This window comes from Burkholderia sp. BE17 (assembly GCF_009362305.1).
In the GTDB taxonomy this organism is placed as follows: Bacteria; Pseudomonadota; Gammaproteobacteria; order Burkholderiales; family Burkholderiaceae; genus Burkholderia; species Burkholderia pyrrocinia_C.
In genome coordinates, this window is sequence record NZ_WHNU01000011.1 from 115343 (window position 1) to 172205 (window position 56863).

General features: G+C 65.9%; 53 protein-coding genes (1 of these 53 only partly in view). 34 read left to right on the plus strand and 19 right to left on the minus strand.

Going from position 1 to position 56863, the window contains the following annotated elements; all coding sequences use genetic code 11:
* The 7 genes from GD429_RS12060 to GD429_RS12090 form a co-directional block, all read left to right on the plus strand.
* Positions 1-1235, plus strand: partial view of an ABC transporter substrate-binding protein gene (locus GD429_RS12060; RefSeq protein WP_152857130.1) — the 3' portion only. 367 nt of this gene lie to the left of the window's left edge; 1235 of the gene's 1602 nt are visible here — the last part of the coding sequence; the start codon falls outside the window, past its left edge; its stop codon occupies positions 1233-1235.
* Positions 1236-1245: 10 nt separating this feature from the next.
* Positions 1246-2316: an ABC transporter permease gene (locus GD429_RS12065; RefSeq protein ID WP_152857131.1), complete on the plus strand. Its 1071-nt coding sequence runs from the start codon at positions 1246-1248 to the stop codon at positions 2314-2316.
* A gap of 66 nt (positions 2317-2382) precedes the next feature.
* A complete protein-coding gene (gene nikC, locus GD429_RS12070) occupies positions 2383-3297 on the plus strand; it encodes a nickel transporter permease (RefSeq protein WP_096474060.1) in 915 nt (304 codons plus the stop codon).
* A gap of 1 nt (position 3298) precedes the next feature.
* Positions 3299-4207 (plus strand): ABC transporter ATP-binding protein, encoded by a 909-nt coding sequence (locus GD429_RS12075; protein WP_152857132.1) that lies wholly within the window; start codon positions 3299-3301, stop codon positions 4205-4207.
* Complete coding sequence (locus GD429_RS12080; protein ID WP_152857133.1) at positions 4204-4980, plus strand: ABC transporter ATP-binding protein; 777 nt, start codon at positions 4204-4206, stop codon at positions 4978-4980. Before GD429_RS12075 ends, GD429_RS12080 begins: the two co-directional genes overlap by 4 nt.
* 129 nt (positions 4981-5109) lie before the next feature.
* Positions 5110-5364: a GlsB/YeaQ/YmgE family stress response membrane protein gene (locus GD429_RS12085; protein WP_152857134.1), complete on the plus strand. Its 255-nt coding sequence runs from the start codon at positions 5110-5112 to the stop codon at positions 5362-5364.
* A gap of 364 nt (positions 5365-5728) precedes the next feature.
* On the plus strand, positions 5729-6064 hold the full coding sequence (locus GD429_RS12090) for a type 1 fimbrial protein (RefSeq protein ID WP_152857135.1): 336 nt from the start codon (positions 5729-5731) through the stop codon (positions 6062-6064).
* Between the two features lie 53 nt (positions 6065-6117).
* On the opposite strand, the gene GD429_RS12095 is transcribed toward GD429_RS12090, so the two are convergent.
* From GD429_RS12095 to GD429_RS12105, 3 genes are all read right to left on the minus strand, one after another.
* Complete coding sequence (locus tag GD429_RS12095) at positions 6118-6990, minus strand: LysR substrate-binding domain-containing protein (RefSeq protein ID WP_152857136.1); 873 nt, start codon at positions 6988-6990, stop codon at positions 6118-6120.
* 97 nt (positions 6991-7087) lie between these two features.
* Complete coding sequence (gene bla, locus GD429_RS12100; RefSeq protein ID WP_152857137.1) at positions 7088-7987, minus strand: class A beta-lactamase; 900 nt, start codon at positions 7985-7987, stop codon at positions 7088-7090.
* A 210-nt stretch (positions 7988-8197) separates the two neighbouring features.
* Entirely contained in the window at positions 8198-9055 is an 858-nt protein-coding gene (locus GD429_RS12105) for a peptidoglycan DD-metalloendopeptidase family protein (RefSeq protein ID WP_152857138.1), read from the minus strand.
* Between the two features lie 501 nt (positions 9056-9556).
* On the opposite strand from GD429_RS12105, the gene GD429_RS12110 reads away from it, so the two are divergent.
* The 3 genes from GD429_RS12110 (at position 9557) to GD429_RS12120 (ending at position 13538) form a co-directional block, all read left to right on the plus strand.
* The gene (locus GD429_RS12110) at positions 9557-10453 is read left to right on the plus strand and encodes a LysR substrate-binding domain-containing protein (protein WP_152857139.1); all 897 of its coding nucleotides are present in this window, start codon (positions 9557-9559) and stop codon (positions 10451-10453) included.
* Positions 10454-10499: 46 nt separating this feature from the next.
* A complete protein-coding gene (locus GD429_RS12115) occupies positions 10500-10886 on the plus strand; it encodes an ester cyclase (RefSeq protein WP_152857140.1) in 387 nt (128 codons plus the stop codon).
* 498 nt (positions 10887-11384) lie between these two features.
* Positions 11385-13538, plus strand: coding sequence for a hypothetical protein (locus GD429_RS12120; protein WP_152857141.1), 2154 nt, complete (start codon positions 11385-11387; stop codon positions 13536-13538).
* Positions 13539-13639: 101 nt separating this feature from the next.
* Here GD429_RS12120 and GD429_RS12125 read toward each other — a convergent pair whose 3' ends face one another.
* Positions 13640-14380 carry a sulfite exporter TauE/SafE family protein gene (locus GD429_RS12125; RefSeq protein ID WP_152857142.1) on the minus strand — a complete coding sequence of 247 codons (741 nt, stop codon included), beginning with the start codon at positions 14378-14380 and terminating at the stop codon, positions 13640-13642.
* Between the two features lie 133 nt (positions 14381-14513).
* Complete coding sequence (locus GD429_RS12130; RefSeq protein ID WP_152857143.1) at positions 14514-15515, minus strand: aldo/keto reductase; 1002 nt, start codon at positions 15513-15515, stop codon at positions 14514-14516.
* A gap of 139 nt (positions 15516-15654) precedes the next feature.
* Here GD429_RS12130 and GD429_RS12135 point away from each other — a divergent pair, with 139 nt between their 5' ends.
* Complete coding sequence (locus GD429_RS12135; protein ID WP_152857144.1) at positions 15655-16566, plus strand: LysR family transcriptional regulator; 912 nt, start codon at positions 15655-15657, stop codon at positions 16564-16566.
* A 39-nt stretch (positions 16567-16605) separates the two neighbouring features.
* Here GD429_RS12135 and GD429_RS12140 read toward each other — a convergent pair whose 3' ends face one another.
* The gene (locus tag GD429_RS12140) at positions 16606-17760 is read right to left on the minus strand and encodes a porin (RefSeq protein ID WP_152857145.1); all 1155 of its coding nucleotides are present in this window, start codon (positions 17758-17760) and stop codon (positions 16606-16608) included.
* A 381-nt stretch (positions 17761-18141) separates the two neighbouring features.
* On the opposite strand from GD429_RS12140, the gene GD429_RS12150 reads away from it, so the two are divergent.
* Entirely contained in the window at positions 18142-19239 is a 1098-nt protein-coding gene (locus GD429_RS12150) for an OpgC domain-containing protein (RefSeq protein ID WP_152857146.1), read from the plus strand.
* 61 nt (positions 19240-19300) lie between these two features.
* Positions 19301-20233 carry an alpha/beta hydrolase gene (locus GD429_RS12155; protein ID WP_152857147.1) on the plus strand — a complete coding sequence of 311 codons (933 nt, stop codon included), beginning with the start codon at positions 19301-19303 and terminating at the stop codon, positions 20231-20233.
* Positions 20234-20347: 114 nt separating this feature from the next.
* On the opposite strand, the gene GD429_RS12160 is transcribed toward GD429_RS12155, so the two are convergent.
* Positions 20348-21562, minus strand: a complete 1215-nt coding sequence (locus GD429_RS12160) for an FAD-dependent monooxygenase (RefSeq protein WP_152857148.1) — start codon at positions 21560-21562, stop codon at positions 20348-20350.
* A gap of 166 nt (positions 21563-21728) precedes the next feature.
* Here GD429_RS12160 and GD429_RS12165 point away from each other — a divergent pair, with 166 nt between their 5' ends.
* Both GD429_RS12165 and GD429_RS12170 read left to right on the plus strand, forming a co-directional pair.
* Positions 21729-22673, plus strand: coding sequence for a LysR family transcriptional regulator (locus tag GD429_RS12165; protein WP_152857149.1), 945 nt, complete (start codon positions 21729-21731; stop codon positions 22671-22673).
* Positions 22674-22804: 131 nt separating this feature from the next.
* Positions 22805-23563: an SDR family oxidoreductase gene (locus GD429_RS12170; RefSeq protein WP_152857150.1), complete on the plus strand. Its 759-nt coding sequence runs from the start codon at positions 22805-22807 to the stop codon at positions 23561-23563.
* 76 nt (positions 23564-23639) lie between these two features.
* On the opposite strand, the gene GD429_RS12175 is transcribed toward GD429_RS12170, so the two are convergent.
* On the minus strand, positions 23640-23975 hold the full coding sequence (locus GD429_RS12175) for an H-NS histone family protein (protein WP_227791620.1): 336 nt from the start codon (positions 23973-23975) through the stop codon (positions 23640-23642).
* Positions 23976-24329: 354 nt separating this feature from the next.
* Between GD429_RS12175 and GD429_RS12180 the strand changes: the two genes are divergently transcribed.
* Positions 24330-24956, plus strand: a complete 627-nt coding sequence (locus GD429_RS12180) for a TetR/AcrR family transcriptional regulator (protein ID WP_152857152.1) — start codon at positions 24330-24332, stop codon at positions 24954-24956.
* A 207-nt stretch (positions 24957-25163) separates the two neighbouring features.
* Here the strand turns inward: GD429_RS12180 and GD429_RS12185 are convergent, their stop codons facing one another.
* Genes GD429_RS12185 through GD429_RS41025 form a run of 4 tightly spaced genes read right to left on the minus strand, consistent with a single transcriptional unit; the run spans position 25164 to position 29504 of the window.
* A complete protein-coding gene (locus tag GD429_RS12185) occupies positions 25164-25436 on the minus strand; it encodes a PAAR domain-containing protein (RefSeq protein ID WP_152857153.1) in 273 nt (90 codons plus the stop codon).
* 24 nt (positions 25437-25460) lie between these two features.
* The gene (locus GD429_RS12190) at positions 25461-25883 is read right to left on the minus strand and encodes a hypothetical protein (protein WP_152857154.1); all 423 of its coding nucleotides are present in this window, start codon (positions 25881-25883) and stop codon (positions 25461-25463) included.
* A gap of 40 nt (positions 25884-25923) precedes the next feature.
* Entirely contained in the window at positions 25924-26898 is a 975-nt protein-coding gene (locus GD429_RS12195) for a hypothetical protein (RefSeq protein WP_152857155.1), read from the minus strand.
* Positions 26850-29504, minus strand: a complete 2655-nt coding sequence (locus GD429_RS41025) for an AAA family ATPase (protein ID WP_227791621.1) — start codon at positions 29502-29504, stop codon at positions 26850-26852. The genes GD429_RS12195 and GD429_RS41025 overlap by 49 nt, the downstream gene beginning before the upstream one ends.
* 546 nt (positions 29505-30050) lie before the next feature.
* Between GD429_RS41025 and GD429_RS12205 the strand changes: the two genes are divergently transcribed.
* Genes GD429_RS12205 through GD429_RS12230 form a run of 6 tightly spaced genes read left to right on the plus strand, consistent with a single transcriptional unit; the run spans position 30051 to position 36194 of the window.
* Positions 30051-30704, plus strand: a complete 654-nt coding sequence (locus GD429_RS12205; RefSeq protein WP_152857156.1) for a TagK domain-containing protein — start codon at positions 30051-30053, stop codon at positions 30702-30704.
* Positions 30701-31552 (plus strand): type VI secretion system accessory protein TagJ, encoded by an 852-nt coding sequence (locus GD429_RS12210; RefSeq protein WP_152857157.1) that lies wholly within the window; start codon positions 30701-30703, stop codon positions 31550-31552. The genes GD429_RS12205 and GD429_RS12210 overlap by 4 nt, the downstream gene beginning before the upstream one ends.
* On the plus strand, positions 31545-32102 hold the full coding sequence (tssE, locus tag GD429_RS12215; RefSeq protein ID WP_152857158.1) for a type VI secretion system baseplate subunit TssE: 558 nt from the start codon (positions 31545-31547) through the stop codon (positions 32100-32102). The genes GD429_RS12210 and tssE overlap by 8 nt, the downstream gene beginning before the upstream one ends.
* Before the next feature lie 38 nt (positions 32103-32140).
* Entirely contained in the window at positions 32141-34030 is a 1890-nt protein-coding gene (tssF, locus tag GD429_RS12220) for a type VI secretion system baseplate subunit TssF (RefSeq protein WP_152857159.1), read from the plus strand.
* Entirely contained in the window at positions 34030-35103 is a 1074-nt protein-coding gene (tssG, locus tag GD429_RS12225; RefSeq protein WP_152857160.1) for a type VI secretion system baseplate subunit TssG, read from the plus strand. The genes tssF and tssG overlap by 1 nt, the downstream gene beginning before the upstream one ends.
* Positions 35100-36194, plus strand: coding sequence for an ImpA family type VI secretion system protein (locus tag GD429_RS12230; RefSeq protein WP_152857161.1), 1095 nt, complete (start codon positions 35100-35102; stop codon positions 36192-36194). Before tssG ends, GD429_RS12230 begins: the two co-directional genes overlap by 4 nt.
* A gap of 268 nt (positions 36195-36462) precedes the next feature.
* Here GD429_RS12230 and GD429_RS41610 read toward each other — a convergent pair whose 3' ends face one another.
* Complete coding sequence (locus tag GD429_RS41610; protein WP_265334673.1) at positions 36463-36588, minus strand: hypothetical protein; 126 nt, start codon at positions 36586-36588, stop codon at positions 36463-36465.
* A 42-nt stretch (positions 36589-36630) separates the two neighbouring features.
* Between GD429_RS41610 and GD429_RS42015 the strand changes: the two genes are divergently transcribed.
* Positions 36631-36960 (plus strand): DUF746 domain-containing protein, encoded by a 330-nt coding sequence (locus GD429_RS42015; protein ID WP_227791624.1) that lies wholly within the window; start codon positions 36631-36633, stop codon positions 36958-36960.
* A 156-nt stretch (positions 36961-37116) separates the two neighbouring features.
* On the opposite strand, the gene GD429_RS12240 is transcribed toward GD429_RS42015, so the two are convergent.
* Together GD429_RS12240 and GD429_RS12245 are read right to left on the minus strand one after the other, a co-directional pair.
* Complete coding sequence (locus tag GD429_RS12240) at positions 37117-38211, minus strand: potassium channel family protein (RefSeq protein WP_152857163.1); 1095 nt, start codon at positions 38209-38211, stop codon at positions 37117-37119.
* A gap of 84 nt (positions 38212-38295) precedes the next feature.
* A complete protein-coding gene (locus tag GD429_RS12245; protein WP_152857164.1) occupies positions 38296-39630 on the minus strand; it encodes an NAD(P)/FAD-dependent oxidoreductase in 1335 nt (444 codons plus the stop codon).
* Between the two features lie 225 nt (positions 39631-39855).
* On the opposite strand from GD429_RS12245, the gene GD429_RS12250 reads away from it, so the two are divergent.
* The 5 genes from GD429_RS12250 (at position 39856) to GD429_RS12270 (ending at position 44314) form a co-directional block, all read left to right on the plus strand.
* Complete coding sequence (locus GD429_RS12250; RefSeq protein WP_069260223.1) at positions 39856-40710, plus strand: helix-turn-helix domain-containing protein; 855 nt, start codon at positions 39856-39858, stop codon at positions 40708-40710.
* A 123-nt stretch (positions 40711-40833) separates the two neighbouring features.
* Entirely contained in the window at positions 40834-42501 is a 1668-nt protein-coding gene (locus tag GD429_RS12255; RefSeq protein ID WP_152857165.1) for an ATP-dependent helicase, read from the plus strand.
* 484 nt (positions 42502-42985) lie between these two features.
* Complete coding sequence (locus GD429_RS12260; RefSeq protein ID WP_152857166.1) at positions 42986-43534, plus strand: hypothetical protein; 549 nt, start codon at positions 42986-42988, stop codon at positions 43532-43534.
* Positions 43535-43556: 22 nt separating this feature from the next.
* Positions 43557-44000: a hypothetical protein gene (locus GD429_RS12265; protein ID WP_152857167.1), complete on the plus strand. Its 444-nt coding sequence runs from the start codon at positions 43557-43559 to the stop codon at positions 43998-44000.
* A gap of 89 nt (positions 44001-44089) precedes the next feature.
* The gene (locus tag GD429_RS12270; RefSeq protein ID WP_152857168.1) at positions 44090-44314 is read left to right on the plus strand and encodes a hypothetical protein; all 225 of its coding nucleotides are present in this window, start codon (positions 44090-44092) and stop codon (positions 44312-44314) included.
* A gap of 68 nt (positions 44315-44382) precedes the next feature.
* Here the strand turns inward: GD429_RS12270 and GD429_RS12275 are convergent, their stop codons facing one another.
* Positions 44383-45942: a methyl-accepting chemotaxis protein gene (locus GD429_RS12275; protein WP_152857169.1), complete on the minus strand. Its 1560-nt coding sequence runs from the start codon at positions 45940-45942 to the stop codon at positions 44383-44385.
* A gap of 231 nt (positions 45943-46173) precedes the next feature.
* Between GD429_RS12275 and GD429_RS12280 the strand changes: the two genes are divergently transcribed.
* On the plus strand, positions 46174-47688 hold the full coding sequence (locus tag GD429_RS12280) for an MDR family MFS transporter (RefSeq protein WP_152857170.1): 1515 nt from the start codon (positions 46174-46176) through the stop codon (positions 47686-47688).
* 99 nt (positions 47689-47787) lie between these two features.
* Here GD429_RS12280 and GD429_RS12285 read toward each other — a convergent pair whose 3' ends face one another.
* On the minus strand, positions 47788-48786 hold the full coding sequence (locus GD429_RS12285) for a quinone oxidoreductase family protein (protein WP_152857171.1): 999 nt from the start codon (positions 48784-48786) through the stop codon (positions 47788-47790).
* 131 nt (positions 48787-48917) lie between these two features.
* On the opposite strand from GD429_RS12285, the gene GD429_RS12290 reads away from it, so the two are divergent.
* On the plus strand, positions 48918-49790 hold the full coding sequence (locus GD429_RS12290) for a LysR family transcriptional regulator (RefSeq protein WP_152857183.1): 873 nt from the start codon (positions 48918-48920) through the stop codon (positions 49788-49790).
* 13 nt (positions 49791-49803) lie between these two features.
* On the opposite strand, the gene GD429_RS12295 is transcribed toward GD429_RS12290, so the two are convergent.
* Together GD429_RS12295 and GD429_RS12300 are read right to left on the minus strand one after the other, a co-directional pair.
* On the minus strand, positions 49804-50919 hold the full coding sequence (locus GD429_RS12295) for a porin (protein ID WP_227791622.1): 1116 nt from the start codon (positions 50917-50919) through the stop codon (positions 49804-49806).
* A gap of 89 nt (positions 50920-51008) precedes the next feature.
* Positions 51009-52373 carry an MFS transporter gene (locus GD429_RS12300; protein WP_152857172.1) on the minus strand — a complete coding sequence of 455 codons (1365 nt, stop codon included), beginning with the start codon at positions 52371-52373 and terminating at the stop codon, positions 51009-51011.
* Between the two features lie 425 nt (positions 52374-52798).
* Between GD429_RS12300 and GD429_RS12305 the strand changes: the two genes are divergently transcribed.
* The 4 genes from GD429_RS12305 (at position 52799) to GD429_RS12320 (ending at position 56434) form a co-directional block, all read left to right on the plus strand.
* Entirely contained in the window at positions 52799-53818 is a 1020-nt protein-coding gene (locus GD429_RS12305) for an AraC family transcriptional regulator (RefSeq protein ID WP_152857173.1), read from the plus strand.
* A 98-nt stretch (positions 53819-53916) separates the two neighbouring features.
* The gene (locus GD429_RS12310) at positions 53917-54480 is read left to right on the plus strand and encodes a GNAT family N-acetyltransferase (protein ID WP_152857174.1); all 564 of its coding nucleotides are present in this window, start codon (positions 53917-53919) and stop codon (positions 54478-54480) included.
* A 9-nt stretch (positions 54481-54489) separates the two neighbouring features.
* Positions 54490-55329 carry a MerR family transcriptional regulator gene (locus GD429_RS12315; RefSeq protein ID WP_152857175.1) on the plus strand — a complete coding sequence of 280 codons (840 nt, stop codon included), beginning with the start codon at positions 54490-54492 and terminating at the stop codon, positions 55327-55329.
* Between the two features lie 124 nt (positions 55330-55453).
* The gene (locus GD429_RS12320) at positions 55454-56434 is read left to right on the plus strand and encodes a sulfonate ABC transporter substrate-binding protein (protein ID WP_152857176.1); all 981 of its coding nucleotides are present in this window, start codon (positions 55454-55456) and stop codon (positions 56432-56434) included.
* Positions 56435-56863 lie beyond the last annotated feature (429 nt).

Below are 56863 nucleotides of genomic sequence, written 5' to 3' on the forward strand. Positions count from 1 at the left end.
GCGCGGTGCTGCTCGACAAGGGCCCGGCCGCCGTGCTGACCGGCATCGGCCTCACGAAGGAGAACGTCGCGGCGAACGTGAAGAAGCTCGACGACCTGACGGTGTCGGTCACGACCGACCGCAAATACGCGCCGACCTTCGTGCTGAACGTGCTCGGCTCATGGCCCGCGTCGGTGCTGGACAAGAAGCTGCTGCTGTCGCACCAGCAGGGCAGCGACTTCGGCAACGCATGGCTGAAGACCAACGAGGCCGGCTCCGGCGCGTACAAGCTGGTCAAGTGGACGGCCGGCGACAGCATCGTGCTGCAGCGTTTCGACGGCTACCGGCTGCCGCTCGCGATGAAGCGCATCGTGCTGCGCCACGTGCCCGAAGCCGCGAGCCAGCGCCTGCTGCTGGAAAACGGCGACGTCGATGCCGCACGCGACCTGAGCCCCGACGATCTCGCTTCCGTCGTGAAATCCGGCAAGGCGAAGGTCGCGGCGTCACCGCAGGCGACGCTGCTGTATCTCGGCCTGAACACGAAGAACCCGACGCTCGCGAAGCCCGACGTGCAGGAAGCGCTGAAATGGCTCGTCGACTATGCCGGCATCCAGGGCAATGTCGTGAAGACGACCTACAAGGTGCACCAGACCTTCCTGCCCGAAGGCTTCCTCGGCACGCTGAACACGAACCCGTACAAGCTCGACGTCGCGAAGGCGAAGGCGCTGCTCGCGAAGGCCGGCGTGCCCGGAGGCTTCACGGTGACGATGGACGTGCGCAACGACTATCCGTACACGGAGATCGCACAGGCCGTGCAGGCAAACTTCGCGCAGGCCGGCATCAAGGTGCAGCTGATCCCCGGCGACAACAAGCAGACGCTCGCGAAATACCGCGCGCGCCAGCACGACATCTACATCGGCGAATGGTCGGCCGACTACATCGATCCGCACAGCAACGCGCAGGGCTTTACGTGGAATCCGGACAATTCCGACAAGTCGAGCTATAAAATGCTGGCCTGGCGCAACAGCTGGGACATCCCGCAGCTCACGAAGCAAACCGACACCGCGCTCGCCGAACCGACCGCTGCAAAACGCGCGCAGCTCTACCAGGGGATGCAGAAGGAAGTGCTCGCGCGCTCGCCGTTCGTGATCATGTTCGAGAAAGTCGCGCAGGTGGCGACGCGGCCCGGCGTGAGCGGGCTCGAAGTCGGGCCGATCAACGATCTCGTGTCGTACCGTAACCTGAAGAAGCAATAAGATTCGCCGCATGTCGACTCCCGCCTCCTCCCTCGAAGCACTGCGCACGCTGCCCGCGCGGCGCCCGGCCGTGCGCTGGGCACTGCGCGTGCTGCGCTGGGCGCTCACGCTCGCCGTCACGTTCGCCGGGCTGCTCGCGCTGACGTTCGTGATCGGCCGCAAGGTGCCGATCGATCCCGTGCTCGCGATCCTCGGCGATCGCGCGTCGGCCGAGGCGTACGCGGCCGAACGCATTGCGCTCGGGCTCGACAAGCCGCTCGTCACGCAATTCCTGATCTACGCGCGCGACGTGCTGCACGGCAATCTCGGCATGTCGCTGCTGACCGCGAACCCCGTGCTCGACGACATCAAGCGCGTGTTCCCGGCCACGCTCGAACTGGCGACGATCGCGACGCTGATCGGCATCGCGATCGGCGTGCCGCTCGGTGTCGCGGCCGCCGTGAAGCACAACCGGCCGATCGATCACATCGCGCGCTTCGTCGGGCTGATCGGCAATTCCGTGCCGGTGTTCTGGCTCGGGCTGATGGGGCTGCTGCTGTTCTACGCGCGGCTGCACTGGGTCGGCGGGCCCGGCCGGCTCGATCCCGTGTACGACGGGATGGTCGATCCGCGCACCGGCAGCCTGCTGATCGACGCGGTGCTCGCCGGCGAATGGGACGTGTTCCGCAACGCGGTGTCGCACATCGCGCTGCCGGCCGCGATCCTCGGCTACTACTCGGTCGCGTATCTCAGCCGCATGACGCGCTCGTTCATGCTCGATCAGTTGAGCCAGGAATACATCGTCACCGCGCGCGCGAAGGGCTTGTCCGAGCGCCGCGTGATCTGGCGGCATGCGTTCGGCAACATCGCGGTGCCGCTCTTGACCGTGATCGCGCTCACGTACAGCAACCTGCTCGAAGGCTCGGTGCTGACCGAGATCGTGTTCGCGTGGCCGGGGCTCGGCTCGTACCTGACCGGCGCGCTGCTGAACGCCGACATGAGCGCGGTGCTCGGCGCGACGCTCGTGATCGGCGCGATGTTCATCACCGTCAACCTGCTGACCGACGCGCTGTACCGCGTGTTCGATCCGCGTGCGCGCTGAGGGCCGTTTCGACATGACCGCATCCCCCCTGCTTCTTTCATCGCCCATGCCGAAGGTCGTCCAATCATGAACGCCGAGCGCCTCACGCTGCGCGCGTGGCTGCTTTCCGATGCGCCCGCGTCGCGCTCGCAGGCCGCGCTCGGCCTCGCGTACCGACGCTGGCGCCGTTTCGCCACGAATCCGCTCAACCTGTTCGGGCTCGCGATCCTCGTCGCGCTGATCGTCGTCGCGATCGTCGGCCCGCTGATCATGCCGCACGATCCGCTGCGCCAGGTGCTGTCCGACCGCCTGCTGCCGCCCGGCTCGCCGTCGCACTGGTTCGGCACCGACCAGCTCGGCCGCGACATTCTCTCGCGGCTGATCGCCGGCTCGCGCCTCACGCTCGGCATCGCGCTGCTCGTCGTCGTGATCGTCGTGCCGATCGGCCTGCTAATCGGCACGACGGCCGGCTATTGCGGCGGCTTCGTCGACAGCGTGCTGATGCGCATCACCGACGTCGCGCTCGCGTTCCCGAAGATCGTGCTCGCGCTCGCATTCGCGGCCGCGCTCGGGCCCGGCGTGATCAACGCGGTCGTCGCGATCTCGATCACCGCATGGCCCGCCTATGCGCGGCTCGCGCGCGCGGAGACGATCCGCATCGCGCAGGCCGACTACATCCACGCCGCGCGATTGCAAGGCGCGTCGGGGCCGCGCATCCTGCTGCGCTACATCGTGCCGCTGTGCATGTCGTCGGTGATCGTGCGCGCGACGCTCGACATGGCCGGCATCATCCTGACCGTCGCGGGCCTCGGCTTCCTCGGCCTCGGCGCGCAGCCGCCGAGCCCCGAGTGGGGCTTCATGGTCGCGTCGGGCCGCAACGTGCTGCTCGACGCATGGTGGGTCGCGACGCTGCCCGGCATTGCGATCCTGCTCGTGAGCCTCGCGTTCAACCTGCTCGGCGACGGGCTGCGCGACGTCTTCGATCCCCGCCATGGAGCGTGACATGCCGATGAATACCGCCACCGCGCCGCTCTGCGAGATCGACGGGCTGAAGATCGGCTTTCGCGGGCACGACGGCGTCGTGTCCGATGCCGTGCGCGACCTGTCGCTGACGCTCGCGCCCGGCGAACGGCTCGGCATCGTCGGCGAATCGGGTTCCGGCAAGTCGCTGACGGGCCGCGCGCTGCTCGGCCTGCTGCCCGACGCCGCGCGCTGGTCGGCGCGCACGATGCGCTTCGGCGGCCACGACCTGCTCGCGATGTCGCCGCGCGAACGCCGGCGGCTGTGCGGCAGCCAGATGGGCATGATCCTGCAGGACCCGAAGTATTCACTGAACCCGGTGATGACGGTCGCGAAGCAGATGGGCGAAGCGTTCCGGCTGCACGAGCCCGGGTTGCGCGGCCGCGCGCTGCGCGAACGGATCGTCGATGCGCTCGCGGCCGTGCAGATCCGCGACCCGGCGCGCGTCGCCGATGCGTATCCGCACGAACTGTCGGGCGGCATGGGCCAGCGCGTGATGATCGCGATGATGGTGTCGACCGGCCCGCGCCTGCTGATCGCCGACGAACCGACGTCCGCGCTCGACGTCGCGGTGTCGATGCAGGTGCTCGCGGTGCTCGACGCGATGATCGCGCGGCACGGCACGGGCCTGATGTTCATCAGCCACGACCTGCCGCTCGTGATGTCGTTCTGCGATCGCGTCGCGGTGATGTATGCGGGCCGCGTGGTCGAAACCTGCGCCGCGCGCGACCTGCGCGACGCGTCTCATCCCTATACGCGCGGGCTGCTTGCGGCGAACCCGCCGCTCGCGAACCCGCCGGACGAACTGCCCGTGCTGCGGCGCGATCCGGCCTGGCTCGATCCCGCGCCGCCTTCCATTCCGCCCGCCGATCGCCAGGAGGCCGCACGATGATCGACGTCGATCACGCATCGATCCGTTTCCCGACCCGCACGGGTCACGTCGACGCCGTGCGCGACGCGAGCTTCGCGGTGCGCGACGGCGAGGTGTTCGGGCTCGTCGGCGAATCGGGTTCCGGCAAGTCGACGCTGCTGCGCGCGCTGACGGGCCTCGTGCCGCTCGCGTCCGGCAGCCTGTCGATCGACGGCCGGCCGGTCGGCGGCACGCTCGACCGCGCGTTCCGCCGACACGTGCAGATGGTGTTCCAGGATCCGTACGCGTCGTTGCATCCGCGCTTCACGGTCGACCAGACGCTGCGCGAACCGCTGTCGATCCATGCGATCGGCGACGCCGACACGCGGATCGCCCGCGCGCTGGCCGAGGTCGGACTCGGCCCGGCATTCCGCTTCCGCTATCCGCACCAGTTGTCGGGCGGCCAGCGGCAGCGCGTCGCGATCGCGCGTGCGCTGATCGTCGAGCCGCGCGTGCTGCTGCTCGACGAGCCGACGTCCGCGCTCGACGTATCCGTGCAGGCCGAGATCCTGAACCTGTTGCGCCGCCTGCATCGCGAACGCAACCTGACGATGATCCTCGTCAGCCACAACCTCGCGGTGATCGGCTTCCTGTGCCAGCGCGTCGCCGTGATGCAGCATGGCGAGATCGTCGAGCAGCTTCGGGTCGAGGACGTCCGCGCCGGGCAGGTCGCGCGCGACTACACGCGCACGCTGCTGCAAGCGACCGAAGGCTACCGCCGTCTCGACCCGGTGACTGGCGCACCGCACGCCTGACATCTGCTCGCCGCGCCGGCATGCGATACTCGGCACGCCACGCGCCGGCTTGCCGCCGCATGGAACCCTTGTGGGCCGCACGGGTCAATTTCCTTTCGTCAACAGATCAACAGCAATAGGGAGGCGTTCATGCTGCAATTCATCGAAACCCTGGTCGTCGGGCTCATCGTCGGCCTCCTCGCCCGCGCGCTCAAGCCCGGCGACGACAAGATGGGCATCCTGATGACGGCCGTGCTCGGCATCGTCGGTTCGCTGGTGGCAGGCTACGTCGGCCGCGCCGCCGGCTGGTATGCGCCGGGCCAGGGTGCGGGCTGGATCGCATCGATCATCGGCGCGATCGTGCTGCTGGTGGTCGTCGGCGCGGTGCGCAAGCGCATGAACTGATCGCGCCGCCACACCGCATCACGCAGAACGGCCGCTCGTCATCACGAGCGGCCGTTTTCTTTTGGTGAACGACGATTCGGGCTACTGCCGATTCGTTGATTACGCAACGATTCACCCGCAACAGACTGCTTCCGCCGGCAGCATCCCACTCCGCTTACTACACCGGCATTACCCCAACTTGCGGCCGCTCAAATTTGAGATAAATTGATTGAAGGAATACGCCGCAGTTTGCTTATTCCCGTTACTTCCAATTTTTCATTCAAGAGATTCGATGGATTTGCCGTTTACGCAGTCAGCATCGCAGCGTTGACGGACTGCCATTCGAGCGGCCCCGCTGCGACGCGCTTCTTCTCTGGAGCCTGTCATGAAGCATCGCCTGTTTGCCGCCTCGCTCGCCCTGGCCGGCTCGCTTCTGGCCACGTCCTCATCCTTTGCCGCCGGCGCGTCCGGCACCATCTACTTCTCCGGCATGATCGTCGAGCCGCCCTGCTCGTTCGCGCTCGACGCGGCCGACGCCGCGCATGCGAACGTGCGCCCCGACTGCCCGCGGCCGGCGACCGGCCAGATCGCGTTCGTCGACGCGGCGAGCCAGCGTTCGCTGAAGACCACGACCTTTACGCACGCCTCGCGCGCAATCGTTTTACCGAACCGTCCGGGCAATAATCGCGCACCGATGATCGCCGTCGTGACGTACCAGTAACACCGGTTGCGCTCGCAGCACGCAGCACGCGGCGGGGCCGGCTCGGCCACACGTCAGTCGCGATGGCGCGCGATCCAGTCGCTGAACGCGCGGATCTTCTGCTGGTTGCCGATGTTCTCGGGATAGACGAAGAAGTAGCGTGCGCCGGTCTCGAGCACGATGTCGAACGGCCGTTCGAGCCGGCGCGCGCTGACGTCGTCGTCGACGAGCGTCACGTCGCCGATCGCGACGCCGAAGCCCTGCATCGCCGCGTTCGTCGCGAGATCGAGCGTGTCGAAGGTCGGCCCGCGCGCGGGATCGACGCCGCGCTCGCCCGCATGATCGAGCCAGGCACGCCAATCGCGATGGTCGCGAGTCGGATGCAGCAGCGTATGGCGCGCGAGATCGCCCACCGCGTCGAGCGGCGACGCCTGCCGCAACTCGGGCGCGCACACGGGCGTCAGCCGTTCGTCGAACAGCGGCAGCGCGAACACCCCCGCGCCCGGCGACGTGCCGTAGACGATCGCCGCGTCGAACGGCTCGGTCGAGAAATCGACGTCGTGCTGCCACGCGGTCGTGATCTGCACATGGAGATCGGGATGCTCGCCCTGGAAGCGCATGATGCGCGGCAGCATCCAGCGAATCACGCAGGTCGGCACCTTCAGCGCGAGATCGGTGCGCTGACGCGTGAGCTTCATCGAGATGTCCTCGATCCGCGCGAAGCTCTCGTTGACCACCGGCAGCAGTTGCTCGCCCTCCGCCGTCAGCGTGAGGCCCTTCGCATGGCGCTTGAACAGCGGAAAGCCGTAATGCGCCTCGAGCGTCTGGATCTGCCGGCTCACCGCACCCTGCGTGATGCAAAGCTGCTCGGCCGCGCGCGTGAAGCTGCGGTGGCGAGCCACCGTCGAGAAGATCTGCAGCGCGTGCAGGGGCGGAAGTCGGCGCATGAAAAGGCAGAAGAAACGGAAGGTCCGCGCGCCGACGCCGGCGCGCGCTGACCGACACGATAAGCCAAACGCCGGCTTTGCGCGAGGCGCGCGACGCTCAGGCCGTCGCGGTGAGTGCACCCGCCGCGATGCGCGCCGCCGATGCGACGACGTCCGCGCGAGCCGCCGCGTCGGCCTGCGGCTGCGTGAACGACACGGCCATCACGATCGGCGCGCGCGACGGCGGCCACAGCACCGCGACGTCGGTCGTCGTGCCGTATCCGCCGGTACCGGCCTTGTCCGCGACGCGCCAGCCTGGCGGCACGCCCGCCGCGATGCCGGTTGCGCCGCGCGCGCCGCCGACCATCCACTCCGTCAGTTGCGCGCGCTGCGGTTCGCGCAGCGTGTCGCCGAGCAGCAGCCGCTGCAGCGTGTCGACCATCGCGACCGGCGTCGACGTGTCGCGTTCGTCATCCGGCGCGGCCTTGTTCAGTTCGGGTTCCCAGCGATCGAGGCGGAACGTCGTGTCGCCGCTCTCGTGCGCGAACGACGTGACGGCCTGCGGGCCGCCGAGCACGCCCATCAGCAGGTTGCCCGCGCCCTTGTCGCCCGAGCGCAGCATCGCCTCGCAAAGCTGCGCGATCGTCATGCCCGTGTCGACGTGGCTTTCCGTGATCGGCGAACCCGACACGACTTCGTAGCGGCGGTACAGGATGCGGCGCGGCAGCAGCGACGCGTCGAGCGAGCCGCGCGCGAGTATCGCGCCGGCCGCGACGACCGCATACGTGCCGCACAGCGGGAAGCGCTCGCGCGCGTGGTGAGCGATGCGCACGCCGTTCGACGTATCGAGCGCGGCGATGCCGAGCCGGCCGTTCGACGCTTTCTCGAGTGCGGCGAGTTCGGCTTGCGCGGCGTGGGCGCGCCCCTGGTCGGCGACTGGCGCGGACGTGCACGCGGCGACGAACGGTGCGGCAACGGCGGCAAGCAACAGCGAGCGGCGTGTCGGAGAGTGTTCCATGGATGAGGTGTGTTCTGTCGGAAACGATGGCACGAAGCAATACGGGCGCGCATCGGCGATGCACGCCCGTTCACGCCGACGGCCGGCCCGCGACGGCATTCGCCGCGCATCCCCGAGAGACGCCCGTCGGCCCCGCGCGAAGCGCGGGACTCGCAAACAGCCCCTAGCCTAGCAGCGACCGTCGTCGCGTTCCAGCAGAACGGCCCGGCTTCATCCTTGCGAAGAAGGCAGGTACGGCATCGGATTCACCGGCTTGCCGTCGCGCCGCACTTCGAACAGCAGCGCGACGCGCGAGTTGTCGAGATCGCCCATCTCGGCGATTTCGTCGCCCTGGCGCACGATGTCGCCCGTCTTCACGAGCACCTTGCGATTGTGCGCATAGGCGGTCAGGAAATCCGCGTTGTGCTGGACGATGATCAGGCTGCCGTAATCGTTCAGGCCGGTGCCCGCGTACATCACGCGGCCGTCGGCCGCGGCGCGAACCGGGTCGCCCGGCCGGCCGGCGATCTGGATGCCGCGGTTCTGCCCCGGCCGGAACCCGTCGACGATCTTGCCGTTTGCGGGCCACTTGAGCGCGACACCGCCCGCATGCCGCTTCGTTTCCTTGACGACCTGACGGTCGCTCGTCGTCGATGCGGCCTGTGCCGTTGCCTGATTACCGGCCACCGCACCGCTCGCGGCGGCCGGCGCGGCGGCCTGCGTGCCAGCCGCGCCCGACGGCGGCAGCGGCTGCTGCCTGACGATGCGCAACACCTGCCCCTTGCGCAGCTTGCCGTGAGCGGCCAGCTTGTTCCAGGTGCGCAGGTCGGCAACGCTGCAGCCGTTCGCGGACGCGATGCCCGTCAGCGTGTCGCCGCGCTTCACGACGTACTTTTGCGCGACGAGAATCGGCGCCGGCGGCGGTGTGGCGGCCGACGGCGCAGCGACGGGCTGGCTCGACGGCGACGACTGCCCCGCCAGCGTGTCGCTCGGCGGAACGGACTGCGTATTTGCACAACCGGCCATGACGAGCACGGCGGCCAGGCCCGGCAGCCACGCCGCGTTGCGGCAAATTTCGCGCGTTTTCATGGACGATCCACTCCGATTTGACAATCTTTCAAGCATCTCAAAAACGGAACGGCCGACGTGTAACCGGATGCAAACAATGATGACAAACGATCACGAACCGGACGCCGGCCGGCATTCACTACCGGTAATACGGTCCGATCCCGAAAAACTTGATGGTCTTTTCGCGTGAAAACGGAAGAATTTTCGTCTCGGCAGACTATGGCGGATTGATTTCAATAGGAGTGGGCCGCCGTGCTCAACGCAACCATGCGACGAATTCGGAACAGGCCCACGCGATGCCGATGCACAGGAACAACACATGCAACGCGATCTTGAACGACACACCCCACGACGAATCGATCTGCATGACAGGCTCCCCGGTCGAGATGCGGCCATGATCGGGCATCGATCGTGCCCCGAAAATGCGGAACCGCCGAATCGGGCCTCAGGCTGCGCCTGAGACCGACACTGCGGTTCCTGCTAACTTATCGGCCATTCCAACGCTATCGCTCCCCGCTCATCATGCGCTTCGACCTGACCGACCTGCGGCTCTTCCTGAACATCTGCGAGGCCGGCACGATCACGAGCGGCGCCGAGCGCACGCACATCACGTTGCAGGCCGCGAGCGAGCGCATCCGCGGCATGGAGGACGAGCTCGGCGTGCCGCTGCTGCACCGGACCAAGTCGGGCGCGCAGGCGACCGACGCCGGCCGCGCGCTCGAACACCACGCGCGCACCGTGCTGCAGCAGATCGACCACATGCGCGGCGAACTGCAGCAATATGGACAGGGGCTGCGCGGCCACATCCGGCTGCTGTGCAACACGGCGTCGCTGAGCGAATACCTGCCCGACGCGCTGGCCGACTACCTGCCGCATCATCCGAAGCTGTCGATCAGCGTCGAGGAGCGCTCGAGCCAGGAGATCGTGCATGCGATCCGCAACAAGACCGCCGAGGTCGGCATCGTTGCCGATTCGGTCGGGCTCGGCGGGCTCGAACAGAAGCCGTTCCGCGAAGACTGGCTGATCGTCGTCGTGCCGGCCGCGCATCCGCTCGCGTCGCACGACAAGGTCGCGTTCGACGCGATCGCCGATGCCGATTTCATCGGCCTTACCGACGGCAGCGCGCTGCAGGTGCATCTCGCCGACCAGGCGCGCGCGCTCGGCAAGCGGATCCGCTATCGCGTGCAACTGAAGAGCTTCGATGCGATCTGCCGCGTGATCGCGAGCGGCGTGGGCATCGGCATCGTGTCGCGGCACGCGGCCGAGCGTGCGATGCAGACGCTGGACGTGCGGCTAGTCGAGCTGTCCGATCCGTGGAGCCACCGGAAGCTGACGCTCTGCGCGCGGTCGTTCGATGCGTTGCCGAAGTACACGCGGGAGTTCGTGGCGTTTTTGTCCGGCGAAGACGCGCCGCGGTGACGCGCGCCGCATTCCGCCCACCCCATCGACACACGGAGGCATGGCCATGGCCGACACCGATCTCGCCACCCGCTACCGCGCGTATATCGACTGCCTGAACCGGCAGGACTGGCCGGCGCTCGGCCGGTATGTCGACGACAACGTGATCCACAACGACCGGCCGCTCGGCCTCGCCGGTTACCGCGCGATGCTGGAACAGGACTACCGCGACATTCCCGATCTCCGTTTCGACATCCGGCTGCTCGCGTGCGAACCGCCGCGCGTCGCGTGCCGGCTTCGCTTCGCGTGTTCGCCGAAAGGGACGTTCATGGGGCTCGCCGTCGACGGCAGGAAGGTCACGTTCGCCGAGAACGTGTTCTACGAGTTCCACGACGGCAAGATCCGCCAGGTCTGGTCGGTGATCGACAAGGCGGCGATCGAGGCCCAGCTCTAGCAGCGCCGCCGCGGCCGGGCGCCGGTCGTGATCGATGAGCCGACGCACGCCCCGATTCGCTTCGACCCATAAGGATAACGTTTTCTCTCGAATGTGATCGATCACATGCCGCCAGAGAGCGCCCCGGCCTGCCGCATCCGAACCGGCACCCTGCGCTTCGCCGCATCGATCCCGAAAATAATTCCCGGCAATTCACGCGCGATTTCGATCCCCTTCCCCACCTCTCCTTTCCCACTATCCGGGTTTCTACCGGCACCTCCGGCGTGAAAGTTCATTGACATCACGCCGATCGATGCCTAAATTTGGAAAACGTTTTCCAATGCATCAGCGCGACGCCGGTCACGGCCCGCGCAGGGAGAACGCTTGCCCGCTCGAGTTGTGATTCAGGCCATCCGTCTTCAGGGATCAGGGTTGCAAGGCGGAGGTCGGGTACGGGCGTCGAGCGCGGCAACGGCCACACCAGCCCGTCCGTCATCACTATTCAAAACTGGAGACACAATGCATCCGCGCAGCAGATTCGCGCTCGGCGCCGCGCTCAGCGCCCTTTCCGTCCTGTTCGTCAGCGCGTGCGGCGGCAACGACGTGACCGACACGCCGCCGCCGTCGTCGACACCCGCACTCGCATCGAACTCGCTGCAGGCGCTCGTCTACGGCGCGCCCGACACCAGCGTGCCGGCCGGCACGAACATTCCCGTCACGATGATGGGCCAGATGCGCGCGCTGTTCGACCTGATCCGGAAATCGCCCGACTTCACGCAGGTCGTGATGGATCTCGGCGACGGCACGCCGGTGCACGTGCTCGACACGAACACCGGCGACAAATTCCTGCCCGGCAAGCTCGCGCTCGGCCTGTCGTACATCCTGATCGACATGAAGTCGAAGGGCGACCCGCAATACGCGAGCTACCTCGCGACGTACCAGACGATCACGACCGCGATGACGGCGCAGTCGGGCGGCAACTACACGTATGCGAATACGTCGTGGGGCGAGTATTACTACCTGGTCGCGCTGAACAACCTGAAGGCGCACGGGATGCTCAACGAAGTCTTCAGCGACGCAATGCTCGCGACGCTGCAGCAGCGGCTCACCTTCTGCGACATGTTCGGCCCCGACGCGAGCGGCAAGGCCAGAACGTGCCCGGCCGCCGGCACGCCGATCGACATCGCGTCGCTCAACACCGCGCAGAACTACTATGCGGTGTCCTACGGAATCGCCGGGCTGCGGCAGAAGCTCGGCTGGAGCAGCCCGTCGTTCGCGTCGGCGACCGATCCGTCCGTCGCGACGATGGGCGCGCGCGACGCGCTGCTGTACACGCTCGCAAACCACATCCGCAAGGATTCGTCGGGCGGGTTCTCGGACGAAGCGTCGAACACGCACACGACCTATTACGACCAGGCCCGCTTCGACCGCTACAGCACGCTGCTGATCGGCGAAGTGGTCGAGCGCACGTTCGAGATGGGTAACGAAGCGAATCTCACGCCGGAACTGAAGGGCTATCTGCGCAAGTCGGTCGACCTGATCCTGCCGCAGCTGAACACCAACGGCCAGGGCTTCAACTACGGCCGCTCGATCGGCCCGTACGGCGATTCCGCGTTCATGGAAGTGCTGACGGCCGCGGCCAACGCCGGCGTGCTGTCCGACCAGGAGAAGCAGGTCGCGTATGCGTTCATCTACCGGGCCGCGAATCGCTTCGACACCTACTGGTACGACCCGTCGCTGCCGACGCCGTCGGTGAACATGTGGGTCAAGGGCCGCGGCACGGACGCGTATCGCGGCAAGCCGCGCGTGATGGGCGAGAACTTCAGCCTGCTGCACCAGTACCTGTACGTGAACGCGTGGTGGAACAAGCTCGGCTTCGGCGGCAAGGCGCCGATGGCGGATGCGGACTACAACGCGTGGCTCGACGCGCTGCCGCGCTACACGCTCACCTGGTACAACCAGCCCGGCGACACCGCTCACCCGTACAGCGCGGCGCTGCTCACCGTGCGCGACGGCCGGCGCGTGATCAACCTGAACCTCAGCCAGGCGCCCGACTACAACTCGTTCACGCCGTACTACCCGGTGCCGTTCTCCGACAAGCTGATCTACGGCACGACCGATCTCGGCTACGCGCTACTCGTGCCGCAGGTGTCGTACAACGGGAAGACCTACATTCCCGTCACGTACTACAAGAACCTGAACGTGCAGCAGGCCAACGGCCAGGTGACCGTGTCGTTCGATACGGCGAAGTTCCGTCTCGCGTCGAAGAACGCGGCGTACACGACCGATCTCGACCTGCAGGTGCATACGGTGCTGACGTTCGCGCACGGCACGGTCGCGCGCAGCGATACGCTGAGTTCGGGCACGCTCGCCGGCAACCTGTCGGTCGAGACGGACTTCACGTCGTTCGCGGATTTCGCGTCCACGCAGGCCAACGGCGACGGTGTGTCGGTAACCTACGCGAACAGCGCCGCGACCGGCTATTCGGCATCCGGGTTCGACAACTGCGCGCTGTCCGCCTTCGACACGGTGAACGGCACGACGAATCCGTTGTCGACGACGCCGATCGGCCAGTTGCATTCGAACTTCGCGTGCACGACGAAGCCGTTTGCGCTCGGCACGGGCGCGACCCGCACGTTCGGGTGGACGCTGAAATACGCCGATCCGGCCTGAGCGGTGTAACCGCCATCCCGTGACAGTCCCCGAAGCCGGCAGCAGAAACCGGCTTCGGGACGTTCGGGCCAGCGGGCATCACGCACCTCGACGATGCTCGCTCACAGCCGCCCCGAAGCAGCCATGTATGCGCCGAGCGCAATCAGCCCGACAAAGAAGCTGCGCCTGAACGCCTTCTCGCTCATCACGCGCCGCGCGTATTGCCCGCCGGCCATTCCGGCCAGCGCCGGCACGAGTGCGAGCGCCGACACGCCGAGATCGACCGTCTGCAGCGCGCCCGTCACGCGCAACTGCAAGCCGAGCGCGATCGTCGATGCGGTAAACGACAGCCCGAGCGCCTGGATCAGGTCGTCCTTCGACAGCCGCAGCGCCTGCAGGTACGGCACGGCCGGCACGACGAACACGCCGGTCGCGGCCGTCACGACGCCCGTCAGGTAACCGACCACGGCCGACAGCCATGTTTCGTGACGCCCCGGCGCAGGCAGCCGCGCGGCGGCCAGCCCCCACAGCCCGTAGGCGATCAGTACCACGCCCAGCGCCGCATGCGTCCACGTGCTGCCGGTCGCGAGCGCGGGCAGCCCGCCCGTCAGCGTGCCGATCGTGAGACCGGCGAGCAGCGGCCACAGCCGGCGCAGCAGCGGCCCGAACGACGGGCCGAGCCACAACTGCCACACATTGGTGATGAACGACGGCACGAGCAGCAGGCTCGCCGCGGCCGACGGCGGCATCGCGAGCGTCAGCAGCCCCATCGCGATCGTCGGCAGGCCGAGCCCGATCATTCCCTTCACCGCGCCGGCCAGCAGGAAAACCAGCACGATGATCGTCAGCGTATGAATTTGCATGGAGGGCGTTCCGTCCGGTCGAGTACGGCGCCGATGGTGAACCGCCGTCGGCCCGCCCGCCATCTGGTTTTGCCTGAGGCTGGCTAGGGCCTGTCGGACGGGCCTGTCAGGCCCGCCGCTCAGGCCCCGTGGATTACCCCCGTGCCTGCTCGCTGTCGAGGTGAGCCATCTGTGCGGCCGGATAGCGGTCACCGGCAGCCGCCCCGGCGGGAACCGCCGCTTCGATGCGTGCGAGATCATTGACCGTTAGTTGCAATTCAGGCGCGCGCAATGCGTCCTGCAGTTGCGTGCGCTTGCGCGCGCCGATCAGCGGCACGATATCGGCGCCGCGCGACAGCACCCACGCGATCGCGACCTGGGCCGGATTGCTGCCCTTCTCGTCGGCGATCGCGCGCAGCGCGTCGACGAGCGCGAGGTTGTGCGCGAGGTTCTCGCCCTGGAAGCGCGGGCTCGCCGCGCGGAAATCGCGCTCGCCCTGCCGCGCGGCGCTCCAGCGGCCGCCGAGCAGCCCGCGCGACAGCACGCCGTAGGCCGTCACGCCGATCCCGAGTTCGCGGCACGCGGGCAGGATCTCGGCCTCGATGCCGCGCGACAGCAGCGAGTATTCGATCTGCAGGTCGGAGATCGGCGCGACGGCCGCCGCGCGGCGGATCGTATCGGTACCGGCTTCGGACAGCCCGATATGGCGCACGTACCCGGCCTTCACGAGATCGGCGATCGCGCCGATCGTCTCCTCGATCGGCACGGCCGGATCGACGCGCGACGGCCGGTAGATGTCGATGTAGTCGGTGCCGAGCCGCTTCAGCGAATACGCGACGAAGTTCCGGATCGCGTCGGGCCGCGCGTCATAGCCGGCAAACCCGCCGGCCGGATCGCGCAGCGCGCCGAACTTCACGCTGATCAGCACCTGGTCGCGCGCCCGGCCGCGCAGTGCGTCGCGGATCAGCATCTCGTTGTCGCCCATCCCGTAGAAATCGCCGGTGTCGAGCATCGTGATCCCGCTGTCGAGCGCCGCGTGCAGCGTCGCGATGCTTTCGTCGCGGTCGGCCGGCCCGTAGAAATCCGACATTCCCATGCAGCCGAGCGCGATCGCCGAAACCTGCGGGCCCGTGCGGCCCAGTTGACGCGTGTCCATGTCCGTTTCCTTCAGTGGTGAGTGGATGGACCGGATTGTCGGCGCATCGCGGCGCGCGATAAACGCGAAACGCTCCACCAAACCATTCGACGCTGATTAACAATGGAGCCTGTTCCAACCCGCCGACGCCCCACCCCGCATGGACCATCTGCAAGCAATGCGCATCTTCGCGCGCGTCGCCCATCTCGGCAGCTTCACGAAAGCGGCCGAGCAACTGCAACTGCCGCGCCCGACGGTCAGCAACGCCGTCCAGTATCTGGAAAAGCACCTGAACATCCGCCTGCTGCAGCGCACGACGCGGCGCGTCGCGCTGACCGCCGAGGGCACGACCTATTACGAGCGCTGCGTGCAGCTGCTGGCCGATCTCGACGATGCGGAATCGCTGTTCGAGGACGCCCGCGCGTCGCCGCGCGGCGTCGTCCGCGTCGACCTGCCCGAGCGCTTCGCACTGAACCAGGTGATCCCGGCGCTGCCGGATTTTCATGCGCGCTACCCCGACCTGCGCGTCATGATCAGCACGACCGACCGCTTCGTCGATCTCGTCGCGGACGGCATCGACTGCGCGGTGCGGGTCGGCGTGCTGTCCGACACGTCGCTCGTCGCACGGCGCCTCGGCGAGATGGCGCAGATCAACTGCGGGTCGCCCGCGTATCTCGCGCGCCACGGCACGCCGCGCTCGCCGGACGAGCTGCCCGACCACGTCGCGGTCGGCTATTTCTCGAGCCGCACGGGCCGCGAACTGGACTGGGAATATGCGGACATGGATACGGGCGAGCTGCACACGGTGAAGATGCAAAGCATCGTGTCGGTCAACAGCTCGCAGGCGTATCTCGCGTGCTGTCTCGCGGGCCTCGGGCTGATCCAGGCGCCGCGCGACGGGCTCGCGCCGCTGCTCGCCGATGGCTCGCTGGTCGAGGTGCTGCCGGAATGGCATGCCGAGCCGCTGCCCGTATCGGTGGTGTTCCCGCACGGGCGCCATCTCGCACCGCGCGTGCGGATCTTCGTCGACTGGCTCGCGGAAACGCTCGGCGGCATGCGCCAGCCGACCTGACGATCGGCACCGGGGCACTCGGCCCCGGCCGCCGCCCGGTCAGAACTTGTGGCGGATCGCGGCGCGCACCGCGAACTGGTTCGACGACGACGACGGGCCGTCCGTCCCGACGATGTAGCCGCCGTCGGCCGCCGTGCCGGTCTTGTCGCCGCCGACCTTCTGCCAGGCGCCCTGCAGATAGACGTCGGTGCGCTTCGACAGGCTGTAGTCGGCCATCAGGCCGACCGTGTGGTACTTCGGCTTGAACGAGCCGGCCGCGGCATCGAACTTGCCGTCCGTGTACACGTACTGTGCGCCGAGATAGAAATCGGGCGTGAGCTGGTACTTGCCGTTGATCTCGAAGTTCTGGAACTTCGTCGCGGTCAACCCGAGGCCGGCGAACGTCGAGGCCGGCAGGTAGACGGTCGACACCGGGTTCTTCACGTCAGTCTTCGTATAGACGAAGCCGACCGTTGCCGGGCCGAACGTGTAGTTGACGCCGCCGCCGAAGATGCGCAGGCGGTCGGCGACGAAGTTCGCGTCGTCGGCCGCGATCGCGCCCGCGCTGCCGACGCCCGGGTTGTTCGCCTGCAGGTAGGCGGCCGCGACCTGCAGCCCGGCCAGCGAATACTGCGCGCCGATGCTGTACTGGCGGTTGTTCGAGAAACCGGTGCTGTTGCTGAAGCTGTACGTGCCGCCGAACGTCAGGCCGTTCCAGTCGGGGCTCGCGTACTTGACCGTGTTGTTGACGCGGAACGAGTTGTCCGTGTTGTCGTTGTCGAACGGGTGCGAGAACAGCGTGCCGCCCCAGTTGCCGTTCGCGGTCAGCGGCGCGAGATAGTCGACGACGGAATCGTACTGGCGGCCGAAAGTCAGCGTGCCGAAGCGCGACTCGCTCAGCCCGACGAACGCCTGGCGGCCGAACATGCGGCCGCCCTGGTTGAGCCGGCCGTTGTTCACGTCGAAACCGTTTTCCAGCGTGAAGATCGCCTTGAGCCCGCCGCCGAGATCCTCGCTACCCTTCAGGCCCCAGCGGCTGCCCTGCGCAAAACCGCTCGCGAGCTGGTAATTCGTCTTTCCGACCCCATTTACGTTCACGTTGTTCGTGTAATTGAAGCCTTCGTCGATCAGGCCGTACAGCGTCACGCTGTTCTGGGCAAAGGCCGGCGCGGCGAAAGCGGCGAGCGCGGCGGCAAAAATGACGTGCTTCTTCATGACGGTTCTCCGGAGCCGAGGGCCGGGCGGGCCGAGCGCCCGGCGAATGTTTGGTCTGTTTTGTATGTGGCCCGCAGGGCGGACGACGCGGTGTGCGGCCGCGTGCAGACAAAATGGTGTCACGTCGGAAACCGTCCGTCCATCGGGGCAAGGAAACCGCGCGCAAAGCGTTGCGCTCTCCCAACTGCCCCGTTGCGCAGACAGCCTGACCGGGCTTGCCGGCAGCGGCGAAACGGCCCGCCATCCGCGTAAACCCGACAGGCGCCGCATCGGTGGCACAATGCGCATCCGTTCGCCATTTCTTCACGAAGTCATGCTTCACCCCGATTCATGCGCGGCGTGTGCCGGCCGCGCACGCGGCCCGCGCCGGGCGGCGGTCCGATGACCGCGCCTGCCCGGGCCGGCCGCTACGCCGAGCTCGATTTCTTCCGCGGCCTCGTGCTGCTCGTCATCGTCGTCGACCACATCGGCGGCAGCATCCTGTCGCGCGTGACGCTGCACGCGTACGCGCTGTGCGACGCGGCCGAGGTATTCGTGTTCCTCGGCGGCTTCGCGACCGCGATCGCGTACAACTCGCTCGCCGAGCGGCACGACGAGGCCGCCGCGCGCCAGCGCTTTATCCGGCGCGCGTTCGAGATCTACCGCGCGTTCCTCGTGACGGCCGGCCTGATGCTGCTGATCACGGCTGCGCTGAGCGCGTTCGCGATCGACGGCCCGAACATGCCGACCAACGACCTCGACGGCCTGCTCCACAAGCCGCTCGCCGCACTGCGCGACATCCTGCTGTTCCGCCGCCAGCCGTACCTCGCGTCGGTGCTGCCGATGTACGCGTTCTTCGCGCTGCTCGTGCCGCTCGCACTGCCGCTCACGCGCACGCAGCCGTGGCTGATGCTCGCGTTCAGCGGATCGCTGTGGTACGCGGCGCCGCACGTCGCGCGCTTTTTGCCGACCGTCGAAGGCGCACCGTGGGATTTCAACCCGTTCGCGTGGCAATTCCTGTTCGTGCTCGGCGTGATCGCGCGCTGCCAGCCCGTCTACCAGACGCTCGCGCCCAAGCCGCAGGGCTGGCTGCTCACGGCCGTCTCGCTCGCGATCGTCGCCGCCGGCGCGTACTACCGGCTGCGCATCGAGCCGTTCCCGACCGATCCGTCGATCAAGCAGAACCTCGGCGCACTGCGGCTCGTGAACTTCCTCGCGATCGCGTGGCTCGCGGCCAAGCTCGTGCACCTCGGCTGGATGAAGAAGGTCGCGCACGCGATGCCGTGGATCGGCACGATCGGCCGGCAGGGGCTGCTGTGCTTCGTCGCGGGCACCGGCATCTCGCTCGCGGTCGATTCGCTGCTTTACCAGGCGACCGAAGGCTATCTCGACGTGCCGCTCGGCCTGACCGCCGATGCGGTCGCGATGGGCCTGCTGTATCTCGTCGCCAAACTCTACGGGCCGCTCGTCGCGCGGCTGCCGTTCCGTTCGCGGCAATGACGCGCCGCGCCGTCATGCGCCGCTGCTACGATAGCCGGCGCCTCTCCTGAAACGATTCGCCATGCGCCGACTCGCCCTACCGTTCGCCGTCGCCCTGATCGCCGGCTCCATCGCCACCGCCCGCGCCACGCCGGCCGCGCCGACGGTTTCGCCCGCGCCGCCGCCGTTGGCCGCGCAGGCAGCCCAGGTCACGACCGCCCAGGAGCCGCCGGTCAATCCGGGCAGCAGCGTCGTGCTGCGCACGTTCCGTTCGGCGTCGCTGAAGCGCGACTGGTCGTACACGGTCTACCTGCCGCCCGGCTATAACCCGGAAGGCGCGCGCTATCCGGTGATGTACCTGCTGCACGGCAATGCGGGCAACGCGAACGACTGGGTCACGCAGGGCCGGCTGCAGGCCACCGCCGACACGCTGATCGAGCGCCGCGAGATTCCGCCCGTCGTGATCGTGATGCCGCAGGGCGGCACCGACTGGTACGTCGACCGCAAGGAGAAGATGCAGAGCGCGTTCCTCAACGACCTGCTGCCCGAAGTCGAAGCGCACTTCGCGGTGTCGAACCAGCGCGCGGGCCGCGCGATCGGCGGCGTGTCGATGGGCGGTTTCGGCGCGCTGCGCTTCTCGCTGCTCGAACCCGGCCTGTTCTGCGGCGCGATGCTGCTGAGCCCCGCGATCTATGCGAACGAGCCGCCGCTCAATTCCGCCGCGCGCTATGTCGGCGTGTTCGGCGACCGGCAGTTCGACTCGCGCGTGTGGCACGAGCTCAACTACCCGGCGCTGATGCGCGGCTATTTCGCGCGTAGCTGGCGCGTGCCGATGTTCATCGCCGCCGGCGACGACGACCTGACGATCCAGGCGGAATCGAGCGTGCTGTACACGCAGCTGCGTCGTGCGCAGAATCCGGCCGAACTGCGCATCGTCGACGGCGGGCATACGTGGGACGTGTGGCGCGGGCTGCTCGGGCAGGGGTTGAAGTACGCGCTCGAGTGCGTGAAGTGACGGCGGGCGGGCGTTGCCCCGCCCGTTTCCGTCAAGGCGACCGATGTCCGGCCCGTTGTCCGTCGACAGGTGCGATGCGCTGCGCGCGCGACCCACGCGCACACTCCTCCGGGCTCAAAGCCACGTGCCACCCTGTCGTTCGCTCGGCTCCTCGGCGAGCGCGTCGAAATCGTGAATCCAGTCCAGGTGATGCAGCACGCCGTCGCGTTCGGCCAGACGCGCGTTGCGCGCCTGCGCGGCCGGCCCGTCGGGCAGGTGCAGCACGTCGGCCGCGGAAATCGACGCGTACTGCACCTTGCGCGTACGGCCGCGACGCAGGCGCTCGTACGCTTCCTGCGCTTCGCGCCAGTTGCCCGGGCCGGCCTTCGCCAGTTGCGCCGCCAATACCACCGCATCCTCGATCGATTGATTCGCGCCCTGCCCGTGATGCGGCACCAGCGCGTGCGCGGCATCGCCGATCAGCGTCACGCGCCCGCGGCTCCAGCGGCCGAGCGGCGGCCGATGGAACAGCCCCCAGCGCTGGCTGATCGGCACGGCGGTGATCATCTGCACCACCGCCGGATGCCAATCCCTGAACACGCGCAGTTGCTCGCCCTCTTCCGCCGGCATGACCCAGTCGCGCGACGGCCACGGTGACGGGTGGCGCTCGACCAGCAGGAAATTCTGGTCGCCGTTGTCGCCGATCGGATAGTGCAGCAGATGCCCGTGCGGCCCGACCCAGAACTGGATCGTGTCGGGATCGGGCAGCAGGTCCATGCGCTCGGCCGGCACCACGCCGCGAAAGCCCGAGCAGCCCGAATACAGCGCATCGTCGTAGCCGAGCATCCAACGCCGCGTGATCGAGCGCGCGCCGTCCGCGCCGATCACGAGATCGGCTTCGACGCGCTCCCCGTTGTCGAACGCGAGCGTGACGCGATCGGCGTGCTGCGCGAGATCGACCAGCCGATGGCCGAGATGGATGCATTCGAGACCGACCGCCTTCGACAGCACGGCCTGCAGATCGGCGCGATGTACGCCCCAGTACGCGCCGCCGAATTGCCGGCGATAGTCGGGTTCGCCGCGATGATGGCCGATCACCGCGCCGCTGCGCCCGTCGCGATAGACGAGGCCCGGGATGTCCGCGCACACCGCGTCGAAGGCCGCGCGCAAGCCCATGCGCTCGTAGAAGCGCGTCGCGTTGGCCGACAGCGCGACGGCCGCGCCGACTTCGCGCAACGCGTCGGTCTGCTCGTAGAGCTGCGCGTCGATGCCGTGCTCGCGCAGCGCGAGCGCGAGCGTCAGGCCGCCGATGCCGGCGCCGACGATCGCGATCTTCAGGTTCTTCTGCATGATGAAGGTGTCTCCGATATTCAGATGTGGGGTCTGTGGGCCGCGCAGCAGTGGTGTCGAATACATGCGCCGTATCGGTAGTTTCAGGAGTGGACATTCATCCCGCAATAAAATGAAATGAATCTGCTTCATCACTGGATGCAATGAGCCGGGCAATGCGAAACCCATGGAACTGAGCGAGATCGACCTCAACCTGCTGCTGCTTTTCCAACGGCTGATGCAGGAGCGGCGCGTGTCGAGCGTCGCCGAACAGATGAACATGAGCCAGCCGGGCGTCAGCAATGCGCTCGCGAAGCTGCGCCGCCGGCTCGGCGACCCGCTGTTCGTGCGCGGGCCGGGCGGCGTGGTGCCGACGCCGTTCGCGCTGCGCCTGGCGGAGCCCGTGTCGCACGCGCTCGCGACGCTGCACGCCGCGCTGAATCCCGAGACCGGATTCGATCCGCTGCGCACCACCCGCACGCTGACGATCGGCATGACCGATATCGGCGAAGTCGTGTTCCTGCCCGCGCTGCTCGAACACCTGTCGCACGCGGCGCCGGGCATCGCGCTCAATACCGTGCGCAACACGAGCGTCAACCTGAGCGACGAGATGGCCGACGGCCGCGTCGATCTCGCGATCGGCCTGCTGCCGCAACTCAAGGGCGGGTTCTATCAGCGTCGGCTGTTCGATCAGCGTTATGTGTGCCTGTTCCGGCACGGGCATCCGCTCGAGGATGCGCCGTTGACGGTCGAGGCATGGCGCGACGCCGAGCACCTGGTCGTGATGTCGGCCGGCACCGGCCACGGGCAGGTGGACGAATGGCTGAAGCGGCGCCGCGTGAAGCGCAGGGTGCGGCTGACGGTGCCGCATTTCATGAGCGTGGGCTACATCCTGCAGCGCACCGACCTGATCGCGACCGTGCCGGAGCATCTCGCGCTGCAACTCGCCGCGCCGTTTTCGCTCGGCTGGCGCGCGTTGCCCGTCACGCTGCCCGGTGCGCCGATTCATATGCTCTGGCATACGCGGGTCAATCAGGACGAAGGGAACCGGTGGCTGCGCGGCGTGGTGGTCGACCTGTTCGCGGAGACGGGGGCGCGGGCGCGCAAGGCTGCGCCCGTGCGGAACAAATAGTCGCGGTTATCGCGCAATCGAGCGGGCGGTACGATGTCGCTTGAACAGGCGCGCGGTGCGCTTCGAATCCATTGCCTCCGATGACATCGGTCGCCGCCTCTTTCTTCATTCAACCAGCAGGAAATCAAGCCATGTCTGTCACGAAGAAATTCGCAGCCGTCACGGGCGCCGGATCCGGCATCGGCCGCGCGGCGGCCATCGCGCTCGCTCACGCGGGATTCACCGTCGCGCTGCTCGGACGCAACGAAGCATCGTTGCGCGAAACGCAGGAGACGATCCGCGCAGCCAACGGCGACGCACACGTGTTTCCCGCCGACGTCACCGACGAAGCGTCGGTCGACCGCGCGTTTTCGCAAATCGCGCAGCAGTTCGGCCGGCTGGACGTGCTGTTCAACAATGCCGGACGCAACGCCCCGCCCGTTTCACTCGGCGAATACGAATTCGACGTGTGGAACGACGTCGTCGCGACGAACCTGACCGGCGTATTTCTGTGCGCGCGGGCCGCATGGCGCCTGATGAAAGCGCAAACGCCGCAGGGCGGCAGGATCATCAACAACGGCTCAATCTCGGCACACACGCCGCGCCCAGATACGATCGCGTACACGGCCACCAAGCATGCGGTGACGGGCATCACCAAGTCGCTGGCGCTGGATGGCCGCGCGTACAACATCGCGTGCGGCCAGATCGACATCGGCAACGCGGCGACGTCGCTCACGGAACGGATGACGCAAGGCGTCCCGCAGGCGGACGGCAGCCTGGCGCCCGAGGCGCGCATGGACGTCACGCATGTCGCGAATGCGGTCGTTCAGATGGCCAGCCTTCCGCTGGACACGAACATCCTGAACATGACCATCATGGCGACTGCGATGCCTTTCGTTGGGCGAGGATAAGTGCGAGCGGTGCGGCAAACGGTCCCGGCACTACGGTCGTATCCGTCGATGCGGGCTGCGCCCCGGCCGTGCCTCGTCAACGTGCCTTGGCTTTCTTGCCTACGGACGGCGGCTTGCGTATCACGAACTGACGACGGTCCTTGCCCCTGATCCAGAGCGGCGCGTTGCCGCGCCCGCTCCACTCCTTCCCGCTCGCCGGGTCGCGATACCGCGCCGGCAGTACTTTCACGATGTACGCACCTCGGCGGCCGTTACGGCCGACCAGGTCGCGATGCTTGATCGCATAGGTATCCATCAGCGAGTGAACCTTCGCGATCGCGTCGATGCGTTCACGTGCGCGTGCACGCTCGATTTCCTCGTCCAGTTCGGCCAGCTCGACAACGAGCTGCACATAGGTCTTGCTCACGCTCATCTTCTGCTTCCTGTCCCGCATCCGCATGCGAATCGACATGATTCGCATGACTAACAGACTGTTTTACAACGCCCCGAGACGACGGCATTCGCTTGACCGGCATGCGATGCACCGCTGCGCGCCGGATAACTCGACGCGAAGAGACGGACAATGCGCGGAACGCCAACACCGCGGCAAACACCCCGATGCCGCATACAGACAAGCACGCCCCGCCGAAACGATCGTCCGCGCGAAACAAATTCCACTGCGGACATCCGGACGTAGAATCGCGCGCCACATTTCACATATCAATTGATATGTGAAATGCCATCGTAATGGTATCCATCTCAAATATCAACTGATATCCTTCCCGCCATGAATACGGCGCCCCTTCCCCCACGGCTGAGTCGCGAAGAAAGTCGATTGCAGACCCGTGCACATTTGCTCGCCGCGGCGAAGCGGCTGTTTGTCGACCGCGGTTTCGGCGCCACGTCGCTCAGGGATATCGCGGCCGAGGCCGGCTACACGCAGGGCGCGTTCTATTCGAATTTCGCGAGCAAGGAAGAACTGTTCGTGGAGTTGATGCGGGAGCGTTCGACGACGCAAGTGGCCGACATCGCCCGGACGTTGAGCGACCCGTCCGCGACCGGGGACGACATATTGAATGCGCTGGACGTCTGGTCGCGGACAGTCGATGCCGAGCCCGAGTGGTCGGTGCTGGGCGTCGAGTTCAAGCTTCAGGGGCGTCGCAACTCCGCGTTTGCAGCGGCGTCGCAGGCGTTACTCGACGGCCACCGCGATGGCCTCGCCTATTGCATCGAACAGATTTTCGCGCGGATGAAGAAGGTGCCGCCCGAATCGCCGACCGTCCTGGCCGTGTCGTTCATGGGACTCTCGCAAGGCCTGTCGCTGCAGCAGTCGATCCTGTCCGACGTGCCCATCGGGCACATGATCATGGTGTTCCTGCGCAGTTTGCTGGCGACGGCGGAGCCGGTGCGCTGACCGGCAAGGTTACAAGCGATTGCTGGGATGGCCCGGCGCCGCGATGGCGCCGGATTGCGAGCAGTGCAGTTCGCACTCGTCGACGTGAATTTATCGCGTTCCGCTTACAAAACAACCGTCGAACATCCGCATCCGGAATCCGAGTGTTTTTAGATTCATCGACGTGGATCAATACGGCTTCGCCATCGCGAAACACCGCCGGCCCCCTCACCTGCGCGAGCGGTGTATAGCTGCCCGGTTCGTACACGTAGTGCGACGTCTCGCGCGTCTCCCAGACCCGACGAGACGACCGCAATGCGTACGCGGCCCCGTCGCCAGCAGCGGAAACGGTCCTCCGCATGTCGGGCACATCACCAAATGCCCATACAGCGCGATACCAATCCCCAAGTGCGTCAGCTCATTGGTCGCTTCGACGACCCTGCCGCCATGGTCAGTCGCGTCGCCCAGACGCACCACATTTCTGCCTTGCGCATCCTGCATATCCGGCCTCCTTTCGGAAATATGTCATTCGGCTTCCTGCATCAATTCGATACCGTCACTTCGACGCGGCGGTTTCTCGATCAGGCCGTACACGGACTCCCGCCAGCCGCCGTGAAAATCTTGTGCCATTCGTACCGCGGACGCCGTCGTACGAATCTGCCGGAGGCAGTGAAACATGAAATTTGCCGTTCCGTAATCCAATTTTGGCGTGGCAAGCATGCCATTGATTTCTGGAATAGCTGCATCCTTGTTGTTGCGGCAGTACTGTAACGCGTCTTCCCATTTCTCCTGCTTGATCAAGTGCGCCAGTGTCGGCATGGTCTTACTCGCCGAGACAGATGTGGTTGAAGCGGAGACACCTTGAGCCAATGCTGTACCCGTCGCTCCCAGCGACAAAATCAAGCAAACAAGCCATTGCCGGTTTCGGTGTCGATTCGTAAATTCCATGCCGTTGACCTTGTTGGAATGATCTGATCGGAAAATTCGCTCAGGCAGGCGTGACCGGATACGGCTCATCCGTCACGGTGTAGCCGAGGTCCCGCAGCTTCTGCTTGACCAGGTCACGTTGTTCCTTCGTATACGTGGTCTGATCTTCGATCTTGAATGGCAAGTCGAGATTGAGCGTTTTCGCAATGATGTTCAGCGCGTAGTCGCGGGCACGGCTATAGCGCTCTTCCTCCGGGGTCATGGATTGCTCGCCGCCTCCGGGCAGGTACATGCGAATACCGATGTCATCGAGCGGCATCGGATCATTGAGCACCGGGATCAGTACCGGCACGAACTTCGAGATGCGCCAGGCTCGGAAATCATAGAAGACGCGTAAAAAGTCCTGTTTACGCTGTAGCCGATCAGTACCAAGCGCCGTGACCACGCGCTCCATGCTACCCGGATCATCCAGTAGCGCGAGACCGAGAACGGCCCCCTGACGTACCCCGTAATACTTAGCCTCGAGATATGGTTTGATGTCGGCAATACGCTGTTCAACGGGCACATCCATCTGCGCCATAGTCAGCAGAAGATCCTTGTCTTCCTCGTCCTGCGGTGACTTCAATCGTGCCTTGAGGATCGGATAGGCCTCCGGACGCGGGTTCTCGATCAGGCCGTACACGGACTCCCGCCAGCCGCCATGAAAACTTTTTGCCATTCGTATCGCGGACGCCGTCGTGCGAATCTGGCGCATGCAGTGAAACATGAAGTCTTTCGTTGCATCATCCAATTTCTTCATGGCAAGCACGGCATTAATTTCGGGAATGGCTGCATCCTTATGGTCGCGGCAGTACTGGATCGCGTCATCCCATTTCTCTTGCTTGATCAGGTTCGCCAGTGTCGGCATGGTCTTACTCTCCGAGACAGATGTGGTTGAAGCTGGAACACCTTGAGCCAATGCCGTACCCGTCGCTCCCAGCGACAAAATCAAGCAAACAAACCATTGCCGGTTTCGGCGTCGATTCGTGAATTCCATGCTGTTTTCCTTGTTTGAATTACCTGATTGAGCATCGCAATGTCGCGCGCGGTAGCGATCTCTGACCTGTCGGCACTCGACACGATCTTTGGCACGACCTTGCAGCAGAGCACTTTTCCGCCTACGAACCATCCGTTCCCGACGTCCATATGACGGCCGCGCTGCCTGACATTTGGAGTTAGTGGGTTAGTTGGCCCGAGGCCGGTGTATACATACATCAAGCTACGACGGGACCAGTAGTCCTGCATGGCATGGTCCTCCGGATGCTGAGGCGGAAATGGCAAATTATCGCCTTTCGAATTCGCCGTGCCGGGGTGCCACAGGCCAAGAAAATGACCGATCTCGTGAGCAAAGGTCTGCACCAACTGGTCTGGTGTTGACGGCCCAGCGCCATGCATATGTTCAGCAGCTACCAATGCCGTATCTCTCGCCCCCCACCCAATACCGCCTCCAATCATGGAGTCCACGACGTACATATTCAGGTGGGCGGCCTTGCGATTCAAACCGGTCACGTCGTTAAACTCATTGATAGCTCCCTGGACGGTCATCGCACCCGCCTGATTCAGATCAATGGTGTCATCGAGCCACTGTGTGACTTGAAAGCGAATACCAGCTGTACGCCAGATGTCATTGATGCTGTCGAAGATTGGCTCAATCTTCGAACGCTGCAACGAAGGGGGAATACGAGGAATTTCAGGATGTCCTTTCTGCCCAATGGCTACCAGATGAACTGCCACCGCAACTGTAATTGGATCGTAGTACTCCACAAACAACCGGTGCAGTAGCGGGCCATCAGAACTTCCGTAGCGCACCTCTACCGTCGATTTTTTTGGATTTGCACTTCGTGCCTCATCTACCCCAGCAACCCCCGTAAGCTCAACAACATCATCAGCAAGTAGACGAACCCTCACCATGCGACCTACTGGGATACCGGTCCAGTCCGAAACGATCTCCGCCACGATCGCCTCATCGACTTCCGGAAACACGAGTGGCACCTCGCCCTGAAGGTTGGCCAGCGCGCGCTCGAGCTCGCGCAGCCGTTCAAGGGGCACCGGCGAATCGTCGGGTGATCCTGCCGCGCCCTCGCGCGCGGCAAGCAGAGCCTGCGCGGCAGCGGCCTGTTCGCGCCAACGCGTGTCGACCGCAGCCTCCTCCGTTGCCAGCGTGTCGATACGCACGCGCACATTGGTTAGTGCCTTGTCCGCGTCCAGACCGACGCGGGCCTCCTGCACGAGAAGCGCCTCTTCCGTGCGCGCGGCCGCGAGACGCTGGCGCACGTCGTCAAGTTCGCGCGGCGTCGCATGTTGCGACAATGCGACCCGCGCGCAAGCGGTATCGAGCAGGCTGATCGCCTTGTCCGGCAACTGGCGTGCCGGAATGTAGCGGTGCGACAACGTCACCGCGCCACGGATCGCCTCGTCACGCACCACGACACCGTGATGCGCCGAAAACGTTTGCACGAGCCCTCGCACCATATCGATGGCAGCGGCCTCGGACGGCTCCGCGACCTGCAGCACCTGAAAACGCCGGGTCAATGCGGGATCCTTTTCGATATGCCGCTTGTACTCGGCCCAGGTCGTCGCGCCGATCGTCCGGATCGTGCCGCGCGCGAGGGCCGGCTTCAGGAGGTTGGCGGCGTCGCCCGTGCCCGCCTGGCCGCCCGCGCCGATCAGCGTATGGATCTCGTCGATGAACAGGATCACGGGGACAGTCGACTTCGCAGCCGCTTCGAGGAGGCCCTTCAAGCGAGCCTCGAATTCCCCCTTCATGCTGGCACCCGCCAGCAGCGCTCCGACATCGAGGCCAAGCAGCCGCACGTCGGCCAGCTTCGGCGGCACGTTACCCGACGCGATCGCGCGTGCGAGACCTTCGACCACGGCCGTCTTGCCGACGCCGGCTTCGCCGGTCACCAGCGGGTTGTTCTGCCGCCGGCGCAGCAACACGTCGATCATCGTGCGGATCTCGAGCTCGCGGCCGATGACCGGATCGATTTCGCCCGCGCGGGCCAGCGCCGTCAGATCCGTGCAGTATTGCTCAAGCGAGCCGCCCTTCGGCGCGCCCGGCATCGCGCCGGACGCCTCGCCCGGCGTGGCAGGCAGCAATTCGCTGCGGTCGTACGGATCATCGGCCGCTTCCGGCGAGCCCCCAATCCAGGCCGGCAGCACGGCGTCGAGTCCGTCGACCGGGATTTTGCTGAACGCGGGAGAGATGGCAAGCAGCACACGCCGCAGGTCAGGCGTGGACACGAGTGCCGCGATTAGCCACGCGCCACGCACGCGGCGGTCACCGTATTCGAGCGTCGCAAGCACCCAGGCGCGCTCAATGGCCGATTCGATGTGCCATGAAAAGTCGCTGATCGAACTGGCGCCGGCCGGCAACGCAGCCAGCGCCCGCGCGAAGTCACGCTCGAGCGTATCGTGATCGATGGCGGCGTGGCGAACGATCCGCTGAAGGTCGCCGTCCGACTGCTGCAGCAGTTGATGCAGCCAGTGGATGAGCTCGACGAACTGATTCCCGCGCAACTTGCAGAAACTCGTCGCCGACTCGATACCTCGGTAAAGCCGGACCCCGAGCTTACCGAATAGTGCTTGGCGCGAAATGGTCATGATGATCTTTATTGTTGGTCGCGACGCCCCGAGCACCCTGCCATACCTATCAGGACTACTACATAGACGTCTTGCCTGTTGTTCCCGGAAATACTCGATACATCGCGTTCTCTTCGATTCGATTCAATCGGCCAAATTGGATCGGAGCCGCATTATCCGCACGAAATCCAATCCCCGTCAATCCATTCTCGACGTCAAAATCACCGAGAGCCAATCACGACATTCCAGGCATCTTTTCAGATCAACTGCCCTGCAACCCCGCATGAATTCGCATAAAATTCCACGTCACACGACCAAAATCAAATCGATCCAAGTCATTGTTATTTTTGAGATATTTTCAGAAAAACAGTTATTTACAATTTTCCACAATTTGCAACTTCATTGTTTACAATAAATTCCACCATGAATTGTGACTGCATTTAACATTCTCCTCCGAATCTCAAAATTATTCTCAATGTCACTCGACCTCACGATTATCTCTGCGACAATGGACGAGCCGCCTGAACTCGTGGTTAAAATGCGAGCTTCTTGTCATCGGACACCCAGATGCACTCCCTTCGTCTACCTTGGCGTCGCCAACCGGACATCTCGCATGCCGAGCCCGTGCTTGACGAAAACCATGCGCAGCACACGCCCAACGTGGAAGGTCTCGATCTTCCGGAGGACGAAGTGACCGACCATCCGCGCAGCGACGATGGCGTACTGAGCGAGCTAGGTATCGGGAGCATGGACAGTGCCGCGGCACATGTGCACGCCCCGGCCCGTGCATCCTTTGCCAACGCGGACAGTACCGACTCGCTGGTAGAGACGTTGCACGCGCAGTACTGGCGCGCGCTGACCGATCCTCATGCACCGGTCACCGCGGAGTGGGTGTCACGGGCGGACGAACCGGCGCCGCACACGCGCGTACCGGATTCGCAGGTCGATCTGGATGTGCACGGCGAATGCGATTCGATCGAAGCGCTACTGTTTGGCAATCACACGCTCGAAGACGTGTTCGAGCGACTCGACCGGCACGCCGAGCACGTCCTGGACGATGAATCCGTTCCGGAGATATTGCGACTGTTTGCCCCTCCCGAATTTCACGCGGCGGCCGCGCGGCGGGGGCCGGCCCTGCCACCCGCACTCACTCGGCGCGAACACCACGCGCTGTCCGTAGACAGCCCGCTGTCCGCCCCCACACGCAAGGACGAAGGATGACCCGGCTCACCGCCTCCGATCCGCCCCAAACCCAACGCTTGAGTGAGGCCCCCTTCAGCGAGCAGATCGAGTGCATCTCGACGCGTCTGCGCGCGCAGCCGACCACAGCGTCCCATCGATGGGCGCTGTTTCAGCTGATGTGCATCACGGGCGAATGGACACGGGCGATCCAGCAATTGCAGACATGGGCCAAGCTCGACCCTGGCCAGGCGGAAACCGCACAGGTCTATCGCGACCTGATCCGGGCCGAAAGCTGGCGCAAGCAGGTCGTCGAGGGACGCAAACGCCCGGGCTTCGTGCTCGAACCACTGGCGGGAGTGGAGAGTCTGCTGAACGCCCTCCGCTTGGCTGCCGGCGCGCAGAGCGAACTGGCCGACGACGCTCGTGAGGCAGCACTCGACGCCGTGCCGACCGTTGCTGTGCGCATGCCGCAAGGAACGGCTGACTGGATCGTCGATAGCGATTCCCGTTTCGGCCCGGTCTGCGAGGTCATCACGGCCGGGCACTACCGCTGGGTGCCGTTCTCGGATCTGATGGCATGGCGCGTGTCACCGCCGACAAGGCTGATCGATCTGGTCTGGGCGCCGTGTACGCTCACGCTCGTCGACGAAAGCATCGTCCATGGTTTCATGCCGGCCCGATATCCGGGTTCGGAGACTGACGACGACGCGGTGCGCCTCGGGCGCGAGACCGTTTGGCAGGAGCATGGGCGAACCGGCGTGACCGGACTCGGGCAAAAAACCTGGGCCACGGATCAAGGCGACTTCAGTCTGTTCGAATTGGCGAATGCGGAATTCGGCGCGCGCATCACTGACGACGCAGCCGTCGGGGAGCGCGTCGATGACTGATCGCAAGACACCATCGCCTGCTCTGAATGCGCTGACGGTTCGCACGCCCCGCCGGGCCAACGCGCACCTGATGCCAACCCTGCTCGACCGGCTGCGCGATGACGCCCCGCATCGGCACGTCGAAGCCCCGGAGGAATATACGGTCACGCGCAAACAAATGCGTGACATCGTGCAGCGCGACCTCGCCTATTTGCTGAACACGACCAGCATCGAGGATCAGATCGATCGCGCGCGCCGTCCGCATGCGGCCGCCTCGACCGTCAACTTTGGGGTGCCGCCGCTCGCGGGGGCCTTTATCGCGTCGCGTCAGTGGAACGACGTCGAGCACATGATCCGGCAGGCCATTACCGATTTCGAGCCGCGGTTGATTCCGGATTCGCTGGTGGTATCGCCCCGCCATGCCATCGAGGCCAGCGAACATCACAATGTCCTCGCGTTCGAAGTCCGCGGACTGATTCACATGGACCCGTACCCGCTCGAGTTCATGGTGCAGAGCTCTCTGGATCTCGAAACGAGCGAGATTCGCATCACTGGCATGCGCACCAGTTGAGCACGGCGTAGCACAACGACAACAACGAGACCACTCCGATGCACCCGCGACTGCTCGATTACTACAATCAAGAACTCATCTACATGCGCGAGTTGGCCACCGAATTCGCGCATGCGCACCCGAAGATCGCGCGCCGGCTCGGCATGCAGGCGGGCGAAGTGGCCGACCCCTACGTCGAGCGCCTGATCGAATCGTTCAGCTTCATGGCCGCACGCATGCAGATCAAGCTCGACGCTGAGTTCCCACGCTTCACGCAGCGGTTGCTCGAAGTTATCTACCCGAACTATGTCGCACCCACTCCCTCGATTGCTGTCGCACGCATGTATCCGGGCCGGACTGAAGGCAAACTCACCGAAGGGTACCGCATCGCGCGTGGCACATCGTTCACTGCGCGGGTTCCTGATGGAGAAAGAACCGCGTGCCAGTTTACGAGTGGACAGGACGTGACGCTGTGGCCGCTCACGATCACCGACGCACGCCTGACGGGTATTCCGCCGGACATTCCTGCGCTCGAACGTTATACGCCACCGGATACGCAGGTACGAGGCGCGTTACGGATCAAGCTCGCCACGACCGGAGACGTGCATATCGCCGATCTGAAGGGACTCGATCGGCTTCCCGTCTACCTGGCAGGTGATGAGCAGGTCGCCTCGCACCTCTTCGAACTGCTGCACGCTGGCGGAATCGCATCCGTTATTGGCGTACCCGGTGAATTCGGCGTACCCGGTCGTCCGCTTGCCGCGGTCACTCAGAGCGCGGTAGCGCACGAGGGGTTGCGCCTCGACCAAAACCTGCTTCCGCTCAACTGGGCAAAATTTCACGGCCACAACCTGTTGCACGAGTACTTTGCATGCCCGGAACGGTTCTGGTTCTTTGCGTTGAACGGCCTCGCCGAAGGGCTCTCGCGTATTCCTGGCCGGGAGGTCGAAATCGTCGTCCTGCTCGACCGGGTGCCGGGGCAGCTCGCAAACCTCGTTGACGCCTCTCGCTTTGCGCTATTCTGCACGCCCATCATCAATCTCTTCAGCAAACACACCGACCGAATAGAAATCTCGCCGCGCGAGACCGAGTTTCACCTCGTGCCAGCACGACTGGCGCCGCTCGACTACGAGGTGTTTTCGGTGGAGACCGTGTACGGTCAGGTGGCCCTGACATCCGACGAGCTTGAGTTCCGCCCGCTCTACCAGACGCTGAACAACGATGAAGGTAACCACGGGCGCTATTTTTCGACGCGGCGTGAACAGCGCCTCGTGTCCCATTCCGCGCGTCGTTACGGCACACGTACGCCCTACGTCGGTACCGAGGTATTTCTCTCGCTCGTCGACCAGAACGAGGCGCCTTATGCCGAAAACCTCCGCTTCCTGTCGGTCGACGCGCTCCTGACCAACCGCGATCTGGCCACGCTCGTGCCGCGCAACGGCGTGCGCGATCTGGAGACCGCAGAGTCCGCACCGGTGGAAAGCATTGGCCTCATCCGGCCGCCGAGTCCGCCGCTGCCGCCGTATGCCGAGCGGGAAATGGCGTGGCGCCTGATCCGACAACTCAACTTCAACTATCTACCGCTCGACGATCTCGATCACCGAGAAGGCGGTCAGGGGCTGCGCGACCTGCTGCGTCTGTACCTTGCGGAAGGCGACTCCGCGCAAAACCGGCAAGTCGAAAGCCTCGTCGGCGTCAAGACGCGCCCGGTGACGCGCAAGCTGCCGGGGACCGGCCCGATGACGTTCGGACGCGGCATCGAGTGCGCGCTGACGGTGGATGAGACCGGCTTCTCTGGCGTGAGCCCCTATCTCTTCGGCACGATCCTCGAGCATTGGCTTGCACGGCACGTCTCGATCAACAGCTTTACGCACACCGAGCTGCATTCGATGCAGCGCGGCCGCATTGCCCGCTGGCCTGTGCGCACGGGCACGCGCGGAGTATTGTGATGAAGCGCGCGACGCTGCCGGCGCTGCTACGCGACAGCACGCTGTCGCCAGAGCTACTCGAACACTTGCAGGCCGAGCCGTGGCGTTTCGGATTCCTGTCGCTGTTACGGCGCATCGGCGCGAATCCGGCGATCGATCCGATCGGCACCGCACCCCGGCCGCGTTCGGAACCGTTCCGGCTCGGCCAGCAACCGAGCCTTGCGTTCGCGCCGCGCGAAATCGCCAACGCTCAGGAAGCCGATGGGCGACTGAAGGTGCGACTGTTCGGTCTCGGGACGCTTGGCCCCAATGGCCCGTTGCCGATCCACGTGACCGAGATCGCGAAGGATCGCGAGGACAGCCGGCGAGATACGACGACGGCGGATTTTTTCGACCTCTTCCATCACCGCTTCTTCACGCTGTTCTATCGCGCGTGGGCCTCGTCCCAGTCGACAGCCGGGCTTGACCGGAAGGACAACGAGCAGTTTTCGTTTTATATCGCGAGCCTCGTCGGGCAGGACGTCGGCGAAATCAGCCGCCGCCCCCTGCCCTCGCACGCGCGTCTCGCCGCCTCGGCGCACCTCGTGCGCGAAGCGCGCAATCCGGATGGACTACGCGCCACGCTCGAACGTTACTTCGGCGTGCCGGTCGTGATCGAGGAAAACGTGTTTCACTGGATCGAGATCGATCCCGCCGACCAAGGCCGCATGGGTCGTCCGGGAGCGGCGGCGACGATGGGCCATGGCGCGATACTCGGCCGCGTCGCACCAGATCGACAGCATCGCTTTCGCATTGTGATCGGCCCGGTCGATCTCGACGCCTACCTGCGCTTCACGCCGCAGGGCGAGGATCTGCCTCGGCTCGTCGAGTGGGTGCGGGCCTTCGTCGGCTACGAGTTGGGATGGGAGCTCGAGCTCCGCATCAAGCCCGAGAATGCCCCGCCGGCGGTAATGGGCGGCCGGCAGCGCATGGGCTGGTCCGGGTGGCTCGGTCGCCCGTCCCCGCGTAAGCCCATTACCGGCATGCGATTCGAGCCCGAACGTTACGTGCGGCATTTCGATCGTCGTGCCACTGATCTCAAGAACAGACCATGAGCAAGAAGCTATCCGCCGCGCCCGGCAAACCGGGCCAGACGTCCGCCACGAATGCACCGCATTTCGACTGGCTCACGCCCGTGAGCGATGACGCGCCCTGTGGTCCGGATCTCGAATACGATCACGATTTCGTGGTGCTGTTCTCCAGCGTCGCCCCCAAACGAGATGTGCAGTACGGCGCGTTCGTGGGCGCGCCCGATCCGCTCAACTGGAGCGAGATCGAACGGGATTGCCGGCGGCTCATGATGCGCACGAAGGACCTGCGTGTCGCCGTGCTGTATACGCGTTGCCGCGTACGTCTCGGTGGTGTTATGGGCCTGTCTGAGGGAGCCGCGGTACTGGCTGCGTGGCTGCAAGCCTTTCCGGATGGTGTCCATCCACAGACGAGCGCCGACAGCGATCGCGATGCGGCGCTGGAAATGCGAATGAACGCATTGCAGGCGCTCGCTGATCCCGAAGGATTACTCGGCGATTTGCGAGAAATCGTACTGGTGAAGTCGACCGTTACCCGCTTGCAGGTGCGCGACGTCGAACGCGCCTTCGCGCATCCGCGTCCGGCCGATGCGCTCGCGCCCGATTCGGTCGTCCGGCAGTTGCAGGATTTGCGTACGCAGCATCCGGCAGTGATCGCAGGCTTCGACGATGCGATCGCCCATCTCGCCACGATCAACGCGTGGTGCAACAGTCGTCTCGAGACCTTCCAGCCAGACCTTTCGACGCTGACGCAACTGCTCGACAGGTTAATCCCCCCCACGCAGGCCATATCGGCCGAATCACCCGATCCGATTGCAATACCTGACACATCATCGGGACACGACGCGGTCACTCTGACCCCGCCGGCGATTTCCGTATCGGCGAGCGGTTCTGAATGTGCCCCGACGCCAAATAAGCCCATGCCGTCTGACCGCGACACGGCGCTTGCAGAGATTCGAGCCGCACGAACATGGTTCGAAAATCACGAACCGAGCAGCCCGATTCCGGTGTTGCTCAAACGCGCCGAACAGTTTGTCGGCAAACGCTACACCGAGGTCGTCAAGGCGATTCCGGCCGAGCTACTGGCGCAATGGGAAGAGGAAGACGGCGCGCAATAGCGCGGAAAAATAGAAGGATACGATGAGAAAGAAGACACAAGCACGATTGAATATCTGCATCCGATGCGTGTCGACGACCTCCAGCCAATCATCCAGCAACGTGCGGGCGAACCAGTAAATAATCGTTCATCTCTGGACGGATCCGATGAAGAAAACAGTGGCGGAATTGCGGGACGAACTCGCATATCTCGATGCGAAAATAATGAGCGCTCGCCAACGCGAAATTGACCCCGCTCTCAAGCAGATCGTTGATCTCATGGCGCAGTGGTCAATCAGCATCGGCGAAATTGATCGATTTCAGCGTGGGCGATTTCATGCGGGGACCGATGGCGCACCGCGTCACGATGATCACGATCCTGAGCTGACCAGGTTTCTCGTCTCCGCCATCGAGCATGTCCTTTCGACTGACACCCTACCTCCTTCCTGCCCTCGCTGTATGAGCCTCGCGACGCGTCTCGTTCATCGCGCAAGTCCCAGCCGCGCAATTCCCTATTTTGTGTGCGACACATGTCACCGGGGTTTCACTCGTACGCAGGGCACTCCGCTCCACAGCACTCACAAAAGGGACAGACTCATCGATTTGGTGCGGTGCCTGTCCCAACGTCGCACGCTCGACGCGGTCGCTGCTGAACTGGGTATGAAGCGTCATACGGTCGACTTGTGGGTACGACGTTTTCGCGCTTGGCTACTTGCACTCGATCCGTCCGGGGACTATGCAGCGCGTGTGCGTCTTGGCCGTCAACGGGACCTACCACCCGCGCTATAAGCACCGGAATTTGGCCGTCAACTCCAACGAGAATCGACGTGGATCGATGTCGCCCCGAACACCTACATGCCGCCGACACAGCTCGGACGGTTCACGATCGGAAATCAAACTCGATAGTCCGTTGAATTATTTATATTTCCCCCGAAAACAACACCCTCAAACATCCGCATCCGGAATCCGCGCCGACTGAATCACGACCAGCGTGTCCCCCTTCTCGATCCGGCAAGGCGGGTCTTCATAAAACGACTGAATCTTGCCGCAGCGATCGAGCCCGACCACGATCGCGCCCGGCACGACATTGGTCATGCAGCCGATCTCGTGCGGCAGCGCCTCGCGCTCCAGCAGCGTCGCCCGCCCGCGCGTCGACAGCATGTCGTTCACGAACGGCACGATATAGCGGCTATGCACCGCATCCGCGAGCAGCAGCGCGCCGATCTTCGTCGACGACACGATCACGTCCGCGCCGGCCTGCCGCAGTTGCCGCTGATACAGGTTCTCCTGGATCCGCACGACGATCTTCGTATCGGGCGCGATGCTGCGCACCGACAGCGTCAGCAGGATCGCAGTCGGATCGTCGGTCACCGAGATGATCACGGCCTTCGCCGCGCGCACCTGCGCCTGCTGCAGCAGATCCTCGTGCGCGGGATCGCCGAGCAGCCCCGTCACGCCGAGCGACGTCGCGGCCTCGAGCGCCTGCTGCTGCGAATCGATCACGATGATCGTCGCGGCATCGACGCCGCTCTCGAGCAGTTCGCGCACGGCGATCGACCCCGACAGGCCGTAGCCGCACACGACGATATGATCGGACAATTGCTTTTGCAGGCGTTTCATGCGGAATTCCTCGATGACGCGCTGGATCACGAACTGATACGCCGTGCCCAGGAAAATGAACCAGATGACGATGCGGATCGGCACGATGAAGAACGCATCGATCAGGCGGGCGCGCGCGGTGACGGGCACGATGTCGCCGTAGCCGACCGTCGCGACGGTGACCATCGTGAAATACACGAGATCGGCGACGGTCATCGGCGTGCTCTTGGTCGAATCGCGCAGGCCGTCGCGATCGACATACAGCACGAGGAACGCGAGCATGCACAACAGCGCGACCGCACCGACACGGAACAGCAGCGTGCGCCGCGGCGACGTCGCGGGACGCGTGAACAGCATGCGCGCACGCGGCGCCTGCCACGGATTGCGGGCGCGACGCAGGCGTGAGCGCAACGAGCGGCGCTGGGCGGAAGGCGAGGCCAACGGGGAATCTCCTGAAGGATGCGGGCTCGATTCTACGACGGGAAGGCGGCGATCCGGCCCGACATCATTGCATCGATTCGTCCGCTACAGCATGCTGCGCGGCCGCACCATCGTCCCGTCGACGAAACGCTGCGCGCGAAACGCCGACAGGTCGAGCGACGGCGCACCCGTGTCGATCCATTCGGCAAGCAGCCGGCCCACGATCGGCCCCATCGCGAAACCATGACCGCAGAACCCCGTCGCGATCGCGAGCCCCGACGGCGTGCCCGGCGCATCGATCACCGGAATGCCGTCGGGCAGCACGTCGATCAGGCCGGCCCATGCCTCGACGATCTGCGCATCCTTTAGCGCGGGGAAGATCGCCTTGAGCTTCGCAAGCGCGCGCGGCGCATGCGCGCGATTCGGCTGCGGCTGCGGATCGCGCGGCTCGATCGGCCCGGCCGCGCCGTTGATGCGCGCGAGCGTATCGCGCCATGCGGCCGAATTCACGTGCAGCCGGAATTTGTCGCGCTGCGACCAGAACTCCGGCCAGAACAGGCTAAACCCGCGCAGGTGGCCGAGCGTCAGGTCGACGTCGACCTGCATGTCGTCGGCGAGATTGATCGCGCCGTTCTTGCGCTGCCGGATACCGAGGCCGTGCCCCCACACCGTCGCCGCCGATACCGGCGGCACCACGTTGGTGCGCATGCAGGTGCCGCGCACGGCCTGCTGCGGCAGCCGGATGCCGACGCCGTCGAGCAGCCGGAAGCTGATCGCGCCGGCTGCGCAGATCACGCGCCGCGTGCGGATCGTGCCGCGCTCGGTCGCGACGCCGACGACCGCGCCGCCGGCCGTCTCGATCGCCGTCACGCCGCAGCCTTCGAAGAAGCGCGCGCCGGCCTCGGTTGCCCGCGCGGCGAACGCCGCGGCCACGCGGCGCGGCTCGGCCTGCCCGTCGGTCGCGGTGTACAGCCCGCCGAGCGTGCGCGCCTGCGGCGAAAGGCCGCTGACGCGCTCGTCGATCTGCGCGCGCGTCAGCGTGCGCGTATCGAGCCCGTGCTCGCGTGCGACGGAGAGCCACGCGTTGAACGACGCCCAGTCCGTTTCGTTGTCCGCAATATAGAGACAGCCGCCCTGCCGCCATTCGAGATCGAAACCGAGGGTTTCCTCTAACCGCTCCCAGATCCGCATGCCGGCCATCATCAGCGGCACTTCGGCGGCTTCGCGCCCCTGCTGCCGCACGAAGCCCCATGCGCGCGTCGACTGCTGTCCGGCGATGCGCGACTTGTCGAGCACGACGGCCTTCAGGCCGCGCAGGCCGAGGTAATACGCGGCCGCGCAGCCCATGATGCCGGCGCCGGCGATCACGACGTCGGCCTCGGCCGGAAGCGCCGTTTCGGCGCGGGTCAATGCATCGTGCAGCGGATAGGTTGTCGTCATTGCTTCCTGTCGGGGGTTAATACATTCGAGATACGGACTGTCGCGGTAACGTCGTGACACACCTTTCACACAAACGCACCTTTCATGACACTGAATGACGACCATTTTGCGGTAAAGTTATCTTTTCCGCGCGTGGCCGGTCGGCTCGCCACTGGACGTCATGAAGACTGTCCGTCGAGACTGCCGCAAGGCGTCGTTCTGAACGTCACGATCCGTTCCCGTAGCATGACCACTGAAGCAATCACCACGGATTCCCTCGCGGTTGCCGAGCGCGTGCGCGAGCTGATGACCCGCAACGGCATCGGCAAGCGCCAGCAGACCACCGAGCTGTGCCGCATCCTCGACCTGAGTTTCTCGCAAGGCCATCGTAAGCTGCGTGGCAGCAGCCCCTGGACGCTCGCGCAGATCAAGAAAGTCGCCGAAGCGTACGGCGAACCCGCCGCGCAACTGTTCGGCGCGCAAACGCTCGACCCCGGCATGGTCGGCGCCTATTCGCAGGAGGCCGTACTTTATGCGGGCGTCGCCGAGATTCCGTGCACCGCATGGATCGGCGCGCCGCTCGAAGCCGGCGCGCGCCCCGAGTTCGTCGCGTACGAACAGAACGGCCGCTGGCGCGTGCTGCGCCACACGGGCGTGCTGTACCAGAACGCGTACGACGTGCACAAGATCGAAATCTATCCGCGCCGCGCGGAGAGCGACAAGCTCGTCGTCGCCGTGATCGATCCCGATCGCGTCAGCGCGACCGAGCTGTGCCGCTATCTCGAACGGCAGGGTTTCGCGACGGCCGCGTTCGACGGCCTCGCGCCGTTCGTCGACGCGCTGCAGGGCCAGGCTTTCGATGCAGTGCTGACCGAATGGCTGTTCGACGACGGCACGGCCGCAACCGCGATCAAGGCCGTGCGCACGTCCGACAACCCGGGCGCGCCGATCTTCGTGCTGACCGGCGACCTGCTCACCGGCCGCGCGAGCGAAGCCGACATCAGCGAAGTGATCCGCGCGTTCGACGTCGTCTGCTACGAAAAACCCGCGCGCATGGCGATCCTCAGCGCCGATCTCGCGAAACGGCTCGCGCGCGGGTAACGTCCGCCGCGCCGTTCCTCTTCCGGACGGCCAACGTCCGCGCGGCACGGCGGCCGTGAACAGGTTCCTCAGTACAATAGCCGCACCTGTTCACGCCCACGCCGGCATTCACCGCCCGACTCCATGGCCCGCCTGATCCCCGACGACTGGAAAAGCCTCGCCGCGACCGGCGCGGCCGAACGCGAGCGCGAAACGCTCGCCGCGCTCGAACACGCGCTGCCCGACACCTACACCGTGTATCACGGCGTGCACTGGACGCGCGCCGACCAGGCCTTCTCGGTGTTCGGCGAGGCCGCGTTCGTCGTCGTGAGCCCGGCCGGCCGCGTGCTGCTGATCGAGCAGAAGGCCGGCTTCCTGCGCGAAACGCCGAAGGGGCTCGTGAAGGTCTACCTGCAGACCGAGCGCAACGTCGCGATCCAGCTCGCGCGCACGCAGGAAACGCTGCACCGGCGCCTGACGGCCGCGCTCGGCGCGGGCGTCTACGGCGTCGAGGCGCTGCTGTACTGCCCCGACTATTCGATCCGGCAGGCATCGATCGCCGGCGTCGCGGCCGACCGCATCGTCGACGCGTCGCGCAGGGCGCAGCTCGCGCAGGTAATCCTGCAGATCCTGCCCGAGGACGACGAACGCCGCCCGAACGCGCCGAAGCTCCATCATTTCCTCGCGGACGAGCTCGCGCTCACGCCCGACACGAGTGCGCTCGTCGGGCAGGCCGGCACGCTCGTCACGCGACTGTCGGGCGGCCTCGCCGCGTGGGCGCGCCAACTCGAATTCGCGCCGTTCCGGCTGCGCGTCACCGGCACGGCCGGGTCGGGCAAGACGCAGCTCGCGGTGCAGGCGATGCGCGATGCCGTCGCGGCCGGCAAGCGCGTGCTCTACGTGTGCTTCAACCGGCCGCTCGCCGACTACATCGCGCGCATCGCGCCGCCCGGCGCGAAAATCGCGAACTACCACCAGCTGTGCGACTGGGTCGCGCGCGACGGCGGCTATACGCCCGACTTCCAGGTGCCCGGCGAATTCGAGCGGCTCGAAACGCGCTTCGCGCAGGCGCCGATCCCCGAGCGCTGGCGCTTCGACGTGCTGATCGTCGACGAGGGGCAGGATTTCCATGCGCCGTGGGCGGCCGCACTGGAGCGTTTGCTGGCGCCGGACGGCGCGTGGTGGTGGCTCGAAGATCCGCTGCAGAACCTGTACATGCGCGAGCCCGTCGCACTGCCCGGCTGGGTCACGCTGAAAGCGCTGACGAACTACCGCAGCCCGCGCGACCTGCTCGAATTCGTGCGCGACGTCGTCGGGCGCGTCGAGCCGCTCGCGGCCGAACTGCGCTCGGGCAGCCCGTTCGACGGGTCCGATCCGTCGGTGTCGGCATACGGGGAAGAAGGCATGTCGGGTGACGCGTTGGCGCAAGCCTGCATCGACGCGACCAAGCGCGCGATCACGCACGCGCTGTCGCTCGGCTTCCGCAAGCAGGACATCGCGGTGCTGTCGTATCGCGGCCGCGAAGGCTCGGTGCTCGCTCCGCTCGACCAGCTCGGCCCGCATCGGATCAAGAGCTTCACCGGCAAGTACGACCTGTTCGGCAACCCCGAATATCGCGAAGGCGACGTGCTGCTCGATTCGATCTACCGCTTCAAGGGCCAGTCGGCGCCGTGCGTGATCCTCACCGAAGTCGACTTCGACACGCTCGACGCGCGTGCTGCGCGCAAGCTGTTCGTCGGCGCGACGCGTGCGACGATGAAGCTGCTGATCGTCGCGTCGTCACGCGCGGCCGCGCAGCTCGCGGCGGGTTGACGGGGCAGCGCGGATCGTCCAACACGGGACAATCTCCAACATGATGCTCGTCGACACAATCGGATACATTTCTTTCTACCCGCACCCTGAACCACCCGCCTTTCGCGCGATTCCTGCAGCACCTGATGGTTTATCCGCTTGCGGCCTGTAGCTACGATGCCAAGCCATTTCGTATGGCATTTGAAAGGCACCGACCGATGGCTGCAATCAATATCGCTTTAGGTTTCGGCAGACAGGCCACCTTGAGTATTCCCGTTTCCCCGAGCGCGTTGACGTCCCAGCAGAAACGAGATGCGGACGAGTTCTTGCGGGCTTGGCCGACCGCACGCGCCGGGCATGAAACCCATAGAGCGCTGGACTACATTCGGCGGCTTGGGCTTCACGTGTCGTATAGCGCGGCTGGCGCGGCCGTCGGCGATGCTGTGCGGTACTTCGCTCGGTCATCCAAAGCGGGGGTGTTGCCGTTTCGATCGAGCGAACAGCTATGCAATCCGACGGGAGCGGCGGAATCGGCAAGCGGGCCGCCCGAAAGGCTATGGTGGCCGGGCCGTCGTTCACGCCGTTCTCAAATCTGGAAAGCGTCAAACCGGTCAGCATCCCGCCTTCACCTTGCGACATGACCGCCGCTCGCAGTTGGGCCACGCCGAGCGACGTGAGCGCGGATGAACTCCTCAGCTATCTGCAAGGCGTTGTGGGGCGCTTGAGGTTTGAAGGAGCAGCCGCGCTGGCTGGCGATGGCTTAACCTCCACGCTACTCGGCGACGCGCAGCCGTTCGAGTATTCGGAAGCCTCACCGAGCAATGACATTCTTGAGATTGCAAAAACACCGAATACCGGAAAACCTGGAACCTGGTACGTGAATCCAGGCAGCGGACAGATGCGCTTGTACGGCGACGGTGGTCGACCGGCAGTCGACATCGATTTCGACCACGATCACGGCCAAGGTATTCCTCACGCACATAACTGGGTGATTGACCCACTTCACGGGAAATTGCGCAGAGGGCCGGGTGTACCGATATCTATTCTTCCTTGATATATGAGCCGGAGTTTCATTTATGGAAAACGCGAATCATCGCAACGTCATTGGGTTCGAGAACATGCCGACCTTCCATGATGCCGAACTCGTCATGATCGAGCATCGTCCGACCGATCAGGAATTGTGGCTTCGGTTCAGCCGAATCGACGGAGGAGTCGGCACATTCCGCTTCACCGGTGTCATCTCCCAGCGAGTGATCGATTTTGCGGAACAGAACGTTGTGTCACGCCTTCTGATCTCCGCTGCATACCCGTTCTCGGCGGCAGAGATAGGCCAGTGGCTGAAGTGGATGAACAGCCGAGAGGATTTCGAAGCGGCGAGCTTCGACGAGTCCCTGCTCAATCGGTATCTGGCCGATTTCGACGCGGATCGCAAGGCGTTGTTCGTACTCGAGCCGTCGTGCGGCGCGGAAGTTGCCGTGCTGTGCGAGGCGATCTGGTTGAGCCTGGACCCCGACGTTTGAACATCCAACGGTGACGTGGAAGGCGCAACACTTGGGCGATCACACCGAGTCGCTTGCCAATATCGGACCAGGAAACAGCCATTCAGGTCATGGCCGCACATCCGCTACTCGACCTGCTCGACCGGCTTGATACCGCGAAGATCCACTACACCTTGAGCCGCAATCGATCCGATAGCGTGCTGGTCTCGGTCACTGTTGTCGGAATGCGCGTCGAAGTGGACACGTTTCGCGACGGGCATATCGAAGTGTGTAAGTTCACGGGATCGGAGGAGCCGTCGGATGCCGCCGATCTGCTCGACCAGATCATCCGCTAGAACACGGATTGATCCGTAAGGCGGGTCGCGCCAACCGACAAACCCGCCACCATTCGCCACGCGCCCGCTCAAGCTACCCGGAACGCCCCCACCGCGCGACGCAACCCGTCCGCCTGCTCCTCCAGCGACGCAGCAGCAGCCGCAGCCTGCTCGACGAGCGCCGCATTCTGCTGCGACACCTGGTCCATCTGCGACACCGCGCGGTTCACCTGCTCGATCCCGTCGCGCTGCTCGCTCGATGCGGCCGCGATCTCGGTCATGATCCCCGTCACGCGCCCGATCGCCTGCTGGATGTCCTGCATCGTCGTGCCGGCCACGCCGACGAGCCGCGAACCGTTCGCAACGCGCTCGACCGATTCGCCGATCAGCGTGCGAATCTCCTTCGCCGCGGACGCCGAGCGTTGCGCGAGCGTGCGCACCTCGCCCGCGACCACCGCGAAACCGCGGCCCTGCTCGCCCGCGCGCGCGGCTTCGACCGCCGCATTCAGCGCGAGGATGTTGGTCTGGAACGCGATCCCCTCGATCGTGCCGATGATGTCGGCGACCTTCTGCGAGCTCTGGTCGATCTCGGTCATCGTGCCGATCACCTCGCCGACCACCGTCGCACCGCGCGTCGCGATCTCGCTCGCGCTGTCCGCGCAGGCCTGCGCCTCGAGCGCATGATCGGCGTTCTGCTTCACGGTCGCGGTCAGTTGCTCCATGCTCGCGGCCGTTTCCTGCAGCGCGGACGCCTGTTCCTCGGTGCGTTGCGACAGATCGGTGTTGCCGGCCGCGATCTGGTGCGTCGCCGTCGAGATCGCTTCCGAACCCTGGCTGACCTGGCGCACCGTGTCCGCGAGGCTGCGCTGCATGCCCGTCACGCCATTGACCAGTTCGGCCATCTCGTCGCGCGACGACCAGCGCACTTCCGACGTCAGGTCGCCGTCCGACAGGCGGCGGAAATGCGACAGCAGCCGGTTCACCGGCTGCGTGATCGCATAATGCAGGCCGATCGCGCAGCCGAGGCACGCGGCCAGGCCGAACGCGATGCCCGCGATCGCACCCGCGCGCATCCAGCCGTAATAGGTTTGCGCGGTGTCGTAGACATCCTTGCCGCGCGCCGCCTGGTACGTATCGAGCGCATCGGCCGCCTGCGTGAGCGCGACCGACAGCGGCGGCGCGACCGACATCAGCAAGCGGTCGGCCTCGTCGCGCCGGCCATCGCGGATCGCGTCGATCAGCGGCTTCAGCGCCTGCCCGATCAGCGCCTGGCGCGCGGCGTCGAGACGGCTCGCGAGCGGGCCTTCGTCGCCGTCGTGGGGCATCGCCGCGTAGCCGCGCCACGCGGTGTCGGCCTTCGCGAGATAGCCCTCGGCCTTCTTGACGAGATCGGGCACTTCCGCCGCTTCCGGATGCAGCAGCGCGCGGTCGAGCGTCGTGCGCACGATCGTCAGGTTCAGGCTCGCCGCGGACAGTGCGGTCTTCGCAGCCAGTTGCTGCGTATAGGCCTCGTCGAGCGCGCGGTTCGAGCTCTGCATGCCGGCGAGGCCGATCAGCCCCGACACGACGAGCAGCGCGGCGACGAGACCGAGCGTGGAGAAGATCCGCGTGCGGATCGAGAAACGGGAAAACAGGGCGTTCAGGTTCATGGCGGCACGTGAGCGATGAAAAGTGCCGCGGCAATCGGTCCGCGGCACTCTGGATTACGGTTTGCCTGCAGAAAACTTGAGTCCGGTCCCGCTTTCTCTCTGATCCCGATCAATTTTTCGCACCGGCAATCTCCTGTTACGGTTGCAACATATCGAGGCTGGGCAGAAATTGACTAGTCAATCACTGGTCGTTATATTTCGAACCAATTCCCTGCCATGGCAGACATCTCGATGACAACCGACACCCTCCTTACTCCGCCGGCCGCCGAAACGGCCCGCCGCGACACACCGACCGGGCTGATCGTCGCCGCGCTGCTGCTCGTCATGCTGCTGTCCGCGCTCGACCAGACGATCGTGTCGACCGCACTGCCGACGATCGTCGGCGAGTTCGGCGGGCTCGACCAGTTGTCGTGGGTCGTCACCGCGTACCTGCTGTCGTCGACCGTCGTGCTGCCGCTGTACGGCAAGCTCGGCGACCTGTACGGCCGCAAGATCGTGCTGCAGGCCGCGATCGTGCTGTTCCTCGCGGGCTCGGCGCTGTGCGGCATTGCGCAGGACATGACGCAGCTGATCGTGCTGCGCGCGCTGCAGGGGCTCGGCGGCGGCGGCCTGATGGTCGTCACGATGGCCGCGATCGGCGATCTGGTCCCGCCCGATCGCCGCGCGCGCTACCAGGGGATGTTCGGCGGCGTGTACGGCCTCGCGACGATCGTCGGCCCGCTGCTCGGCGGTTTCCTGGTCGAGCACCTGTCGTGGCGCTGGATCTTCACGATCAACCTGCCGCTCGGCTTTCTCGCGCTCGCGGTGATCGGCATCGCGTTCCGGCCGCACACCGCGCACGTGAAGCACCGGATCGACTACATGGGCGCCGCGTTCCTCGCGACGGCCCTCACCTGCGTGATCCTGTTCACCAGCGAAGGCGGCTCGCTGCTGCCGTGGACGTCGCCGCAACTGTGGATGACGCTCGTGCTCGGCCTCGTCGCGATCGGCGGCTTCATTTATGAAGAACGGCTCGCGGTCGAGCCGATCATCCCGCTCGAACTGTTCCGCCATCGCACCTTCGTGCTGGTCAGCCTGATCGGCTTCGTGGTCGGCACCGCGCTGTTCGGCTCGGTCACGTTCATTCCGCTCTACCTGCAGGTCGTGAAGGGCTCGACGCCGTCGCAGGCGGGGATGCAGCTGCTGCCGATGATGGGCGGGATGCTCGCGATGTCGGTGATCAGCGGCCGGCTGATCTCGCGGCTCGGCTCGTACCGGATCTTTCCGATCGCGGGCACGCTGATCGGCGGGATCGCGCTGGCGCTGCTGTCAACGCTGTCGCTCGATACACCGCTGCAGACGATGTACGCCTACATGCCGCTGCTCGGGATCGGCCTCGGGATGGTGATGCCCGTGCTCACGCTCGCGGTGCAGAACACGGTCGATTTCCGGCACATGGGCGTCGCGACATCGGGGGCGACGCTGTTCCGCTCGATCGGCAGCTCGATCGGCGTCGCGGCGTTCGGCGCGCTGTTCTCGCACGGGCTGCAGGCGCGGATGCTGCAAGCGTTGCCGGCCGGCACGGAGCTGCCGCCCGCGCTCGGCCCCGGTGCCGTGCACCAGTTGCCGGACGCGGTACGCGACGCGTACCTGCATGCGTTCGCGGGCTCGCTGCACGTCGTGTATCTCGCGGCGGCCGCCGTGGTCGCGATCGCGTTCGTGCTCGCTTGGTTCGTCGAGGATGCGCCGCTGCGCACGCACAACTGATCGGCATGCGAGCCGCGCCGCGGCCGGCACCGGAAGCGCGCCACGCCGCGGCCTTTGGCCCGTTGCCCCGCAGCGCGCCCCATCCGCCGCGGCCCGCCGTTACGGCACCAGCACGACCGCGCCCGTCGTCGCGCGCGACTCCAGCAGCCGGTGCGCATCGGCGACCTGTTCGAGCGGCAGCCGCGCGCCGATCTCGACGTGCATTCCGCCCGCCAGCCGTTCGAGCGTCGCGCGCGCGGCTTCGCGATACCCTGCGACGTCGCGCGCGATAAACCCGAGCACGCTCGGCCGCGCGAGCGCGATCGAGCGGGCCGGCCCCAGTTCGTCGAGATCGACCGTCTGCCGCGTGCCGATCGCGGCAACCTGCCCGATGCTCGCGACCATCCCGAACGGACGAATCGCACCGAGCGTGCGCGTCAGCACGTCGCCGCCGATCCCGTCGATCGCATAATCGACACCCGCGCCGCCGCCGAATGCGCGCGCGGCCGCGACGAAATCCTCCTCGCGATAATCGACCACCGCGTCGGCGCCATGCGTGCGCACGAGCGCGGCTTTCGCGGCCGACCCGACCGTGCCGATCACCCGCGCGCCGAGCGCGCGCGCCCACTGCGTCGCCAGCAGCCCGACACCGCCGGCCGCCGCATGCACGAGCACCGTGTCGCCGGCGCCGACCTGCCGGACGCGATGCAGCAGCATGTAGACCGTGATCCCTTTCAGCAGCCCGGCGGCGACCGCGTCGTCGCTCAGGCCGTCGGGTATCGGCACCACCCGCCCGGCCGGCATCGTGCGCAGGCTCGCATAACTGCCGGTCGGCATGCCCGCATACGCGACGCGCTGGCCCGGCACGAGACCCGTCACGCCGGGCCCGACCGCGTCGATCACGCCGGCCGCCTCGACGCCTAGCGCGTCCGGCAGCGCGGGCAATGCGTGCGTCCCCGTCCTGAAATAGATGTCGACGAAATTCACGCCGACGGCGGTCTGGCGAATCCGCACCTCGCCGGCGCCGGGCGGCGCAACGGGCGCATCGACGCGGCGCAGCACGTCGGCGTCGCCGTAGCGGTCGATCCCGATCCGGATGGCGGTAGCAGTTTGGGTCATGACGTTCCTCGCAATCGAATGAAGTGACACGATCATCCCATCGTGCATAATCGATCGGAATTCCCGTTTATCGCCCACCTACTGTGCAAAATTCGACCGATCTCGATCCCATCCCCGCGTCCGCGCTGCCGATGAGCTGGGACGACATCCGCTACTTCCTCGCGGTGATGCGCGGCGGCAGCCTGTCGGCCGCCGCTCGCGCGCTGCAGGTCCAGCATTCGACGGTCGCGCGGCGCATCGACGCGCTGGAATCGGCGCTCGGCATCCGGCTGTTCGACCGGCTGCCGCGCGGCTGGCCGCCGACCGACGAAGGGCTGCGCCTCGCCGAGCACGCCGCGCGCCTCGAAACCGATGCACATGCGTTCGCGCGCGCCGCGCAGGGTGCGGCAGCGCTCGACGGCGTCGTGCGCGTGTCGGCGTCGCCGGTGTTCGCCAGCCATTTCCTCGCGCCGCGCCTTGCCCGCGCGCAGCGCGCATGGCCGACGCTGCGGATCGACCTGATGGGCGAGATGCATGCGGCGAACCTGTATGCGCGCGAAGCCGATCTCGCGGTGCGGCTGTCGCGGCCGAACGAGCCGGGGCTCGCCGCGCGCCGGCTCGGCACGATGCGCTTCGCGCTGTGCGCGTCGCCGGAATGGGCGGGCGCGCCGCCCGACACCTGGCCGTTCGTCGGCTACGACGACGCGCTCGCGCAGACGCCGCAGCAGCAATGGCTCGAACGCTTCGCGGCCGGGCGCCGTTTCGCGTTCGTCGCGAACGACCTGGCCGCGCAACATCGCGCGTGTGCGGCGGGGGCCGGTGTCGCGCTGCTGCCCAGGTTTCTCGTCGACGATCCGGCCGCGCACGCCGGTGCGGCGCTCGTCGAACTGACGTCCGCGCCCCGCTGCGACATCGAGCGCGAAATCTGGCTCGTCGTTCACCCGGACGTGCGCCGGTCGCCGCGCGTGCAGCGCGTCGCGGACGCGATCGCCGATGCCGTTCGTGCGGCGGACGGCCGGCTCTGACTTCCCGGCCCGGTCAGAATCGCTGCTGCAGCCCGGCCATGATCCCCAACTGGTTCCGCCCCGTGTCGACCGTCCCGCCGGCGGCGACCGCCTTGGCGGCCGTCGCGCTGTTCAACATGTAGCCGACCGACGTGTAGACGCGCGTCCGCGTGGACAGAAGATGATTGGCACGCCCGACCAGCAAGGTCGCGTTCGCGCTGCGCGCCGGCCCGCGTTGCAGATAACGCGTGCCTTGCGCGTCGAACGACACCGCAGGGGTCAGCGTATAGGTGACGCCGGCGAAGAAGATGTCGGTCTGCAAATGGGCGGCCGCCGCGACGTTGTTCCGGATCCATCCCGCGCCGAGCTTCGTGCGCCCCATCACCGCGTACCCGTCGACGATGCTGTGCGTGCTCGTATGGGCGCTGCGGTCGAGCGGCGCCGATGCGCCCGCCCCGCCGCGCTTCACGTCGTAGGACGCCGCGACGCCAAAGCTCGTCGCGTCGTATGCGACCAGTGCCGTGTATTGCCGGCACGCGAGCGGATTGCCCGGCACCTGCCCCGCGCAACCGGTGGCCGAGGGCCCTGCCGGCCCGGCGGCGTCGCGGCCGAAGCTGTAGGTGCCGCCGATCGTGAGCCCGTGGAACTTGCCCAGGTAGCCGATCGCGTTGTCGCTGCGCGCATTCGGCAGATACGTGTCGAAGCTGCTCGGCGAATGAATGGACGGCCCGATCACGTCGGCGTTGGCAAGCGCATAGGCCGTCATGTTCATTTGCCTGCCGAGCGTGAGCGTTCCGGCATCGCTGCTCAACCCCACGTTCGCCTGCCTGCCGAACAGCCGCCCGCCGTAATTGAATCCGCCCGTCCCGGGCTGGAAGCCGTTTTCGAGCACGAAGAACACGCGGTAGCCACTGCCCAGGTCTTCGGCGCCCTTCACACCCCATCGCGACGGCACTTCGCCGGTCAGGTGCGGGACGCCCACCACGGCCCCTCCCTTCGCCGCATGGTTGTAGTACGAAATACCGGTATCGACGATGCCGTACAGCGTCACGCCGCCTTGCGCATGCGCGATGCCCGATGCAGCCGTCAGCGCCAACGCGAGCACACTCCCCTTCACCATCGCCTTCAACGCCCCCGAATCGATATGCATGACTGAACTTCTCCCACAAGACGACGGACGCTGCGTTGCCGCGCGCGATCGGCCGGCGTCCTCGCGCAGGCGACCCGCCGATATGCCACTCAGGACTGCTGCGCGGGCGACCCCTGCCGTTCGCCGGCCGGAACCGGAAGGCCGTGATGCGACGCCGAGCGCCGATGATCGATCAGGCCGACCGCGACGGCCGCCGCCAGCGCGGGCAGTCCGATCGCCATGAAGTTCTGTTCCAGCGGCAGATCGATGCCCACCAGCAAACCGATGACGATCGGCGCCAGGATCGCGCCGCTGCGCCCCACGCCCAGCGTCCAGCCGATGCCGGTCGAGCGGATCGCCATCGGATAGAACTGCCCCGCATACGCGCAGTTGACGATCTGCGTGCCGATCGTCGAAGCGCCCGCGAGGCCGACCAGCACGAACAGCAGCGCGGTCGGCATCTTGTAGCCGAGCAGCGTGATCGACACCGCGGCGAGCAGATACATCGACACGAGCACCGTCTTGATCGGAAAGCGATCGGCCAGCCAGCCGCCGCCGATCGCGCCGACCATCGCGCCGGCGTTCAGCACCAGCACGAAGGTCAACGCGGAGCCGAGGCTGTAGCCGGCGCTCGCCATCAGCCGGGTCAGCCACGAGCTGAGCGCATACACCATGAACAGGCACATGAAGCACGCAATCCAGAACATGACCGTGCTGAATCCGCGACCGTCGTCGAACAGCTGGCGAACCGGCGCGCTGCCCGCCTTGTCCTCGCGCGGAACGACATAACAGTCGCCCGGTTGACGCCGGTATGCGGGATCGAGCCGGCGCGCGATGCGTGCGAGCTCGTCGGTCCTGCTGCGCCGGATCAGGAACGGCAGCGATTCCGGCATCCATTTCACGAGCAGCGGAACGAGCAGCACCGGCGCACCCGCGGCGACGAACACGGACTGCCACCCGTACGCCTCGATCATCCCTTTGCCCATCACGGCCGCCAGCATGCCGCCGACGGAATAGCCGCTGAACATCAGCGTCACCAGCGTACTGCGCACGCGGCGCGGCGCGTACTCGGTCATATGGGCGATCACGTTCGGCATCACGCCGCCGATGCCGATGCCCGCCAGGAAGCGGGCCGCGCCGAACAGCGCCGGCGTCGGCGCGAGCCCGGCCGCCGCTGTAAAGACGCTGAACAGCGTCAGGCAGATAGCGATGGCCCAGCGGCGGCCGATCCGCTCGGCGACGGTCCCGAACACGATGTTGCCGAACATCATGCCGAACAGCGCCGAGCTGACCATGAAGCCGGCCTGCGCCGGGTTGACGCCCATCTCCTTCATGATGGCCGGCAGCGCGATGCCGGCCACCGCCAGGTCGTAACCGTCGAACACGATGATCAGCGCGCACCAGAACAGCACGACGCCGTGCAGCGGGCCCAGCCGCGCATCGTCGGAGAGCGCCTGTAAATTGATTTGACGCATGGAGCTTCCTTCCTTTTCCAGATGGGATTCAGGCCCGGCAGTAACCGTCGCATCACACGTTTTCGAATCAATACGATCGTTCAGCCCTTCGATTTAGTAGCTGTACGAAATATCATCGTGAGATGCTCCGCTTTCCGTCCGGATGCCGGCGCAGTGTAGGAAGCCACAATGATTTCCACTATCCGGAATTTGCAGGCGGCTCGCGAATTCGATCCGTTTTTCTCGTGCCGCACGCCGCGCGCTATCCGGATTTTTCCCCGACGAGGGCGGGACTATCCGATTCTTGCGAAACTTTCGACAAGCCTGACAAAGATCAATATCATCCTTTCAGGATATCTCGCTCACAAGAGAAACCGATGTGGCACGACGCGCGTCCGCGGCCAGCCGGATGCGCTGTACGAAAAACGCCACACAGGAGACACCCCATGCCCCTCACCCCGAACACGGAAGTGCTGTCCGCGCTGTATCGGAATTGCGTGTTCCGATCCGGATTTCGCGCGGATGCGCACGAGCAGGTCTCGCTGGAACTGGCCGAGCATGCGCTGCGCTGGAAGCAGGGTGTGCCGGACGCAGCGCTTTTCAAGGGGGAACTGAATCATCTGAGCGTCTACGCGCTGCAGTACGGCGCCGAAGTCGAGGTCGCCCCGCGCCCGTTCGACGGCTTTTCGCTCGTCCACACATCGCTTGCCGGCGGCGCCGAAATCGAGTGCGACGGGCACGTGATGCGCGTGTCCGAAGGACGCACCGCCGTGCTGGCGCCGAGGGCGCACGTGCGCCTGCGCTGGCGGTCCGGCACCCGGCAACTGATCGTCAAGGTGCCCGATTCGCTGATGCGCGCGGTCTGCGGCCGCCGGCCCGACGACGCGGCGCCCGGCCTCGCGCCGGGATTCCTGTTGCCGACGGCACTTGCGTCGCAATGGGATCTGATCGCGCAGTCGCTGCTCAATGTGCTCGCCGTTGCCGACGATGGCGGCATACGGGCCGAATGGCGCGACCACTTCGAACGGAGCCTCGCGCTGTTCCTGCTCTTGCATTGCCCGCCGTCGCCCGCCGCCGCGCATGCCGGCGCGGTGCCGCAAGCGCGCGGCGCGCCGGCGCAAGCCGGATCGCGTGGCGGCATCCGGCAGATGGATGCGCTGCACGAATTCATCCACGCGCGGCTCTGCGCGCCGATCTCGCTCGAGGATCTCGCCAGGGCGGCCGGCGTCAGCCTGCGAACGCTGAACGTGCTGTGCCGGCGCTACCACGGCGCGACCCCGATGGAACTGCTGCGCAACATCCGGCTGGACGCCGCGCGCGTACAGTTGCTGACCGACCCGATGGCCAGCATCACCGATACGGCGCTGACCTTCGGCTTCGGGCACCTCGGCCGCTTTTCCGGATACTACTTCGCCCGCTTCGACGAGTTGCCGCGCGACACGCAGAAGAAGCGAGCGCCGAACTGAACGCGGCGACGCCGGGCACGCGGCCGCCGCTTTACGCGTCACGCAATCGCCCGCATAGTAATGGTTTGCCCGTATCCCCACCCTGCCGCCCCGTCACCATGCCTGCCACGCCAGCCGCCTGCGTCGTCCGCGATTCGACCGACGCCGATCTCGCCGCCATCCATGCGATCTATGCGCACCACGTACGCCACGGCGTCGCGTCGTTCGAGGAAACGCCGCCCGACGCCGCCGAGCTGCGCGCGCGCCGCGACGCGGTACTGGGCCACGGGCTGCCGTATCTCGTCGCCGAATGCGACGGCCGCGTGGCCGGCTACGCGTACGCAACGCCGTACCGCACCCGCAGCGCATACCGCTTCACGATCGAGGATTCGATCTACATCGACGATGCGCAGCGCGGGCGCGGGATCGGCCGCGCACTGCTCGCGGCGCTGATCGCGCGCTGCGAGGCCGGCCCGTGGCGGCAGATGATCGCGGTGATCGCCGACGGCGGCACCGGCGGCTCGACGTCGCTGCATCGCGCGTTCGGCTTCGAGCCGGCCGGCACGCTGAAGGCGGTCGGCTTCAAGCACGGCCGCTGGATCGACACGGCGCTGCTGCAGCGCCCGCTCGGCGACGGCGCACGCACGCTCCCCGCCTCGCCCGAGCCTGCCGCGTCGCGCTAGAATGGCCGCATGTCAAAACAGACTCATTCCACCCCCGACGAGGCCGCGGCGGATTCCCGCAACGAGTACACGGTCGACGAACTGGCGCGCGTGTCCGACACGACCGTGCGCAACGTCCGCGCGTATCAGGATCGCGGTTTGCTCGCGCCGCCCGAGAAGCGCGGTCGCGTCGGCATCTACGACGACACGCACGTCGCGCGCCTGAAGCTGATCAACCACCTGCTCGCGCGCGGCTACACGCTGTCGAACATCCAGGACCTGATCAAGGCGATCGACGAAGGCCACGACCTGCGCTCGATCCTCGGCCTCGAAAACGCGATCGGCGGCCGCTGGTCGCACGAACTGCCGAAAACCTATTCGCTTGCCGCGCTCGCGCAGATGTTCGGCCCGCAGGCGACCACGCAGCTTTCGCGCGTGACCGAACTCGGCCTGCTCGAACGGCACGGCCTGTCGTTCGTCGCGAAGAGCCCCGCGCTGCTCGAGGCGGCTGCCGCGATGACGAAGGAAGGGATCCCGCCGCGCGAGCTGCTCGACGTGATCAGCCTCGCGCGGCCGCACTTCGACGCGATCGCGCGGCTGCTCGTCGATCTCGTCGTGAAGCGGCTCGACCGCTACGACGCCGACACGCTGCCGCCGGCCACCGACGTGCCCGAGCTGGTCGACGCGATCTGGCGCCTGCGCCCGCTCGCGGCCGTGTTCGTCGAAGGCGAGACGAACCGCGCGCTCGAAACCGCGGCAGGCGCGTATCTCGGCGGCCGCGTCGCGACGATCCTCGACAAGAAGCTCAGCGACGAAGCGGCGCGCCAGTCCGGCCCGCCCGATACGCAAGGCGACGACGACAAAGCATAGGGCCGGCGCCGTCATATTCTTATCGGCAATGCTTCGTTTGCGGGCGCGATCGCCCATGCGACGATTCTTCCAACCGAGCGGCACCGGCCGCTCTCCCGAAGACGTTTCGCATGGAGTCCGTTCGATGATTCGTTTCACCCGCTGGATCACCCGCACCGCCGCCGTCACGCTCGTCGCGCTGTCCGCCGCGTCGGCCTTCGCGCAGGGCGGCGCCGACAAGGTCGTGCGCATCGGCTATCAAAAGGCCGGCCTGCTGTCGATCATCAAGGCGCAAGGCTCGCTCGAAGCGCGGCTCAAGCCGCTCGGCTATGGCGTGCAGTGGTTCGAATTCCCCGCCGGCCCGCAACTGCTCGAAGCACTGAACGCGAACAGCATCGACTTCGGCTATACGGGCGCGCCGCCGCCGGTGTTCGCGCAGGCAGCCGGCGTGCGCTTCGTGTACGTCGGCGCGGAACCGCCGTCGCCGCACAACGAAGCCGTGTTCGTGAAGGCCGATTCGCCGATCCGCTCGCTCGCCGAGCTGCGCGGCAAGAAGGTCGCGCTGCAGAAAGGCTCGAGCGCGAACTACCTGCTGCTGGAAGCGCTGAAGAAGGCCGGCGTGCGCTACGATGAGATCCACCCCGTGTACCTGCCGCCGGCCGACGCGCGCGCCGCGTTCGAAAGCGGCAACGTCGACGCGTGGGCCGTCTGGGATCCGTATTACGCGGCCGCGCAGAATTCACTGAAGATCCGCACGCTGTCCGACTACACGGGCCTCACGCCGGCGAACAACTTCTACGAGGCGACGCGCGATTTCGCGGAGCAGCATGCCGACGTGGTCGGCGCGATCCTGAAGCAGGCGCGCGAGACGGGCCTGTGGGTCAACGGGCATCCGGCCGAGACCGCCGCGCTGATCGCACCGAAGGTCGGCCTGCCGCTGCCGCTCGTCGAGACGTGGCTCAAGCGCGTGCCGTTCGGGGCGGTGCCGGTCGACGAGAAGATCGTCGCGGTTCAGCAGGGTGTCGCCGATGCGTTTTATGCGGCGAAGCTGATTCCGCAGAAGCTGAGCGTCGCGGACAATGCGTGGAGCGATAAGCGCGTGGCGAGCGCGCTCGCGGCGAAGTAACGCGCGGCGCGGCACAGCGCGCACTCATTCGAGAAAGGCCGACGGGCACCGTGCCCGTCGGCCTTTTTTGGTTCTTCTCGGAGTTTCGGGAAACGTGGGGCGAACTGTCGGTGTGCGGCCGGAAGAGGACAATCGTTGACGCCGCCGCCCGGACCTTCAACCGCGGCTATGTACGTAACAAAGGACATTGGCAAGCGTGACGGTATGCGCACGAAGAGCCACGCCTTCGTTGTGATGAGCGAGGCTTCATTGAAGCCTCGACGGGTGAACTTGAGACAACGTTGTCGGGCATCGATGCGACGGAACCTGTCCGCATTTTTGTGGGCGAGGCGGTTGAACAACGCGTTATCCACGCGCCTGGGTGAATCGTTCACCGAACAGGATAGCAAACTGGTTCATTGCTGATTTCCAGTCGAACGCTGCCCGCAC

Excerpts from the sequence above, each read along its gene's own strand:
- GD429_RS12275 (WP_152857169.1), bottom strand. The coding sequence starts at position 45,942 with ATGAACCTGAACGCCCTGTTTTCCCGTTTCTCGATCCGCACGCGGATC.
- GD429_RS12135 (WP_152857144.1), top strand. The coding sequence starts at position 15,655 with ATGGACCATCTGCAAGCAATGCGCATCTTCGCGCGCGTCGCCCATCTC.
- bla (WP_152857137.1), bottom strand. The coding sequence starts at position 7,987 with ATGGAACACTCTCCGACACGCCGCTCGCTGTTGCTTGCCGCCGTTGCC.
- GD429_RS12285 (WP_152857171.1), bottom strand. The coding sequence starts at position 48,786 with ATGACCCAAACTGCTACCGCCATCCGGATCGGGATCGACCGCTACGGC.
- GD429_RS12290 (WP_152857183.1), top strand. The coding sequence starts at position 48,918 with ATGAGCTGGGACGACATCCGCTACTTCCTCGCGGTGATGCGCGGCGGC.
- GD429_RS12195 (WP_152857155.1), bottom strand. The coding sequence starts at position 26,898 with ATGGAATTCACGAATCGACGCCGAAACCGGCAATGGTTTGTTTGCTTG.
- GD429_RS12305 (WP_152857173.1), top strand. The coding sequence starts at position 52,799 with ATGCCCCTCACCCCGAACACGGAAGTGCTGTCCGCGCTGTATCGGAAT.
- GD429_RS12105 (WP_152857138.1), bottom strand. The coding sequence starts at position 9,055 with ATGAAAACGCGCGAAATTTGCCGCAACGCGGCGTGGCTGCCGGGCCTG.
- GD429_RS12185 (WP_152857153.1), bottom strand. The coding sequence starts at position 25,436 with ATGCAGGATGCGCAAGGCAGAAATGTGGTGCGTCTGGGCGACGCGACT.
- GD429_RS41610 (WP_265334673.1), bottom strand. The coding sequence starts at position 36,588 with ATGCTCGATGGCGGAGACGAGAAACCTGGTCAGCTCAGGATCGTGATC.
- GD429_RS12075 (WP_152857132.1), top strand. The coding sequence starts at position 3,299 with ATGCCGATGAATACCGCCACCGCGCCGCTCTGCGAGATCGACGGGCTG.
- GD429_RS12205 (WP_152857156.1), top strand. The coding sequence starts at position 30,051 with ATGCACTCCCTTCGTCTACCTTGGCGTCGCCAACCGGACATCTCGCAT.
- GD429_RS12090 (WP_152857135.1), top strand. The coding sequence starts at position 5,729 with ATGAAGCATCGCCTGTTTGCCGCCTCGCTCGCCCTGGCCGGCTCGCTT.
- GD429_RS12170 (WP_152857150.1), top strand. The coding sequence starts at position 22,805 with ATGTCTGTCACGAAGAAATTCGCAGCCGTCACGGGCGCCGGATCCGGC.
- GD429_RS12270 (WP_152857168.1), top strand. The coding sequence starts at position 44,090 with ATGGCCGCACATCCGCTACTCGACCTGCTCGACCGGCTTGATACCGCG.
- GD429_RS12190 (WP_152857154.1), bottom strand. The coding sequence starts at position 25,883 with ATGGAATTTACGAATCGACACCGAAACCGGCAATGGCTTGTTTGCTTG.
- GD429_RS12260 (WP_152857166.1), top strand. The coding sequence starts at position 42,986 with ATGCAATCCGACGGGAGCGGCGGAATCGGCAAGCGGGCCGCCCGAAAG.
- GD429_RS12120 (WP_152857141.1), top strand. The coding sequence starts at position 11,385 with ATGCATCCGCGCAGCAGATTCGCGCTCGGCGCCGCGCTCAGCGCCCTT.
- GD429_RS12255 (WP_152857165.1), top strand. The coding sequence starts at position 40,834 with ATGGCCCGCCTGATCCCCGACGACTGGAAAAGCCTCGCCGCGACCGGC.
- GD429_RS12295 (WP_227791622.1), bottom strand. The coding sequence starts at position 50,919 with ATGCATATCGATTCGGGGGCGTTGAAGGCGATGGTGAAGGGGAGTGTG.
- GD429_RS12265 (WP_152857167.1), top strand. The coding sequence starts at position 43,557 with ATGGAAAACGCGAATCATCGCAACGTCATTGGGTTCGAGAACATGCCG.
- GD429_RS12080 (WP_152857133.1), top strand. The coding sequence starts at position 4,204 with ATGATCGACGTCGATCACGCATCGATCCGTTTCCCGACCCGCACGGGT.
- GD429_RS12095 (WP_152857136.1), bottom strand. The coding sequence starts at position 6,990 with ATGCGCCGACTTCCGCCCCTGCACGCGCTGCAGATCTTCTCGACGGTG.
- GD429_RS12165 (WP_152857149.1), top strand. The coding sequence starts at position 21,729 with ATGGAACTGAGCGAGATCGACCTCAACCTGCTGCTGCTTTTCCAACGG.
- GD429_RS12130 (WP_152857143.1), bottom strand. The coding sequence starts at position 15,515 with ATGGACACGCGTCAACTGGGCCGCACGGGCCCGCAGGTTTCGGCGATC.
- GD429_RS12065 (WP_152857131.1), top strand. The coding sequence starts at position 1,246 with ATGTCGACTCCCGCCTCCTCCCTCGAAGCACTGCGCACGCTGCCCGCG.
- tssG (WP_152857160.1), top strand. The coding sequence starts at position 34,030 with ATGAAGCGCGCGACGCTGCCGGCGCTGCTACGCGACAGCACGCTGTCG.
- GD429_RS12315 (WP_152857175.1), top strand. The coding sequence starts at position 54,490 with ATGTCAAAACAGACTCATTCCACCCCCGACGAGGCCGCGGCGGATTCC.
- GD429_RS12140 (WP_152857145.1), bottom strand. The coding sequence starts at position 17,760 with ATGAAGAAGCACGTCATTTTTGCCGCCGCGCTCGCCGCTTTCGCCGCG.
- GD429_RS12280 (WP_152857170.1), top strand. The coding sequence starts at position 46,174 with ATGACAACCGACACCCTCCTTACTCCGCCGGCCGCCGAAACGGCCCGC.
- GD429_RS42015 (WP_227791624.1), top strand. The coding sequence starts at position 36,631 with ATGAGCCTCGCGACGCGTCTCGTTCATCGCGCAAGTCCCAGCCGCGCA.
- GD429_RS12310 (WP_152857174.1), top strand. The coding sequence starts at position 53,917 with ATGCCTGCCACGCCAGCCGCCTGCGTCGTCCGCGATTCGACCGACGCC.
- GD429_RS12250 (WP_069260223.1), top strand. The coding sequence starts at position 39,856 with ATGACCACTGAAGCAATCACCACGGATTCCCTCGCGGTTGCCGAGCGC.
- GD429_RS12180 (WP_152857152.1), top strand. The coding sequence starts at position 24,330 with ATGAATACGGCGCCCCTTCCCCCACGGCTGAGTCGCGAAGAAAGTCGA.
- GD429_RS12125 (WP_152857142.1), bottom strand. The coding sequence starts at position 14,380 with ATGCAAATTCATACGCTGACGATCATCGTGCTGGTTTTCCTGCTGGCC.
- GD429_RS12150 (WP_152857146.1), top strand. The coding sequence starts at position 18,142 with ATGACCGCGCCTGCCCGGGCCGGCCGCTACGCCGAGCTCGATTTCTTC.
- GD429_RS12115 (WP_152857140.1), top strand. The coding sequence starts at position 10,500 with ATGGCCGACACCGATCTCGCCACCCGCTACCGCGCGTATATCGACTGC.
- GD429_RS12160 (WP_152857148.1), bottom strand. The coding sequence starts at position 21,562 with ATGCAGAAGAACCTGAAGATCGCGATCGTCGGCGCCGGCATCGGCGGC.
- tssF (WP_152857159.1), top strand. The coding sequence starts at position 32,141 with ATGCACCCGCGACTGCTCGATTACTACAATCAAGAACTCATCTACATG.
- GD429_RS12320 (WP_152857176.1), top strand. The coding sequence starts at position 55,454 with ATGATTCGTTTCACCCGCTGGATCACCCGCACCGCCGCCGTCACGCTC.
- GD429_RS12175 (WP_227791620.1), bottom strand. The coding sequence starts at position 23,975 with ATGAGCGTGAGCAAGACCTATGTGCAGCTCGTTGTCGAGCTGGCCGAA.
- GD429_RS12110 (WP_152857139.1), top strand. The coding sequence starts at position 9,557 with ATGCGCTTCGACCTGACCGACCTGCGGCTCTTCCTGAACATCTGCGAG.
- GD429_RS12085 (WP_152857134.1), top strand. The coding sequence starts at position 5,110 with ATGCTGCAATTCATCGAAACCCTGGTCGTCGGGCTCATCGTCGGCCTC.
- GD429_RS41025 (WP_227791621.1), bottom strand. The coding sequence starts at position 29,504 with ATGACCATTTCGCGCCAAGCACTATTCGGTAAGCTCGGGGTCCGGCTT.
- GD429_RS12245 (WP_152857164.1), bottom strand. The coding sequence starts at position 39,630 with ATGACGACAACCTATCCGCTGCACGATGCATTGACCCGCGCCGAAACG.
- GD429_RS12210 (WP_152857157.1), top strand. The coding sequence starts at position 30,701 with ATGACCCGGCTCACCGCCTCCGATCCGCCCCAAACCCAACGCTTGAGT.
- GD429_RS12300 (WP_152857172.1), bottom strand. The coding sequence starts at position 52,373 with ATGCGTCAAATCAATTTACAGGCGCTCTCCGACGATGCGCGGCTGGGC.
- GD429_RS12155 (WP_152857147.1), top strand. The coding sequence starts at position 19,301 with ATGCGCCGACTCGCCCTACCGTTCGCCGTCGCCCTGATCGCCGGCTCC.
- nikC (WP_096474060.1), top strand. The coding sequence starts at position 2,383 with ATGAACGCCGAGCGCCTCACGCTGCGCGCGTGGCTGCTTTCCGATGCG.
- tssE (WP_152857158.1), top strand. The coding sequence starts at position 31,545 with ATGACTGATCGCAAGACACCATCGCCTGCTCTGAATGCGCTGACGGTT.
- GD429_RS12230 (WP_152857161.1), top strand. The coding sequence starts at position 35,100 with ATGAGCAAGAAGCTATCCGCCGCGCCCGGCAAACCGGGCCAGACGTCC.